Origin of the sequence: Rhizobium sp. GN54, from assembly GCF_021026345.1 — a bacterium.
Taxonomy (GTDB): domain Bacteria; phylum Pseudomonadota; class Alphaproteobacteria; order Rhizobiales; family Rhizobiaceae; genus Mycoplana.
This window is the reverse complement of record NZ_JAJNCZ010000006.1, coordinates 1-56349: the sequence shown is the minus strand read 5'-3', so window position 1 is coordinate 56349 and position 56349 is coordinate 1. Positions and strand designations below refer to the sequence as shown.

The window sequence follows — 56349 nt, the reverse complement described above, 5'->3', positions numbered from 1 at the left end:
ATCGCCGACGCAAGAAACGATTACGGATCTGTTCTGGACCGCAACGTGGCTGCATCGGCCGGGCTTTGAGCGTTGTTCTCGATCTCAATTGACGTTTGACAAGACCTGCGACATTTGCGCCCAGGCCACGCTTGCGGAACCGGGCGTGGCCACGGGAACGTCGATCTCGATCATCCTGGCCGTCAGGTCATGGCTGCACCTCGATGGCTTCCTGCAGCCGCAGGAGTTCGAAGTCGCCGACCAGAACGTCGATCCGCACCTGCCATTGACCGGCCAGGGGGATGACGACATCCCGGGCCTTCCACGTACCGTCCGTCTGCAATTGGGCTTTCCTGCGCATCGGCTCGACGCCTGCCTGCGCGTTCGAAAGAACGAAGGTGACCTCCTTGGCATTGAGCGGGTTGAAGTCGGCGCCAAGGAGCACAGCCGAAATCTCGACCGGCCCGGCACGCCCCGGAGCGACCGTCACCTCCACCATCGCCTTGTCGGAATGGATATGGACGGTGGCCGGTTGGGCGGCCGCGACGGCAAGCGCGCGCGGCGGCGGCGTGAACCGCCAGGTCGCGGCGACCGCGAAGATCGCAACGACGATCAGGGTCTCGACGACGACGGCCCGGAAAAGCCGGCGCACGGCCTTGCGCCCCCCCCGCGCCGCAGGCCCGGTGAGCATCCAGCGATTGACGGCGACGAGGCCGAACAGAACCGCCAGCAATCCGGTCTTCGCCAGGAGCACGTTGCCATAGGCTGTGGAAAGGAGTGCAGCGGGCTCGCGGACCTGGATCACGGCCAGCAGCAGGCCCGCCAGAACGAGAAGGGCGACACAGAACGGGATCAGCCGGGAGAACCGGCCGAGCGCCCGCCGGCCGGCATCCTTGTCGCGTCGCAGGGCGGACGCCAGCGGCAGAAGCGCGCCGACCCAGATCGCGATCGTCAACGCATGGACGAACACCGCCGGTCGCGTCAGCCATTGTGGAGCGGCCGCGCTCGCATGTCCGCTCAAGGCCAGCGCAACGCACCCGGCAACGAGCGCGGCAAGGGACGCCGTCCGGTTCAGCACCGCCGATCCGGATCGCCCCGCCACGACGGCGAGGCAGAAGGCCACCGACAGGACCGCGACGGTCGCGCCGAAGCTCGTTGCGAAGCCGGCCTTCCACACGGCCGGATCAAGGAGGCCGGCAAGCGGCGCACCGAGGGCATCGAGGCCCTGCAGACCGAGGGAGAGGACGGTCGCGCCGAGACCGGTCCACGTCGCCGCTCCGACAAGCCGGGGGCCGCCGCCCTCATTGACGATCAGCCAGCGCGCGGCGAAGACGCCGCCGATGCCGAAGCAAAGGCCGGCATACGTCACGACCTTGGCCAGCCACAGCGCGGAGCGCACCGGCCAATCGATCGCTTCTGCTGCCGCCTGCGGCGCGGTGCCCGGCGCGCCGATCGAAAAGATCGTCGACCCCGCGACCGGATGCCCGTCCTCTGACACGACGCGCCAGGTCAGCACATGGGTCCCCGGCCCGAGATCGTCGGGCGCGGCGATCTCCAGCGTTGTGTCGCGAAGGACGAACCCGTCGAGTGCCCTCGCCTGCCCGTCGGGCAGGATGAGCTTCAGCACCAGCGGCGAAACCGGCTCGCTGAAGGACAGCGAGAGCGTTTTCGGTGGTGCCCCCACGACCGCCCCGTCCGGCGGGACCGCCGCCGTCAGCGACGCATGCGCCAGCGCCATGCCGGCCAGGCAGCACCAGAGGATGCCGGCCAGGAATGCCACGATGCCGGGCCGACCAAGGCTGCGGTTGGGAATGAGCACGAACAATCTCCGCGTGACGGGAATGGCCGGCGCCCGAGAGGCGCCGGCCGACTGGATGTTAATGGCCGCCAGCCGCCTCGAGCAGCTTTACGCCCGGCGCGGGAAGTTCGAGATCGTCTGCCGACTGGCCTTCGGCCGGGATCTCGATCCAGCGTTCGGCCATGCCGTCCGGGCACTCCTGCACGACCGGGAAATAAAGCGTTTCGCCGGCCTTCAGATCCTTCGTCAGATAGGCCCGGACGACGAACTCGTCATATTCGTCGTCGGCGAGGTTACCGCCGCTCCAGACGACCTCCTTCACCCCTTCGCTGGTCGGCGTGCCATAGTAATCGTAGGAATTCGCATAGGCGCCCTTGACCTTCTCCAGCGTCCAGCCGGCCTTCGGCTGCGGCTTGACCGCGATCACGCCCTCGGGGATCTGCACGCGCACCGTGAGCGTCGGCTTGCCTTCGCAGCCGTGCGGCACCTGGAAGATCGCCCGGTAGGTCGAGCCGACCGGCGCCTCCTTCAGTTGCAGCGAAACATGGGCGAAGGCAGTTCCCGCACCGAGCGCGAGGACGGCAGCGGTGGCAAGTGTTCTCTTGAACATGGTCAGTCTCCAATAGAGCCGGTCATCCTGCCGGCAAGGTTCGGAAAGGAAAAAGGAAACGATAGCGGGATCGCGGGGGGGGGGGGGGGGGGCCGGGGGGCGCGACCGATGACAGGTCAGATGGCGTCTGCTGCCGGAGGAAGCCCTGCGGCGCCCCCCTCCCCGACCGCAGGCGCGCGGGGTTCATCGTGTCATGTCGGTCTTGTCAGGTACCGGCCCGCGATCAGGCAGCCGCAGGGGGCCCGCGAGGATGGCCGGGAAGATCGTCATAGGCCGGACCGATGGGCTCGGAGGTGCCATAGAACATCCGCTGCGAAGGCTGCGCGAGCGGATTGAAGAGGACCGCAACGGCGCGGTCGGTCGGAACAAAGCCTGTCGCCACACCACAGGCAAGCGTGCAGCAGTCCGGCGCAAGCGACCGGTCCGTGCCCGGCGCGGACGCCGGCTGCTGTTCTTCGGTGTGGGTGATGCAGAGCGGGTTGCCGAACGCATCGACCATCGACGGGCCGGCGCCGGCTGCAAAAGCGAACGTGCCGAGAAGGGCCTGCAACGAAAACAGCACGACGGCGGCCAAGGCCACCATTCCGCTCCTGCGCTGTTGCATCCGTCTCTTCATCGATCCCTCTCGAGGCGAGCCTTACCAAGCACGCCCCGGCATGACCAGCCTCCCCGCCACGCCTAATTGTCGCATGTTTGCGTTTCAGCAATCAGGAAAGCGAGAAATGGGCGGGCACCGTAAATGGCTCGAATCGTCGTACGGAGGCCATCAGGCAATGTACGGAGGCCGCCATCGGCCCATCACACGAACACCAACGACAAGGGGTCGCTCGAAAGCGAAATCGGCCGGGGGCAAGAGCGTCCCCGACCGCCAGCGTTCCTGAAGTCAGGCAGCGGTTTGGGTGCGTTGCCTGAACCAGGTCTTGACGTCCAGCTTGCCGAGTTTTGCCGGCCCGAGCGGAACCAGGGACTGGTCGTCGACGAGGGAGCCGAAATACCGCGCGTCCTTGTCGATGACGACGGTGCGCGCATCATGGGTGGCGGCAAGATAGCCCGAGAGGAATTCGCTCATCGGCTTCTTCTCGGGACCGGCGATTTCGATAGTCCGGTTCAAGGGGGCCGAGACTGCAGCTTCGGCCACGAAGGCCGCGACGTCGTCGGCGGCGATCGGCTGGAACGCGCCGGGCGAAGCGTGAACGGTCTGGCCGGTCGTCGCGCCATCGACGATGCCGCTCATGAATTCCATGAACTGGGTCGACCGGATGATGGTGTAGGGAACACCGCCCCTCTTCACGACAGCTTCCTGCGCAACCTTGCCCGGGAAATAGCCGTTGTCGGGCGACCGCTCGATACCCACGATGGAGAGGGCCACGTGATGGGGAACGGCAGCAGCCTTTTCCGCCTCGATCAGGTTCGACGTCGCCTGCTCGAAGAACGAAAGAACGGCACTCGGCTCGAACGATGGCGAGTTGGCGAGATCAACGACCACCTCGGCGCCCTTGAGCGCGCCGGCCAGGCCTTCGCCCGTCAGCGCGTTCACGCCCGTCGCAGGCGACGCCTGCAGGACGTCGTGCCCTTCCCGCCTCAGAAGTGCGGCAACCTTGGTTCCGATCAGGCCGGTGCCTCCGATGATGACGACGCGCATGGCTAAGCTCCTTCTTTGAGAGAATTCTACCGGCAGGACAGTCCTGCTCCTGGGGAAAGGTGATGACGGCGATCATTCCGCCGTCGGTCGCATCGACTTTCTCAATCGTCGAAAGTCGTCAGTTCCGTTTCGTCCGTGTCGACCACGAAGACCGCCAGCAGCTTTGCCGGCTCCGTTTCGCTGGCGTTCGCGCTCACCCGGTGGTGGTCGCCGGGCACCTCGATCCAGTTCTCGCCGGTCTCGTAGACCTTGACCGGTCCATCGTTGATCTGGCTCTTGATGCTGCCTTCGATCACCGTCGCGCTGATGAACGCGCTCTTCGGATGGGTATGCGATGGGTTGTGGCCTCCCGGTCCGTATTCGACCAGGACGCCGCGTACGCTCTTGCCGGGCACATTCGGAAGCGCGTGGTCGAATACCAGCGTGACCTTGGCATTATAGGGCTCTTCTGCCGCCGCCGCGGGAAGCGCGAGCATCGCCAGCCCGAGCAAGCCATTCGCCAGCATTCGCATGGCATCTCTCCTTCTTTACCTGTTGGATGAGGCCTCGATGCTATACGGCGCCTGCGGGACGGGCATAGGTATACGTAGGTTTCGCGACCGCGCCGCGCCTCCGTTGCGAAGCGGCAGGCGACGCGTAATACCAACCTGCACTGATATTGACCGATTGCGTGGGACCGCCTGCGGTCATCCGGCAAGGAGCATACCGCAGAGCGATGCCTGGGCATCGGTCGAGGATTGCGACGCTGCCGGTGGCCGACAGGCGGCCCACCCGGAGGGCCGGGCGCTTTTGGACTGCGGACGGCGTCGAAAATCCTCGCCGGACCGACAGGTCCGACTGCGGTTTTCTCCTGGTCGCAGACCAAAATCGCTCCGGCGCAATCGGTCAATATCAGTGCAGGTTGGTATAACCCTGCCGCCGGCAAACCTTAGTTTGCATTGACGCCAGCACCGCCGAAGGCCGACAATTGCGTTGTCTTCAACATGCGGGGAAAGGTATCTCTGCCGGAAGTCCAGCCTTTCGCCTCACCACCGTGTCGCCGATGGGCACCGGTGCAACCGGGAAGAGAAGCTCATCACCGACCTCACATGGAAATGCATCCGATGCTGATTGCCATAATTGATGACGACGAGGCGGTTCGGGTGTCACTGCTCGATCTGGTGGAGATGTTCGGATACGCCGTCGAGACCTTTGCATCCGCACCGGAATTTCTGAGTTCGCCGCGGATCGCGGAGACGCGATGTCTCCTCCTGGACATCTCGATGCCGGGAATGACCGGGATCGATCTCTACAGGGAGCTGACACGCCGGGACGTCAGAATACCTGTCGTGTTCATGACGGGTCACGCCCAGGATGCGCTGGTTCGCGAAGCGAAGCAGGCCGGCACGTGCCTGTTCAAGCCATTTGCCGGCGGCGAGTTGCGTACGGCCATCGAGAAGGCGATCCGAACGGCCCCTGTCTGAGCCTCGGGTGGCGGCATCGCCCGGCAGCCTGCCGCACCGGCCTCGACGCAGAGGCGTCTCAAGCCCCGCATGCTCAGTTCTTTCGGAGCTTTTCGACCTTTCGCACGAGGTCGGCAAGGGATCGGCTGTGCATCTTGCGCATGACGCTCATCCGATGCAGCTTCACCGTCATCTCGCTGATCCCGAGTTCATAGGCGACCTGCTTGTTCATCAACCCGCTGACCACACCGAACATCACCTGCTGTTCTCTCGGCGTCAACGTGTGTGCGAGGGCTTCGACATGATCGCGCTCGGCTTCCAGCTTCCGCCTCTCGCCGTCCATCCGGATGGCGTTTTCGACGGCGGCCAGCAGATCATGGGCAACGAACGGCTTGGTCAGGAAATCGCACGCGCCGGCCTTCATCGCCCTGACACTGGCGGCAACGTCCGCATGTGCTGTGAGGAAGATGACGGGCATCCGGCTTCCTGTCGAAATCAGCCGGCTCTGCACGTCCAGGCCGGTCTCGCCCGGCATCCGGAGATCGATCACGATGCAGCCGGGGCCCGTCGTGTCGACGGCGGCGAGGAACTCGGATCCGCTCGCATAGGCCGAAGCCTGCCGATGCGTGACCAGGAAAAGATCAAGCAAGGCGTCCCGCATGTGCTTGTCGTCATCGATGACGTAGACCACCGGCTCCGCCACTCGCTCAATCTCCGTCTCAAGGCTTTCCATGGCTGATCCTCCGCGCGATCCGGCCCTGCGTGCAGTCCGGGGAATGTGGCGGGCGAACCTCGCGGATGGACTGCGGCGGCCGCGGAAGAAATCTATCACGGGTCCCCGGCGCTGGGACGGTAGACCTTGGTTTACACCGCAGGGGTCGGCGGGTCTTGCATGGCCAATACGCCGACCGGCCTGGCAAGCCGAGGCCGCCGGTAGACCTCACAGAACGCCACGGTGGACCTCGTCGAAGATGCGCACGACATCGGCGACGGATCGGGCGTCCAGCTTCTTCATCATGCGGCCCCTGTGGAGCTTGACCATGATCTCGCTGATCTTCATCTCATGCGCGATCTGCTTGTTCATCAAGCCCTTGGAGACGTATCCGAACACCTCCCTCTCGCGCGGAGTGAGCCTCTCCACCAGGGTCTTCACCTGCAGGTTCGCCGCATCCCTGGCGCGAAGTTCGGCGTTGCGTTCGACCGCCTGCTTCGTCGCCTGCATCAGGCTTTCCGGGCTGAACGGCTTCACCAGATAGTCAAGCGCGCCCGCTTTCATCGCGGATACACTGCTCGCCACGCTGGCGTTTCCCGTCATGAAAATGATCGGCAGCGGATATCCGAGCCCGATCAGCTTCGCCTGCAGTTCGAGCCCGGTCATGCCCGGCATCCTGATGTCGAGGAGGATACAGCCGGGCTGCGAGAGATCGGCATGCTCAAGGAATGCACCGGCACTTTCGAAGCCTGCCGCCTGCATCCCGGCGGATTCGAAGAAATCGACAAGCGAGGTCCGCAGGTCGGTATCATCGTCGATGATATGGATCGTCGGGACGGACTGCTGTGGGTCTGCGGCCTCAGGCATTCGGCGTTCTCGGTTCTACAGGGAAACATTACCACGAGGTGATCGACCGGTCGTCGTCGCGAGACGGACACCTGCCGGTCGCGTGCGATCAGTGTCGCGATCGTGCCGCCTCCCCATGGCTTCGATTCAGTCGAAACATCGATCGTATCCGCTTCAGAAGGTCCGACGCCCTGCCATCTTCCATGTTGGCCGGATCCGGACGCCTTTCGCCAAGACGGTTCCGGGAGGCCAAATTCGCCGCCAGATCTTCGGCAAGCTCGGGGCGCTCGATGAGCAACGGCGCGAACGCATCCTTGTCGATCTCGCAGACGACGACACGCGTGACGGCCTGCAGCGTGTGCGTCTCCTCTACGCCGGCAAGCAGACCCTGCTCGCCGAAGAAGTCCCCCGGAGCCAGTCTCGCGAGTTCGTCATTGTGCGTCCTGATGGCGACGATACCTGACCGGACGATCATGAGGCTCGTCAGCGCTTCGCCGGCGCGAACGATTTCCGCCCCGGCTGGGAACGTCCGTTGCGTTGCAAGGCTCGCAAGAGAGATGCGCTCTTCCCTGCTGAGGATGGCAAACGTCGATACCGCCTCGACAAGCCCCAGCGCCTCCGACGTCGCGCGCTCGGCGATCTGGACGTTATCCTTGGAAACGAGCACGGCACCCGGCGGCATCGCCAGCTCCAGACCGCTGGCCTTGCAGTGGCGATAGACAAGATCGATGACCTCGTTGCGCGCCTCGCCCCGCTGTGCGGGACTGGTGACACGGAACTGCAGTTCCACGGTGACCGCGCTCGCGTCGATGCCTGTCAGGACGACATAGGGGCTCGGTTGCTTGACGATGACGTTGCTGCTGTCGAGCACGTCGCGCATGACGTCGACGATCGTGCGGGGCATGCGTGTGGGAGCCACCCGGACGGGAAGCGTGAGCTGATGGTTCTCGTCCGGCTGGCTCACGTTCGTCAGCCCGAGCTTTGCCAGGACGCTGTTGGGCAGAACCACGACGTTGTGGGCGGCGGTCAGAAGATGTGTCGAGCGCCAGTTGCTCGCCACGACCCTTCCCTCCGTGCCGTCAGACAAGGAGATCCAGTCCCCGATGACGAAGGGACGTCCCAGGGTCAGCGCGATGCCGGAGAACATGTCGCTCAGCGTGTTCTGGAGCGCCAGGCCGAGGATGATCGCAATGACACCGGATGTGGCCATCAGCGTGCCGATGGGAACGCCGAAAACGAAGGCCATGATCGACAGCGCCACGCCGAGATAGACCGTCGCGACGATCAGGTCCTGGATCAGCCTCGCCTCTCTCGGCCGATGGTCGAGAACGATGTAGATGCGAACGAAGCCGATCAGGGCCCAGGCCAGATGGGTCCACCAGAGGACCTTCGCCAGAAGGAGCAACGCGCTCGCGCCGTCGAGGCTGCTCGGATCGTAGCGGATGGGCGAGGCCCGGGCATAGCCCAGCACCGCCGTCATTGCCGCAAAGAACGCGATCTGGACAATCAGCCGGACGGTGGGCCGCGACCGGCCTTGCAGGTGCCATACGACGATTCCGGCGATCCCGAGCAGGCTGATGGTCAGCGGCAGAAGGGGGACGTCATGACCCATGTCAAACCTCACGGGGAGCAGGAGCTCGCGCATTTGAGCCGGATGGCGGCGGGAAGATACGGCGCTGCCGTTTCGCTACGGCAACCCAATCGGGCGGTTGCAGGCTCCGGTGCAGCCGCGCATGGACGAAGGATAGTCAACAAAAGCGTTGCAAACCATCATACGAAGGTTTGCCCTTCCCCTGCCGATCAGGTACCCGGGCGGATGGGAAGCGACACGACGAAGCGAGCCCCCTCGCCTTCCGTATTATAGACATGGATGGTTCCTTCATGCTCGGCCACGATCGACCGGCATATGGCCAGGCCGATCCCGATTCCGTCCGCCTTCGTCGAGAAGAATCCGTCGAAGATCCGTCCCAGGTGTTCGGGTGCGATCCCTCCTCCCGTGTCGTGCACGCTGAGCGAGATCGTGTCGCCGGCGCCGTATGATGTCCCGACCGCGATTTCCCGCCTCTCCGCGCCGGCGGCCGCAATGGCCTGGATGCTGTTCAACAACAGGTTCACGACGACCTGCTGAAGCTGGATGCGGTCACCCATGACGGCCGGCAACCCCTCCTGCAACTGCTGGGAAAGGACGACTGCATGGAGACGGGCTTCGGTCGAAATGAACGCGATCGTCTCATCGACGATCGCGTTGAGATCCACCGGCGCTCGCACCGGATCGCGTTTGGCCGTCATGTCCTGGATGCGGCCGATCACTCTGCTGGCACGGTGCGCGTTCTCCGCAAGCCTGGTCATGAGTTCTCTCGCCTTGGGCAGGTTTGGTTCCGTCCGGTCCAGCCATCGCGTTGCGGTGTCCGCATCGGTCGCGATCACCGAGAGCGGCTGCCGCACCTCGTGTGCGATGGTGGCGACAAGCTCGCCAAGGGCCGAAAGGCGCGACGCATGGGCAAGGTCTGCCTGGACCTTCTGAAGCTGCTGTTCGGTTTTCCGTTGCACGGTCACGTCGACCATCATGATCAGGGCGAGATCGGCGCAGTCGGGCGTTTGCGGAAATGTCGCAAAGAGCAGGACATCGAGAAGCTGGCCATCGAAGGCGCGGAGCTTCATTTCCTCGACGTGATTGCGCCGCTCCGCAAAGCGAGCCTCCACGATGCGCGCGGCAGTATCCGGACTGGCTGCAAACAGGTACCCGACAGGTCCCAGAAGGTCTTCACTGTTCGCCGCGCGCAGGAGTTCGGTAGCACTCTCATTGACGCCGGTCACGACCACCGAACCGTTGACGAGTGCGAGAAGGTCCGATGTGCGCCCGCAGCCGCCCCCGGAGCCGCCGGCGAAAAGCCCCTGTTCGTCGACAAGCCTTGTCATGCTTCGGGCATCGACCTGCCAGAGCGGCAACGGCACGTTGTCGATGAGGTTGCGATAGCGCGCTTCGCTCGCCTTCAGTTCCCGGTAAACCCGGGGGGCGGCCGGGGCAGCGGTGCTGCTTTCGCTGTCCGCTGCGGGCGTTTGGCTGTTGCGGCGACGAGCGCTCTTCATGATAGTTCTCGAACTGACTGTCTAGAACAACGCCGAGGCTGGTATTGGCGTTCTTCGTCCGTCGTTGCGGCAGAGGCCGGGCTCACTCGAGGCGACGCCGGAAGAGCCAGGAGGCGGCCGAAAGCGTGACGATCGCGATGATCAACAGCGGTACCGTCTGCCTCAGGACCTCGGATGCAGGAATGTCCTTGAGGAAGATGCCTTTCACGACGACGAGAAAATACCGCAGCGGATTGACGGCGGTGATGGGTTGCAGCCAGGAGGGCATGTTTTCGATCGGCGTCGCGAAGCCGGACAGGAGCGTCGCGGGGACAAGAAAGAGGAACGCGCCGAGGATCGCCTGCTGCTGCGTCATCGACAGCGCCGAGATGAACAGTCCCACGCCCGCAATCGAGGCGAGATAGAAGAGCGAACTCGCATAGAGCAGGACGAGAGACCCCCGCAAGGGAACGGCGAAGACGAAGACCGCCGCGAGCACGTAGACAGTCATGTGGAACAGGCCGATCAGCATCGGCGGCGTGAGCTTGCCGATCACGATCTCATGCGTGCGGAGCGGCGACACCATCAACTGGTCGAACGTGCCGAGCTCGCGCTCCCGGGCGATCGACAGCGCGGTCACGATGAGCCCGATCAGAAGCGCAATGTTCGCGATCAGGTTCGGCACCATGAACCACTGGTAGATCAGGTTGGGGTTGAACCAGTAGCGCGGGACGACTTCGATCGCCGTCGTCACGTTCCGCCTGCCCGCCGGCGTCTCGACGCCCAATCCCCTGACGATCTGGGAAATATAGCCGGAGACGATCTGGGCCGCGTTCGACCGACGCCCATCCAGCAGGATCTGCAGGTCCGCCGGCTTGCCGGCCTCGATGTTGCGGGAGAAGTCCGGGCCGATCGTGATCGCGGCGGTCACCCGCTGGCGGTCGATCGCCGCACGTGCCTCCTGCGGATTGTCCGTGAGGCTGACATGCCGGAACCGAGGCGAGCCATCGATGCGTGCGACGAGTTCCTCCCCCCAGTGCCCCGCATCCCGGTTGAGCAGCATGATGTCGACGTTGCGGACTTCGAGCGTTGCGGCATACGAGAAGACCACAAGCTGCACGATCGGCGGGCCGATCAGGATGGTCCGCCCCTTCGGATCACGAAGCACCGTCAGCAGTTCCTTCAGCACGAGGGCCAGCAATCTCGACCACCACATCTCAGGCAATCCTTTTGCGCGTGCTGCGGGCGGCGAGCATGAAGAAGACGAAGCCGATCAGGAACATCGCTGCGATGGAGCGCAGGAACATCGGCCAGATGTCGCCAGCGAGGAAGACGCTCTGCAGGCAGGGGATCAGGTAGCGCGTCGGCACGACGAAGGTGATCCATTGGATGACCTCCGGCATCGAATTGATCTCGAACAGAAATCCGGACAGCAGAAAGGACGGAAGAAAGGCCGTGATCAGCGCCATCTGCGAGGCCAGGAACTGGTTCTTGGTCGCCGCCGAGATCAGCAGCCCCTGGCCGAGCGCCGGAACGAGGAAGACGGCGGAGAGCACGTAGAGCGCTGCCACCGAACCGCGGAACGGGACGCCGAACACGAAGACGGCGAGCAGCACGCAGAGCGTCATAGAGGCGAGCGCGAGGATGAAATAGGGAAGGACCTTGCCGGCGAGAAGCTCGATGGCCGTGACCGGCGTCGCCATGATCGCCTCCATCGTGCCGCGCTCCCACTCGCGGGCGACGACCAGCGACGTCAGCAGTGTCCCGACGAGCGTCATGATGATCGCGATCGACCCGGGAACGAGGAAGGAACGGCTCGTCAGCTCCGGATTGAACCAGAAGCGCTGTTCGACCCGGATCGGCGCTCCCGTCGCGGCCGTCTCCGACTGCCGGAGCTGCTGCCACGTCGCCACCGCGCCCTGGACATAGCCCTGCACGAAGTTCGCTGTGTTGGGATCGGACCCGTCGACGATCACCTGCACCTGGGGGTGGTTTCCGGACGTGTATCTGTCCATGAAATCCGCGGGGATGACGATGATGCCGCGAATATTCGCAAGGACCAGGTCCTCCTCGAATTCGCGACGGTCCCGTCCGGTCGTGACCGAGAAATAGCGCGAGGCCTGAAAGCTCGCCGCGAGGTCGCTGGTGACGGGGGTCACATCCTCGATGACGACGCCGACGCGGGTTTCCTTCGTGTCCAGCGAAATGCCGTAGCCGAACAGGAAGAGCAGGATCAGCGGCAGCACGAAGGCGATCAGGATGCTGCTGGGATCGCGGGCGACCTGAAGGCTCTCCTTGCGAACGAGCGCCAGAAACCGAACGCCGCGGCCGCCCATTCTTGTGCTGTTCCCGGGATCCGTCATCTGGCACCCTCCTGGTCCGAGCCCTGGACGAGCGCGATGAAGGCGTCCTCCATCGTCGGATCGGGGTTCTCCTCCGTGACGACGCTGGCCTTGAGCTCGTCGGGAGAGCCGAGCGCGATCGATTTGCCGCGATAGATCAGCGAGATGCGATCGCAGTATTCGGCCTCGTCCATGAAATGCGTCGTGACGAGCACGGTCACGCCCTTCTCCACCAGCCCGTTGATATGCGTCCAGAATTCGCGCCTCGTGATCGGATCGACGCCGGAGGTGGGCTCGTCGAGAAACAATGCCTGCGGCTCGTGCATGACAGCGCAGGCGAGCGCCAGCCGCTGCTTCAGGCCGAGCGGGAGATCCTTGGCCGACATCGACAGCCGCGGCCCGAAATCGAAGATCGACGTCATCAGCTCGATGCGCTCGCGCTTCCTGCTGCCCGTGAGACCGTAGACCCCGGCGAAGAACTGCAGGTTCTGCCGGACGCTCAGGTCGCCGTAGAGCGAGAACTTCTGCGCCATGTAGCCGAGCCGGTTGCGTGCCTCGGCGGCATCCCGGCGAAGATCGAAGCCCGCCACGCGCCCCTCGCCTTCCGTCGGCTTCAGCAGGCCGCAGAGCATCTTGAACGTCGTCGACTTGCCGGCGCCGTTCGGCCCGAGCAGCCCGAAGATCTCGCCGCCGGGAATATCGAAGGTGATGTTGTCGGCAGCGGTGAAATCGCCGAAGCGCTTGACCAGCCCTTTCGCCTCGATGACGGGGCCTTCCTGTCTGGACGCCATGGACGCCTGCGCCTCCGCCAGCCTGGAGCGTCCGCCCGGCCCTCCGCCCAGCATGTCCACGAAGGCATCCTCGAAGCGCGGATCGGTGGCACTCACCTTCGCTTCGCCGCTCGCCGCAAACCGTGCCTCGCGGCCCGGCGTCGTCACCAGCCTGATCGCCTCCCCCTGGATCCCGCCGTCGACGATGCCGTCTTCATCGAGAAGCTTTGCCAATGTCGAGCGCCTTCGCCCGGCGACACCGGTCACCCGGTACACACGTTCCTTCACCCGGTCGGTCAGTTCCTGCGGCCTGCCCGAGAACATGAGCTTGCCCTCGTTCAGCAGGAGAACGCGATCGCAGGCCTCGGCCTCATCGAGATAGGCAGTCGACCAGACGACGCCGATGCCCTCCTTGATCAGCACTTCGACCATCTTCCAGAGATCGCGCCGGGAGATGGGATCGACGCCGACGCCGGGTTCGTCGAGAAGCAGCAACCGCGGCTTCTTCAGAAGCGCGCAGGCAAGGCCGAGCTTCTGCTTCATGCCCCCGGACAGCTTTCCGGAAAGGCGGGCCGAAAAGCGCTTCAGATCGGTGAAGGTGAGGAGCTCGTCGAAGATCCCCGCCCTGTCGGGCTTCGGAAGTCCCCGCAGGTCCGCATAGAGCTCGAGGTTCTCCAGCACGGACAGGTCCTCGTAGAGACCGAAGCGCTGCGGCATGTAGCCGATGGCTGCCTGGATATCGGCAGACCGGTCGCGGGTGCTGAAGCCAAGGACGTCGACCCTGCCCCCATCGGGGGACATCAGCCCGGTCATCAGGCGGATCAGTGTCGTCTTGCCGGCGCCGTCAGGCCCGACAAGTCCGGTGATCTCGCCGCCACGGATGATGCCCGAGACCTGGTCCAGCGCCGGTTTTCCCGGCCCGAAGCGCTTGGTCACGTCGTCCAGGCGGACGAAGTCGGCTGTCGCGACGTGTTCGGCTGCGACAGTCATTTCCCTGCCGCCTCTATGTCCGGAAAGCGCAATGTCACCGGCATTCCCTGGCGGAGATCCTGGCCCGGAGCGCCGATGACGACGCGAATCCGATAGACGAGATCGGTGCGAAGCTCGGGCGTTTCGACGGATTTCGGCGTGAACTCCGCAACCGGCGATATGAAGCCGATCGTTCCATCATAGCTTTTGCCGGGATGCGTATCGGATGCGACCTTGACCTTCATTCCGGGATAGATCCGTCCGAGATCGACCTCGCCGATATAGCTGCGAACCCATACGGGAGCCGTCAGCGACAGGACGTAAACAGGATCGGAGGACGACACGATTGCGCCAGGCTCCTTGATCCGGGAAAGGATCACGCCATCGTTCGGCGCACGCAGCTCGGTGTCGGACAGGGAGGTGCGTGCGGTCAGCAGCGCCGCCTCTGCCGCCTTCACCTGTGCAGCCGCCGTCGCGATGTCTTCCGAACGGCTTCCCTCCTCCAGAAATGCAAGCGCCTCCTTCGTCATGTCCGAGCGTGCCGCAGCCATGGCCCTAGCTGCGGTCGCCTCGTCCACGCCGGCCTCGGAAATCGTTCCCCGCGCCCGCAACAGATATGCCCTGTCATAGGCAAGCCGGGCTTTCTCGAGGTCGGCGACGCTGGCTTCATGCGTCGCCCTCGCCTGCGCGATCTCGGTCTGCCGTGGACCGGCGACCAGCTTCTCGTGCGTTGCCCGCAGTGCCGCGACGTTCGCCTCCCCTGAAATCACGGCGTGCTCGTAGGTATCCTTGTCGAGCCGGGCCAGAAGGTCGCCTCGCTTGATCACATCGCCCTCGTCGACCATGGCTTCCATGATGCGGCCGTCGACGCGGAACGCGAGCGAGACCTGACGGATGTCGATATTGCCGTAGAGGACCATCTCCTCGCCCACGTTGCGCGCAATGCCCAGGCTCGCGAGCACGTCGTATTTCCAACCGGCAGCGCCCAGGGCCGCCAACGCGATCGCGATCGGTATTGCCTTGTTCATGTTCGTCTCCTGTGCAGGACCCCGCCGCGGCAAGGGAGAAAGCGTGTATCGCTGTCGGCAATCCGGCTTTCCGCCGCACTCAGGTCGAGAACCCGCTGTGCTCTGTCGCGCAACGCGACTTTTCCAGCCTTCGCGTCGCAAGGCCCAAAGCCCACTAAGCAACCGAACCGGCGCTGTCTGCTAGGCCAACGTTGGTATGCGTTGACGCGATCGGTGGCGAAGGACACGGATCGGTTGTCGATGAAGGGGCGAATCTCCCGAGCGACAAAATTCTGAGTTGCAGAGACGCTGATCCATCCACGCAAAGCCGAGGAGATTTCATGAAGATCGAGAGTTCCATTCTTAGCCTGATGACCCCGCGGACACGAAAGGCTCCATCGACCGCCGAAGAAGGACTTGGCGTCTTGTCGTCGCCGCCTGCGAGGACGCCCTCGGTTCGCTCTGACGCTCAACGGATCGACGACTTCTACGCCAGGATGAGCAAGCAGCAGCTTGATTGGTCGGATGCCAACAAGGACGGCAAGGTGACGAAAGACGAGTACATGGACGGCCAGAAGCGGCTGGCTGAAATGAATGATCAGGAGTTCGACAGCGCGCGCAGCAACGCGCACTGGGCGAAGCTCGATCCTGACGGCAAAGGCGCGCTTGACGCAAACGAGCTTCAAGACGGTCTGGAAAAGCTCCTGCCTGTCGGAGTGGGCCGTCTGGATGCGAACTTCGCCGAACGCCTTCGCAGACGTCAGACGTCGGATTGAGACCTCGCGATTGTTCGAATAATTGAGCGCCGCAGGCCCTGGCGACAGGCAGGCTTGCGGCGCCGCGCTGTGGCGTTCGCGAGCAGGCCGGTCAATGTGCACCGCCACCTGCCATCTGGCCGTCAGGCTTCTTCAGGAGAAGGGTTGCGAACAAGGCGACGACGAGACCGGCCCCAAGCAGAAAGAACGCATCGCTGAATGCCATGATGTCCGCCTGCTTGCGGACGCCGGACGCGATGGCCACGACGGCCTTGTGGGCAGCGACGGCCGGATCGCTCACACCCTGTTCCATGAAGTACGACGTCAGCCTGGCAATCCGGTCTCGCGTTGCCTCGTCGAAAAGGCTGATCGAATTGGTCAGGATGTTCGAATGGAACTGCTCCCGTTTCGTCAGCAGCGTCTGGAGCAGGGCAATTCCGACCGCGCCACCGAGGTTGCGCATCATGTTGAAGAGCGCGGATGCGGAGCCTGCGTTTTCCTGTTCGATCCCTGCCGTCGCGACAACCGAAAGCGGGGCGAAGACAAGGGCCTGCCCGATGGCGCGGATGACGTTGGGCCAGAAAAGCTGGTCGGCCGCATAGTCGCCGGTGATGTTGACGTTCATGAAGTTCGAGGCGGCGAACAAGGCAAAGCCCAGGGCGATGATGATGCGAACATCGACAAGTTTCATGAGCTTCGGAACAAGCGGGATGAGGACCAGTTGCGGGATGCCGGTCCAGGCAAGCACCATGCCGATCTGCTCGGAATTGTAGCCCTGGATGCGCGCCAGATAGATGGGCAGCACGAAGGCCGATCCGTATAGGGCGATCCCGAGCAATGTGTTGGCCAGAATGCCGAAGGCGAAGTTGCGTCGGGCGAGAAGCCTCAAGTTCAACAGCGGGTTCTCTATTCTGAACTCGATGACCAGGAACAGCGTCAGGGAAATCACGGCGACGATGAAGAGGTGAAGGATGTGTTCCGATCCGAACCAGTCCTCCTTGTTCCCCTCCTCCAACACCGTCTGCAGGCAGGCAAGGCCGATCGCCAGGGTGGCGATCCCGGCCCAGTCGCCTTTTGCAAGCAAGGCCAGGTTCATCGGAGCCTTGTCGAGCGAAATCCAGAGCAGCCCAACCATCAACAGGCCGGGGACCAGGTTCACGTAGAAGATGAATTCCCAGCCGTAATTCTCTGTCAGATAGCCACCAATGGTCGGCCCGATGGCGGGAGCGAACGTCGCCGAGAGCGCGAAGAGCGCCAGCCCGACCGGCTGTTTCGATTTTGGCAGCAGGGTGATGATGATCGTGAAGGCCATGGGTATGAGGACCCCGCCGGCAAAGCCCTGGATCGCACGCAGAACGATCATCTGTTCCAGGTTTGTCGCAAAGGCGCAGGCGATCGAGAACACCAGAAACAGGATGGCGTTCGCCAGCAGGTATTTTCGGACCGAGAACACCTGCGAGAGCCAGCCGCTGAGCGGAATGACCACGATTTCCGCGATGAGATAGGAGGTCGAAATCCAGCCGCCGTCGTCCTTGCCGGCACCGATCGCCCCTTGAATATCCGCGAGCGACGCGTTGACGATCTGGATGTTGAGGACCGCCATGAAAGCGCCCAGGGTCGATCCGACGACGGCGCACCACATCCGGGCGGCACCCATGCCGTTCCCCGACGCGAGCGCCTCGGCACGAGGCGGATGCTGTCCGTTGGCGGCAACGAGTTTATGAGCAATCATCATGCGTCTTCCGCAGGCGCGGAACCTTTGCTGTGCTGTCCAGGTGGTCGGGGGAAGGCGCGGATCCGCCAGATGCCGTCATTCCTGTTCCGAAATCCGGGCGATCCTCGTGTTGATTTTCGGGACGACGGACATTCCGGATCGAAGCTGCGCTGCCCGGGCTTCGTCATCGATGATGATCTTCACGGGAATGCGCTGGACGATCTTCGTGAAGTTGCCCGTCGCGTTGTCGGGAGGCAGCAGCGAGAATTCGAGGCCGCTCGCGGGTGATACGCTGTCCACGTGCCCCTTTACTTCCAGTCCCGGAAAACCGTCGACCTCGATGTTCACGGGCTGCCCCGGCCGGACGTAGGTCAGTTGCGTTTCCTTGAAATTGGCAACGACATAGACCGAATGGAGGGGGACGACCGCCATCAACTGCGTGCCGGCGGTGACATACTGCCCGACGCGGATCGAACGTGCCCCGAGTGTGCCGTCGACGGCCGCGACGATGTTGGTGTAGGAAAGGTTCAGTTCCGCCTGCTGGACTGCTGCGGCGGCTCTGTCCCGTTGAGCGGCCGCATGATCACGCTGGCTCCTGAGCACGGGCACCTTGTCTTGCGCAGCGATCAGCGCAGCCTGGTCGCGTTGAACTGCGGCGATCGCCTGATCCATGAGGGACCGGCTCTGTTCGGCACGTGACTGCGTGCCCGCCCCGGTGCTGCTCAGCTGTGTGTCCCGTTTCGCCTCTGACTTCGCAAAGACGAGGGAGGCGTTCGAGGCATCCACCGAAGCCTCCGCCTGCCCGATGACCGACTGTTGCAGCGCGATCTGTGCATCGATGTTGGTGATCGCGGCTTCCGAAGCCTTCAATTCGGCCAGCGCCTGGCTCAGGACAACCTGGAAGTCGCGATCGTCGATCCGCGCAAGCACTTGTCCCGCCTTAACGACCTCGTTGTCATCGACGAGCACGTCCTTGACGTAACCCGCAACCTTGGGCGCGACGGTCGTGTAGTCCGCCTTCACGTAGGCATTGTCGGTCGTCTCGATGAACCGGCCGACTGTCCAGTAGTGGTGGCCGAAGTGAAAGCCATACCCCGCACCGGCAACCAGCGCCAAGGACAGGACACCTTTCCCGAGGGCGGATTTCCGTCGGGGAGCGGGAGCGGGAGCCGTCGGCTCGTCGACCGCCTCCGCATCGTCTCTGTCGCCGAGGGGTTCGAATGCTTCCTTGCGCGGTAGTCCAACCATTACGATCTCCAACAGCCGGCGCATGCGGGCGTTCCTGACGCCCGAACGGCCTTACGTCGCAACCACAGAAAATTCACATCTCGCCTTGGGAGTGACCGCTCCGGCGGACATCGGCGAGAGACGCTCCTGCCCGAAGAAATCGCCACCGGCAGTGAACGCGTGGTTGTTCTGGATTTTTCCCCGGCCTCAGGACAGCTATACGAAGGTTAGAGGCGGTGAGCTCGGGAAGTGGTTCGAGACCGGATGCCTGACCGGTCGACGCACCCTGGCCAAAGCAAGGGGCCGGGCCCGCGCAAGGAGCCAGCCTGCTTCAGCCGACAGAATGATTTCACTTGGCAATGACGGCGGCTAGCGAGCCCGCGACGGTCCGCGGACGATGTTCATCTGCAGCTCGTGCCTTGACGCGTATCTTCCGAGTATCCGGATCAGGCGCTCTTCCTCGGCCCGGCATATGCCCGCCTGCCGGCAATAGTCGGCAATGTCCCATACCTGCTCCGATTTGGCATCCTCGAGCAATCTGGTGTCGCTGCAAGTCATCTTGCGCCCTTCGTGGACATATGCGCAGCCGCCGCCTCGCATGGACAAAAGCTCATCCCCCGCGAACGAATTCCAATGAAAGACTTGAAAGCCTACAGACTTGCCGCAAACGCGGAACCTATACGGGAGTTTACCTTTTGCGGCGGAGGCGGGACGGCTGCCCGGCTGGCGGTGATCCGGCCCTTGCCGTCCACCGCACTTAGCACCTACGCCGGCAGTTCTTCCGCTTCCCGGCGGGTCGGCACCTGCACCGCCTGCCTGTACGCCCAGATGGTCGCCGTGATCCCGAAGATCGCCGGAAGGCTCACGGCCGGGAAATCGCGCATGATCACGGATGGCGAGCAGATGCCGACCGCGACTTCCCACAGATGGAAGGCGCCATGCGCAATCAGCCAGAGGGTCGCTGCTCCCCACAGCTCCAACCGGCGATGCGGCTTCCAAAGTCCGATCGCAAAGGCAAGCGCGACGAACCCCTGGATGATGCCGATGTCTCGAACGAAATGCTGATTGAACATGCCGGTGTCCGTGACGCCCGGAACGAAATAGTACCAGCCCTCCGGGTCATAGAGCATGTGGAGCGAGAGCCAGGCCGCAAGCAGCACATTGAACCCGACCATTCCATGGACGATGTGTCTCGACGTCTGCATTTCGACCTCCTTCAAACAGGGCGTTCGGAAGTTACCATCGTGGATGGGCGGTTGCTCCCCAAACGAAGGTTTAGAGACGTGCAGGCCGATGGCTGTCCGTTGACCGGTCATGGCTTCGCTGGATGCGTGGGACATGGTCTCGCAGCGGCGAAAGCAGGGCAATCAAGCCAAACGACCGTTTAGGTTCAACGCAGGTACGCTTGCCCATACAGTCCTGGCGTGGCTCGTGACCACACGTCTCTACCAAGCGAAACAGGAGAGCAACATGTCACAGGCAGAAATGAGGAAGTCGTCGCCGATCAGCCAGCAGGCAGACATCAGTCCTCGGAGCATGCCAGGCGCGGGGAAACCGGCACGCGACGAGCTCGTTCCGTCGCGCTATGCGTTGCGGGTGGGCGAGATCGACGTGCTTGTCATCAGCGACGGAGTGCTGCCGCTCCCGACCGAGATGTTGGCACACAATGCCGAGCCGGCCGTACGCGCAGCATGGCTGGACGACATGTTCCTGCCGCCGGACGCCCTCGACTGGCCGCTGAATGCCGTGGTGGTTCGCAGCGGCGAACAGACCATCCTTCTCGACGCCGGCCTGGGGCTGGACCCGGACTTGAACCTGCCGCGTGCCGGGCAACTGGTCAGGCGACTGGAGGCCGCCGGCATCGACCTTGCGACCGTCACCGACGTGGTGCTGACGCACCTGCATATGGACCATATCGGCGGGCTGCTCGTCGACGGGGTGAGGGACCGGATTCGCCCGGACTTGCGGATCCACGTGGCGGCCGCCGAAGTGAAATTCTGGGAGGCCCCCGATTTCTCCCACACCGCCATGCCGCCGGGGTTCCCGGATGCGCTGCGTGCCACCGCCAAGCGCTTCACCAATGAATACCGTAGCCATCTTCGCCCCTTCGGGGAGGAGCAGGAAGTAGCGCCAGGCGTCGCCGCCCGAAGGACCGGCGGCCACACCCCCGGGCACAGCGTGGTCCGCGTGTCGTCCGGTGGAGAAGGCCTGACATTCGCCGGCGACGCCGTGTTCGCGGTCGGGTTCGACCAGCCCGACTGGCACAACGGCTTCGAACACGACCCCGAGGAAGCGGCACGAGTCCGGATCCGTCTCCTGCGGGAATTGGCGGCAAGCGGCGACCTGTTGATTGCCACCCACCTTCCCTTCCCGTCCGTCGGCCGCGTGGCCGTCGAGGGCAATGCCTTTCGCTGGGTGCCGGTGTTCTGGGACTACTGACCGCTGGTCAGCCCGATCCGATGAAGCCAATGCGTGCGACGGCACGTTGAGCCGTCGCCGCGTATTCTTGCCCTTTCGCATCTGGCCAGGCGTTGTGCATACCCGAGATCCGGGATCTCATCATCCCGTCTCTGCCCCGACAGGCAGCGTGAAGGTGAACGTCGCCCCCTCCTGCTCGTTGTTCTCAAGCCACAATCGCCCGCCATGCGATTCCACGATCGACCGGCATATCGCGAGCCCCATGCCCATGCCGTGTTCCTTTGTGGTGAAGAACGGCTCGAAGATTTTCTCGGAGAACTCGACCCCTCTGCCACGATCGCTGATCTCGATCCGGATCGCGTCCCCCGGATAGTGGGCGCGCACCCCCAGGACCCTGTCATCCGTGACGGAATCCATCGCATCCATGCCGTTGCGGATGAGATTGACGAGAACCTGCTGGACCTGGACGCGATCGAGCGAGACCGGCGGAAGGTCGCTTTCCACGTCGATCTTCATGCGAATGCGTCGCCGTGCCGCCTCCTCGGCCATGAGGTTCCGCGCACCGCCGATGACGCTCTCGATCGTCGTGCTCGTCCTCGTCTCCACCGAAGGCTTGAACAAGGCACGGATGTGGCGCACGACGTCGCTCGCCGAGTTCGCATTCTCGATGATGCGCTCCACCGTTTTCCGGGCGCGCTCGAGATTGGGAGGCGCCGCTGCGAGCCAACCCTGGCACGCGCTGGAATTGGCGACGATCGCGGCAAGCGGTTGGTTCACTTCATGGGCGATCGCCGCGGAAAGCTCGGCAAGGCTCGCGGCCTGGGTCGCTCTTGCAAGGCTCTCCCGCGCCAGATGCAGCTCTTCCTCGACACGAACCTGGTCATCGATGTCGTGCGAGAGCCCGAACCACTGAATGATGTTTCCGCCATCATCCCTCAGCGGCTCGGCGCGGCCGGACATCCAGCGATAGACACCATCCGCCCGGCGCATGCGGTAATTGAGATTGAAGCCTTCGCCGGTGATAAGCGAGTGTTTGAGCGTCTCCTCTAGCCTGCCGATGTCTTCCGGATGGAACAGGGTCTCGATGGCGGCCGACAGCCGACCGGTACCGGCACCGTCGAAGTCGCCGACGTCCCGGCCGCAGAACGCGACCAGCCGCTTGCTGAAGAAGGTCGGTTCCCCCTTCGGAGACAGTCGCCAGAGCAGGCTCGGGACCATGTCGACAAGCTGCGAGAGTTCCCGCTCCCGGTTGCGCAGTGCCTCCTGAGCATTCACCTGGTCGTCAATGTCGACACTCACCCCGTACCATTGAATGATGGCGCCGGTGTCGTCGCGTAGTGGCTCCGAGCGGCTTTCGACCCACCGATGAGGTCCGTTGGCCCGGTGCTGGCGATACCGCGCGACGATCGGCGTTCCCGTCGCAACTGCGTGTGTGAAGACCCGCTCCACCGCTTCCCGGTCATCCGGATGGATCACGGCCAGGGACCGATCTCCCTCCGGAGAAACCATATCCTTGAGCGTGAGGCCGGTAATGTCCAATGCTCGCTTGTTGAGATAACAGGGTATCCCCTCCGGGGTCATGCACCAGATGAGCGCCGGCACGGCGTCGATCATCTGCTGAAGCTGACGCTCGTTGCGCCGCAGTGCTTCCTGCGCTCGCATCTCGTCATCGATGTCGATGGATATCACGTACCATTGCACGATCGTGCCGTTTTGATCCCGCAATGGCTCGCCCCGGCCATCGACCCATCGGTACGCGCCATCGGCACGGCGCATGCGGTACCTCCAGGCGAAAGGCTCGCCGGTGGCAAAGGAATGGCGGGCCGTTGCGAGCAGTCCGGCAGCGTCGTCGGCATGAACGAACGTCTGGATGGCCGCCGCGAGCCGGCTTTCTCCCTGCTGGTCCAAATGGTTCAGGCCATCCACGCCAAAGAAGTCCAGCAGGCGCTTGTTGAAGAAGATCGGCTCCCCTTCAGCCGTCATGCGCCGGATATGAACCGGAACCATGTCCACGAGTTGCGAGAGTTCCCGCTCGCGCTCGCCCAGTGCGAGCAGCGCCTGCTGGTTCTGTCGGGATATGGCGGCCACGATAAGGGAAGAGAAGGCCGAGATCGCCAGAAAGAGCTGCAACATGACCTGCTTTTCCCGCTGGGTCGCGGGATCGCCGACAAAATGGCTGCCGCCGGAGATCGTGAGCGCCATCGTGATCAGGGCAAGGAGGGTCAGGGCGACGGCCACGCCCTTGAACTCGAAGCGCACGGCAGCCCAAAGAAGCGGCGGCATGATGATATAGGCGGAGGCCAGGTAGTCCGTACTCAGGGACAGCGCGGCAACGGCGAGAAAGACAAGCCCCAGAAGCCCGGCTTCCGTCCACCCCGCGGCAGAGAGTCGGGTCCCGCCGCGCCATTGCTGGATCACCATCAGCGACACGGGGCCGACGAGAAGAATGCCGGTGGCGTCTCCGATCCAGAAGAGCGGCCAAACTTCGGTAAACGTCTGGTCCGCGACCCCGAACCACGCAAGCGCAGCACTTCCCACCGTCGCACTAGCCAATGGCGCGACGCCCGCGCCAAGTCCAACGAATGCCAGAACGTCCCGCAGGGTCTCCATCCGGAGCGGCCGGCGGCAGGCCAGGTTCACGAGCGTCGCCCCGACTGCGGCACAGAGCGCATTGCCAACGTAGATGAGAAGACCCACGAGCGGCGGGCTATGGAACCACACGATCTGCGCGAACATCTCCGCAAGGCAGCCGGACAGTATCCACCACGGCCAAGTGTAGGGCGAAGTGAGGATCAGCGTCGCGACGAACACCCCTGCCGGCGGCCAGATGGACACCGTTATTCCGGGAACGATCGCAAGCGCATCAGCGAATCCGCAGCCGAGGACATAGGCTGCAAAAAACAGCCCGAGGTGCGAGAACCCGGGACGGTGAGACCATACGGACATCATCGGCTGCTCCTGCCGGACACGAAGGGCCTACGGCCTCCCTGCACTTGATATAGCACATGTCCTCAAGGCTTGGGCAGGCGGCCCCACTCAGCCTCGGGCGAGGCACGGTGGAATGCATGTGCTTCGATCGCGTGCGGGCAACCTGACCGGGTCGGTCACGCGCCAAAATTCAGCGCGGGCGCCATCAGCGAAAGACCGGAGAGGAGCAGCAGGACGAATGCCAACCTGCGCAATGTCTTCTGAGCCAGCGGCGGCGGCCAACGCCGCGCGAGATAGGAAGCGACAACCACGCTGGGCACGCCCGCAAGCGTCCAGATCAGGGCATCATGCTGCCAGTCGCCACTGGCAGCGACGAGACCGAGACGGAACAGCGAGTTGACGGCAAAGATCGCGACGAGCGTCTCGCGAATGACGACATGCGAAAGAGGCTGCCGGTAGAACTGGAAGACAAGCGGGGGGCCAGCCGTCGAGAAGAGCCCACCCATCAGGCCGGCCAGCGCGCCGAAGAAGGCGAAGCTTGCTCCCCGGGATGGTCGGGCGAGTGGTGCGGGGCGCTGTATGAGTTGCAGGCTGGACACGATGATGACGGCGCCCAACGTCAGGCGAAGCACCGATAGCGAGGTCGAGGCGAGCAACTCCAGCAGCGCGTAGCCGGCCACGATCATCGGCAGGGCGCTGGAAAGCGACATCAGGAAGGGCCTTGCGGCAATGTCGCGCCAGCCACGCGCGAGCACCACCATGGCATTCACCAGCGTCAGCAGGCTGGTGACGATCGCGGCATCGAGGAACGGGATCAGTCCCGTCAGCGCCACCGCTCCCATCAATAGCAGCCCGAAGGCGAAACCGGTGAGCGTCTGCACATACGCAGCTACGAAGGACAGGACGACGAAGGCGAAAAGGCCTGCACCCGTGATCATGTTGCGTCGCCGGCCCGCAGCAGCGCCGTTCTAAACGGCTCCAGCCGGCCGAGATCCGGCTCGACCCCGATGCCTGGCGCATCCGGCAAGGCGACCCGGCCTTCTGCCAAGTCTGGCCAGGCAGGCGTGATGGCGTCCCGCAAAGGGTTGGGGTTGACGTCGATTTCCAGCAGGCCGTCACCGCCCGCCGCCGCGAGGATATGGGCGGACGCGACGAGGCCAATGCCTGCGCCGAGGAAATGCGGGCAATAGCGCCGTCCCGCGCGCAGCGCCGCCCTGGCAACGGCGAGACAACCGCTCGGCCCACCCCATTTCGCGGCGTCCGGCTGGATGACCGAGAGATGTCCCGCAGCGATCGCGGCGTCGAAGGCGGCAAGCCCGATCAGGTTCTCGCCACCGGCAAGCGGGATCGCCGTCAGCCGCGCAAGTTCTGCCCAGACGGTCGGCCCCGCGTCCACGCGAACCGGTTCCTCCATCCAGCCGAGACCGAGATCTGCCACAGCCAGCAGGAACGCACCCGCCTCCTGCGGCGTAAAGCCCTGGTTGGCGTCGGCATGGAGCATCTCGCCGATGCGGAGGTTTTCTGAGAGGTTGCGGATGAGGGCGAGATCGCGGTCGAAGTCAAAGCCGACCTTCACCTTGAAGTCCCGGTATCCGACCGAGCGCGATTGCGCGATGACCGCCTCGGCGTCGAGGATATGGATGCCGCTGGCATAGGCTCGGACGCCACGGTCTGCGCCGGGAGAGAGCGCCTCGGCGAGCGGCACGCCCAAGCGGCGGGCCGTCAGATCCCAATAGGCCATGTCGAAGCCGGCGATGACCTGTGCATAGGGGCCGGTCTCGCCCGTCTGCAGGGCAAGGATCTCCGTTGCGGCCGACAGCTCTGCCCAAAGGTCGGCAGGCGCCGGGAGCGGCTTGGCCAGCACGCGCGGCGCGATGTCAGAGACGAGCAACCTTGCCCGATGTTCCGCGCCGCAGGCCGGCCAGTTGCACCAGATCTCGCCCCAACCGACATGACCGTCCGTATCCTCGAGCCTGACGAGCACGGCCGGTCGGTCGCGCATCGTCCCGAAGGATGTGGAGACGGGCTTTGCGAGCGGCACGCGAAAGACATGAGCTTCCACACTTTTGAGCGCAACCGGCAAGGAAAGATGCTCCATGGTGTTCATCTCATCAGCCCGCGAGGAAGCCGCCGTCGACGGCATAGACCGTGCCGGTGGCATAGCGCGACGCCGGCATCGCCAGGAACACGACCGATCCGGCCACCTCGTCGGGCGTCCCCCAGCGCTTCAGTGCCGTGCGTGCGGCGATACGGTCACGATGCGCGGTGTCCTTGCGCCCCTCGGCATTGATCGCGGTCTCGATGAAGCCCGGCGCCACCGCGTTGACGCGGATACCGTCCTCCGCCCAGGCGATCGCCAGCGCTTTGGTCAGCATGACGACCCCGCCCTTGCTGGCGCAATAGGCGGGGATACGCGGCAGCGCGGAATAGGCGTTCATCGAGGCGATGTTGACAATCGAGCCTCCGCTTGCCGCCAGAAGCGGACGGAACGCCATGGCAGTGCGGAACGTGCCCGTCAGGTTGACGTCGAGGACACGCTGGAAGGTTTCGATCTTGAATTCCTCGTCCCGCGCCAGAATGCCAGCGCAATTGACGAGGGTGTCGACCCGGTCGAAACGGCCGGCGAATGCGCCGACCGCCTCGTCCGAGGTCACATCCAGGATCTCGAGCGCGATTTCCGGGTAGGCGGCGAGCGACGAACGGTCGAGCGCTGCCTGATCGTGCCCCGTCGCCGTCACCTTCACGCCGCGCAAATGGAAGAGCGTAGCGATCGCGGACCCGATGCCGCCTACCCCGCCGATGACGACCGCGTGGAAGCCGGGCGGAAAGGAAAAGGGATCGTGCATTTCAGCCCCTCAGATACCGGCCACGGCCACATATTTCAGCTCGACGAAGCCTTCGATGCCGTAGGACGAACCCTCGCGGCCCATGCCGGACTGCTTGACGCCGCCGAAGGGCGCCATCTCGTTGGCGAGCATGCCCGTGTTGACACCGACCATGCCTGCCTCCAGCGCCTCGGCCACCCGCCAGACGCGGCCGAGATCGCGAGAGTAGAAATAGGAAGCAAGGCCGAATTCACTGTCGTTTGCCATGGCGATGACTTCCGCCTCGTCGCGGAAGGTGATGATCGGGGCGAGCGGTGCAAAAGTCTCCTCCCTGGCGACCTTCATCTCCTGCGTGATGCCGCTCATCACCGTCGGCTCGTAGAAGGTGGCGCCAAGTGCACTGCGCTTGCCGCCGGTCAGGACCTTGCCCCCCTTGGACAGGGCGTCGGCGACATGCTCTTCCATCTTGGCGACGGCCCGCTCATCGATCAGCGGCCCTTGGCTGATACCTGCTTCCGTGCCGCGACCGAGCTTCAGTTCCGCGACCTTCGCCAGAAGCCGGGTGGTGAATGCTTCCGCCACCGGTTCCTGAACATAGATGCGGTTGGCGCAAACGCAGGTCTGTCCGGCGTTGCGGAACTTCGAGATCATGGCGCCCTCGACCGCAGCATCGATGTCGGCGTCGTCGAAGACGATGAACGGGGCGTTGCCGCCAAGTTCCAGCGACAGGCGCTTGATGCCGTCTGCCGCTTCCTTCATCAGCCAGCGCCCGACAGCCGTCGAGCCGGTGAAGGTGATCTTGGCCACTTTGGGGTTGTGGCAGAATTCGTGTCCGATCATTCGCGCCTCGCCGGTAATGACCGAGAAGACGCCGGCCGGCACGCCGGCACGTTCCGCCAGCACGGCGAGCGCCAGGGCCGAAAGCGGCGTCTGGGCGGCGGGCTTGAGGATCAGGGTGCAGCCGGCCGCGAGTGCCGGGCCCGCCTTGCGGGTGATCATCCCGTTCGGAAAATTCCAGGGCGTAATGGCCCCGCAGACGCCGATGGGCTGCTTCAGCACCATGATGCGCTGATTGCGGCCGGGACCCGGGATGATGTCGCCGTCGAGGCGCTTGCCCTCCTCGGCGAACCATTCGAGATAGGCCGCATTGGAGATGATTTCGCCCCTGGCTTCGCCGAGCGGTTTTCCCTGCTCGGCAGTCAGGATCTGCGCGAGGTCGTCGGCGTTCTCCACGATCAGTTCATACCAGCGCTTGAGCACGGCGGCCCGCTCCTTGGCGGACCGCGTCGCCCATTCGACCTGGGCCAGTGCGGCAGCATCGATTGCCTGCCGCACGACATCCAGGCCGAGATCGGGAACATGGGCGATGACCGCACCGTCGAACGGATCGGTGACCGTGATGGTCTTGCCGTCCCCCGCCGTGATCCACCGTCCGGCCACGAATGCCTTGTCGGTCAGGAGGGACCTGTCCTTCAGTGCCGGAACCGGCCGTGTCGATCGATCGTCCATGATCTCTTTCCTTCTGTATTATGCGTGCCTCAGGCCGCGGCGTAGCTCGTCGCGAAATCGCCTTCGTTCCGGATTTCCTGGAAAGCCGGAGCAAGCGGCGTCCAGCGCTGCGCCTTGGCGGAGGTGAGTGCGCTCAAGCGCTCTACCACGGCCACGCCTTCGTCCTTCAACGCCTTGGACACGCCTGCGGTATCCGGGAAATGCGAGCGGATCGCATTGAGCCAGATGGTGCGGCCGGCCAGAAAGCCGCCAGCGCCAGCGGCATAGGCATAGTCGAGCACCCGCTCGAATTTCTCCGTTGCCGCGCCGCCCGAAAGCAGCACCCACGGAATGCCCGCGTCGGCGCAGATCTTGCCGATTGCATCGAATTCCCGCTGGGCCGCGAGGGCGGCTTCACTGCCGTCACGCACCGGCAGGCTGTTTGCAGCCAGCGGGCTTTCGAGTTTCAGGAGATCGACGCCATATTCCGGCTTTGCGAATTCGCGCACGCTCTCGATGACGAGTTCCGGCAGTTTCGTCGGGGATTCGACATAGTCCGCCGTATGCCCGGCCGTGCCGAGGAAGGGGAAGACGAGCAGTTCGAGCACGTAGGCAATGTCGTGGCGACGGCAATCCTCGCCAATCTTGCGCACGAACTCCTTCTGATGTTCGAGGACGTCGGCCGATGCGTCGGGACGGTACCACGCGAGCACCTTCACCGCATCGCCGCCGAGACGGCGGATCTTCTCGACGCTCCAGTCGGCGATGACCTTGGACTTGCGGCCGCCCTCGGTCTCTTCCGTGCGATGGTCCTCAAGCGTCACGATCAACCCGCATTCCGGCGGCAGCACGTCGATGGCTGCGGGAATGGCGTAGTTCGGGTCGAAGAGCATCGAGCTGCAATGGGGAGCGAGGTTCTCGACGAGAAGGCGCTTTGCCGTGATCATGTCGGCAAAGGGGACTTGCGACTTGTCGATGCCGCGTGCGGCGGCAAGCGCTTCGAAGAGTGGCGGGCGCTGGTCGAGCGCCACCATGCAGAAGTGGCCGTTCTTGTTGGCGAGACGGGCGAGACCGCGGGTTTTACCAAGGGAGAGCATTCAGAGTTTCCTTTCAGGCTGACTTCAATTCATCGAGGGTGGGGATCGCAGCGCGGCCACCCGGGCGTGTGCATTTGAGAGCGGCAACGGAACTGGCGAAGCCGAGCGCGTCGGCAATGCCGAGCCTGGCGCCGATCGCGAAGGCGTAGGCACCGTGGAACACATCGCCGGCGGCTGTGGTATCGACGGCGCGGACCGATGGCGCCGGCATGTCGTGCCTGCCGGAGGCGTCCTGCCAAACGACCCCGTCGCTGCCGCGGGTGACTGCGACCATCCGGCAACCGAAATCCGCCACGCGTACCAGCGCCGCCTCGACATCCTTGCCCGCAAAGCCATGCAATCCTGGTTCGGAGAAGATGGCGTGGTCAGTCAGCGGAAGCAGGCGCTCGAAGACAGCGCGCTCGGCAACGTCGCCGTCGAGAACAGTCGGTATGCCGCGCCGACGTGCTTCGATGAAGAGTGCCTCGGCGCCTTCCGGCCAGCGCGGGTCGGCCAGCACGCAGTCGGCCGCAAGATCGCCGAGCGGCAACCAGGCGGGATCGGCCGGATAGCGGCCGCGGAAATTGACGATCTGCCGCTCGCCGCTGGCGTCGACGATAATCCCGGAGACGGAGGATGCCCCGCCCTCGAAGCGGCGGAACTGGCTTGTATCCACACCCTCGGCGGCAAAATCGTCGGCCATGATGCGGCCGGCCTCGTCATCCCCTGCCCGACCCCAGAAGGCTGCCGTGCCGCCGAGCCTTGCGACCGCCACCGCGGCATTCGCCGCCATGCCGCCCGGTTCCGTCAGATGCTCGTGCGCGCGGATCTTCTCGCTGCCTCCGGAGAACGGCGTCTCCACCCGCCAGATGCGATCGAGCGCGGAGAGCCCGAGGCAGATGACCGAAGGCGAAGTTCCCTCGGGGATGCTTGCCGGGCGGATCATCGGATGGCCTTTCCATCCGCGCGGTCGAAGACATGCGCCTTGCCGGCTTGCGCCGCGAGCGTCAGCCTGTCACCGGCCTTCGGCCGGAGTTCCGGATTGACGCGGGCCACTGTGCGCACGCCTGCGAGATCGAAATGAGTCAACGTGTCAGAGCCGAGCGGCTCGACCAGATCGATCGTGACGGGCAGCACGCCGGTGCCGCCATCGACGGGAACGAGATGTTCCGGCCTGATGCCGAGTACCGCCTCCGTCCTCGCGCCGAGTGCGGCCTTCAGCGCCTCCGGCACCGGGGCGGCAAGATCCGGAGCGCCTTCGAAGACGAAGCTTTCGCCCGCTCGGCGGATATTGAAGAAGTTCATTGCCGGGGAGCCGATGAAGCCCGCGACAAACTGGTTGGCGGGTGTTTCGTAGACTTCTTCCGGTCGCCCGAACTGCTGGATCTCACCACCCTTCAGGACGACGATGCGATCGGCCATGGTCATCGCCTCCACCTGGTCGTGGGTGACGAAGATCATGGTCGTCTTCAGCTCCTGCGACAGCGCCTTGATCTCGGTGCGCACCTGGCCGCGCAGCTTTGCATCGAGGTTGGAGAGCGGTTCGTCGAACAGGAAGACCTTCGGATCGCGTACGATCGCGCGGCCCATGGCGACACGCTGGCGCTGGCCGCCGGAAAGCGCCTTCGGCTTGCGGTCGAGATAGGGCTCGATATGCAGAAGACCGGCTGCCCGGCGCACGCGCTGGTCGATTTCCGCCTTGCTCATTCCGCGCAGTTCGAGCGCAAAAGCCATGTTGTCATAGACCGTCATATGCGGATAGAGCGCGTAGTCCTGAAAGACCATGGCGATGTCGCGCTTTGCGGCCGGCACGTCGTTGACCCTGGTCTCGCCGATGAAGAGCTCACCCGAGGTGGACGGCTCGAGGCCGGCAATGATGCGCAACAGCGTGGACTTGCCGCAACCCGACGGGCCGACGAATACGACGAATTCCTCGTCGGCGACCTCCAGGTCGAGACCCGGGATGATGGTGAATTCGCCGAATTTCTTGGCGATGTTCCTGATGCTGATCGAGGCCATGATGTCACCCAAACGAAAGGACGGGCTTGATGAGCTTGCCTTCGGCGAAGCGGGCGAAATTCTCCGGCAACTCGTCGAGGCCGAAGGCGGCGTCGACGAGCCGGCGATAGCGGTCCTTGTTGGCGCGCAGCAACTCGACGTTCGGCTCGAAGTCGCCGACCGGGAAATAGAAGGTGCGGATCATGTAAAAGTCCTTGCGACGGAAGATCTTGCCTTCCTCGATGGTCCAGGGCGCCGCGTTCTCTCCGACCAGCATCAACGCGCCGCGCGGCAGCACCAGTTCGATGCCGAGATTGCGGGCCGCATGGGCGCCGGAGCATTCGAAGATCAGCTTGAAGCGCTTGTCGCGCGCGCCGACCGGATGCGGCCGGGCGCCGAAGGAGGCCGCAATCGCGAGGCGCTCCTCGTTCGGATCGCTGACATGGATGTCCGTGTAGCCGAGGCTCGAGAGCGCCAGCACCACGCCGAGCCCGACCGGGCCCGCACCGGTCACGAGAACCGGCGCAGGCCCTTCGGGAGGAACCAGGGGCATGGCGAAGCGGACCGCGTGTGCCGACGTCCCGATCGTATCGAGAAGCAGCGGCGCCAGGTCGTCCTCGATGTCGTCCGGTACGGGCAGCAGGCAGTTTTCCGGAACCGGCACATATTCGGCATATCCCCCCGGCCGGTTCCAGCCGATCAGGCTCGACACCTCGAGGCACATTTGCGTGTCGCCCGAAGCACAGGCGTCGCAGTGGCCGCAATGCACCGGGATATAGACCGCGCATCGCTGTCCGTGGCGTGGATGGCCCGGCTGTTCGACGACGCCGAAGATCTCGTGGCCGGCGGTGAACTCCGCCCCCTTGTGCCAGAGCTTGAAGTCAGAGCCGCAGAGTGCGGTGCGCAGAACCTTAACCAGAACCTCGCCTTGCCCGACGGGCGGCAGGTCCTGCGTTTCGATGGTGATCCTGCGGTCGCCGTGGAAGACGGAGGCGCGCATGCGGGCATTTCTTGTGTCAGTCATCCTGGTCATCCCTTGACGGCGCCGAGGGTCAGCCCTGCAACGAGCCAACGCTGGACAAGGATCGCGAGCGCAAGCGGCGGCAGCGCGATAAGTGTGGCGGCCGCCATCAGCGAGCCCCATTGGGTCGAGCCTTCACCGACGAAGTTGAAGGCGGCGGCAATCAGCGTCTTCGTGTCGGAGTTCGACAGGATCAGCGAGAAGAGGAAGAAATTCCACGAAAAGACGAAGGCGAGGATCGCCGCGACGGCGATGCCGGAGCCGACGAGCGGCATCGCGATACGCCAGAGAATGCGAGTCACCGAACAACCGTCCATCTGTGCCGCCTCAAAGACGCTGCGCGGAATGTTGTCGAAGAAGGGCAGCAGAACCCAGATCACGATCGGCATGGTGATGACCGCGTGGCTGAGGATCAGCGCCGTATACGAGCCGATCAGGCCGACCTCGCGGAACATGATGTACCAGGGCAGCAGGAAGAGCGTTCCGGGCGCCATGCGGGCGGCAAGCGTCAAAACGGCCGGCCAGGTGATCCGCGACCAGGAGACCGCAAAGGCTGCCGGGATGCCGAAGGCGAGGCCGAGCAGTGTCGAGCCGATCGTCACGACGAAGCTGTTGACGGCATAGGAGAGGAATGGCGTCGTCTCCCAGAGCGTCACGTAGTTTTCGAAAGTCGGCTGGAAGAACAGCGTTGGCGGATAGGCCGTTACCTCGAAGGAAGGCTTGAAGGAGGAAAGCACCATCCAGACGGTCGGCGCCAGGATGAGGATGCCGGCAATCGTCAACTGAACCGTGTTCAGCCAGTGCAGCCAGCGGCCTGAGCTTGAATGATCGTTCATCGTCGTCTCCTTACCAGGCGACCGCGTTGCGCAGGCGATTGAGCACGAGCACGGCGGCTAGAACGATGGCCGAAAGCGTGATCATGAGCGCGCTGGCATAGCCGATGTTGAAGAACTCGAAGCCGACCCGGAAACCATAGATATTGAGCGTGTTCGAGGCATTGCCCGGCCCGCCCTGGGTTGTGATGTAGATGATGTCGAAGAAGCGCAGCAGGTCGACGCTCCGCAACACCGCGGCGGTGACGATGGTCGGCAGCAGCAGCGGCAGCGTGATGCGACGAAAGATGCGGAACGGCGAGGCACCGTCGATCTGTGCGGCCTCGTAGACGCTCGGCGGCAGGGATTGCAGGCCGCCGAGCACGATCAGCGCGACATAGGGCGCCCACTGCCACGTGTCGATCAAAGCGATGGTCGGGATCACCCAGGTCGGGGACGCCAGCCACTCGGATGCCGGCAGGCCGAGGGATTCCAGAAGGTAGTTCGCCGCGCCGAGCGAGGGGTCGAGGATGACGAGCCACATCATGCCCGCGACCACAGGCGGCATCATGAAGGGCGAGATCAGAAGCGAGCGCAGCAAGCCCGACAGCCGCTTGGAATGGAACAGCAGCATGGCAAGATAGATGCCGGCAACGAGCTGCAGGATCATGGACAGGAAATAGAGCGCGAAGGTGACATAGAGCCCGTTCCAGAACTCGCCGTCGGCGACGAGCGCAGAATAGTTCTCGACGCCCGAAAAGCGCGCCTCGCCCGTCGACGAATACGAATGGAAACCGAGCCAGATCGTGTAGACCACCGGGAAGGCGATCATCGCGACGGTGAAGATGACCGCCGGTGCGGACAAGGCAGCAAGCTGCCGTCCCTGGCTATTGGTCGAGCCTGGTGTCATGATCAGGTCTTTCCAGTGGGCGAGTTCGTAGGATGCCGGGCTCTGCAGAACAGAGCCCGGCAGATGCATCACTTGCGGGCGATCAGGCCGTCGAGCGCGCTGTCGGCAGCGGCGCATGCCTCTTCGACCGACCGTTGACCGAGAAGCACGTCTTGCACGGCCTGGCCGATATAGTCGCGCGATTCCGGGTTGGCTACGATCGGGTAGCCGACCTCCGAGGAACCGTCGGACGCAAGAACACCGAGCGCTGCCTGCCAACTCCCCCGCACCGGCGCCTCGGCGATCCAGGCCTTGTACTCCTCATTGGAGGCGACCGAGGCGCGCGGCGAGGCAACGCCCTGGAGCGCCAGGCGCTTCTGCATTTCAGGGCTCGAGGCCCATTGCACGAAGTACCAGGCCGCATCCTTCTTCGCACTGTGACTGGAAATCGCCAGGCCCCATCCGATGGCCGTCGGAACGGTTCCCGCCTCGCCGGCCGGCAGCGCCAGGACCTCGGTGTCGTTCAGGCGTTCGCCGCCTTCCATGATGGTGCGCAGTTCGTTGGAGGATTCGAACGCCATGGCGGCGCGGCCGCTGCGGTAGAGCGCCGAAATCTGGTAGAAGCTGTAGTTCGCCGCACCCGGAGGACCGTATTCGCGCATCAGGTCGCCGTAGTAGGAAATCGCCTTCTGACCCGCCGGCGAGCAGAGCGCCGACTTGCCGTCCACGATATAGGTGCCGCCCATATTGTGCAGCACGTTGCTGAACGTATAGGCGATCGCGGGCTTCAAGCCGCGCGAAGCGAAGGGCGTGACGCCGGAATCGCATTCCTTGATCTTCTCGGCGGCGGCGCGCACGTCGTCAAGCGAAGCCGGCTTTGCAAGCCCGCACGCTTCGAAGATGTCGGTCCGGTAATACAGCAGCGGGCCTTCGAGATTGAGCGGAACGCTGGTCAGCTTGCCGTCGAAGGTCGCGGCCTTGACGAGAGCCGGGCTTATGCCCGCGAAATCGTATTCCGGCGCCACGGCGTCCTGCGCATAGGCAGAGAGGTCCGCATACCAGCCGGACGCGGCAAACTGCTGCCCCTCACGGGAGGCAAGCGTCATGAAGACGTCGACCTCGTCGCTGCCGGAATTCAGCACGGTGACGAGACGCTGACGCATCTGCTGCTCCTGATAGGAGTCCACCTTGAGCTTGATGCCGGTCAGCGCGGTGAATTCATCCTTGTAGGATAGAACCGCCTGCGACCAGGGATTATTGTTGGCGAGGAACGAGACGGTCTCCCCCTCATGCGCCTTCCAATCGAATGCAAAAGCCGAGGTTGCGACGCCGCACAACAGCAGCGAGGCGGCAACGGAGCGGATTGAATGTCTTATCGGCATGGCTTCCTCCACTTTGGCCGCCGGCGGCGGCATCTTCAACGCTCCTCCCGAGCGCGATCAAGATGTAACCGGTTACATATCCCATTGCACTTTTCTCTGTCAACCAGCCTGACTGAGAAAGAGCGCGCCGAAACACAAGGATTTTCCATTTGACAATTGCGTGATGAACGGCGCAAACATATGTAACGTTACATATCTGGGCCGCACTCATGGGCAACGACAAGGAAAAGACCGGCATACGGGCCGTGGCCAAGCTGTCCGGCGTTTCAACCGCGACCGTCTCGCGGGCGCTCAACAACCCGCACAGTGTCAGCGAGGAGTTGCGCGCCCGTATCCAGACCATCATAGACCAGACGGGCTACGTGCCGCACGGCATGGCCCGCGCCCTTTCCAGCAACCGCACCCGCACGATCGGCGCGATCATTCCGACGATCGACAACGCGATGTTTGCGCGCGGCATTTCCTCCCTGCAGAACTTCCTGTCCTCGCAAGGGTACATGCTCATCCTGTCGACCAACGGCTATGACATCGACGTGGAGCTGGAACAGGCGCGCAACCTGATCAGCCGCGGCGTCGACGGGCTTATCCTCCGCGGCGACTGTCATCATCAGATGCTTCGCGATCTGCTGGTCAGCCGCGACATCCCCTTCATCAATGTCGGCATCTACAATCCCAACCAGCCGCATCCGAGCATCGGCGTCGACAACGAGGCCGCAGCCCATCGCGCCATGATGCACCTCATCGAAATCGGCCATCGCCGTATCGGTGTCGTCAGCGCACTCCAGCGCAACAACGACCGCGCCAGTGCGCGTCTCCGCGGCTTTCGTCGGGCACTTGCGGAAAACGGAATGGACCTGCCGCCACAATGGCATGTCGAGGTTCGCTACACGCTCGACGACGCGCGCGAGGCGGCAAGGCAGATCTTCTCCGTCGAGGATGTGCCGACGGCGATTGCCTGCGGTAACGACGTGCTTGCCTATGGCGTCATGCTGGAGGCCGAGCGCAGAGGGCTTCATGTGCCCTCGGACCTGTCCGTCGTCGGCTTCGATGATCTCGAATGGAGCCGCCATCTGCGCCCGGCGCTGACCACGCTCCATGTGCCGACCGATCTCACATGGAAGGGCGCGGGCGAATACATCCTCGCCCGTCTCGAGGGACACAAGGTCCCGAACCACTATGAAGTGGACTATTCGCTGGTGATCCGCGAATCAACCGCACCGCGATGAATGGGACGCCGCTCATGAGGGGGCTGCTCCAGGGCGTCGAGGACGAACCCGGCATGCGCCGTCCGGCTCACCTGCCAGCTGCAATCCGGCGCGCGAAGGCGTCGAGGAAGACGCCTTACCAGGTAACCACATCGATGAAATCGCTCACCCAGTCTCCCCGCTTATGGCGAGGTGCGCTCACGCTGAGCTAGCACACTGATCAGCGCGAGAATCCCGGAACCGAGCATCAGCACCACCGACACGGCGTTGAGGACCGGTGTCGAGCCGACCTTTACCATCCGGTCGTACATGGTGACCGTCAGGGGTGCGTCCGAGCCGACCAGCATCAGCGTTGTGTTGAAGTTCTCGAAGGAAACCAGGAAGGCGACGACGAAGGCCGAAAACATCGCCGGAGCCAGAAAGGGAAGCGTGATCGTCATCAGCACGCGCAGGCCGCTGGCGCCGAGATTGAAGGCGGCTTCCTCGATGGACACGTCGAACTTCTGCAATCGCGCCGCGATCACCAGCGAGGTGATCGTCGTCAGGAAGGAAAACTGCCCCAGGAGCACGAGCGGAATACCCGGCCTCAGCCAGGTGAGGAGCAGCCCGAGTTCGCGGTCGGCGAAATTGGCGATCATCGAGGCGAAGACAAGGATGGAAATGCCCAGAATGACGCCCGGGATGACCAGGGGCACGACCATCAGGATGTAGAGGACCGACTTGAACGGGAAGTCCTTGCGCACGAACAGGAACGCGTTGCAGGTGCCGGCGATGACGGATAGCACAGCGACGATCACGCCGATAAAGACGGAATTGCCGAGCCCGCGCAGGAGCCTGTCGTCGTGGAACAGGCCGAGTTTCGGTTCGTTCGGCGAGAAGAACCAGTCGAGCGTGAAGCCCTGCCAGGGCAAGGCAGGGAAAAGCGAATCGTTGAAGGCGAATGCGCCGGCGGCGACGAGCGGCGCCACCAGATACAGGAAGAAGATCAGCACATAGGCGCGGTAGATCCACAGGAGATGGGCCGGGGTGCGCATCGGTTCATTCCTTGGCGACGGTGGTGGCGAGGCTCTGTCCGGTGAGCCGCAGGCCCGCCCAGACGACGAAGGAGGTGAAGCCCAGAAGCAGCACGCCGAAGGTTGCTCCGGCCTCCCAGTTGTAGCGTGTGATGAACTGGTTGTAGATCTGTTCGGTGAACCAGCTGGAATTCTTGCCGCCCAGCAGGATCGGCGTCAGGTAGCTGCCGGCTGCCAGCATGAAGGTGATGATGCAGCCCGAGACGATCCCCGGCATCGCATAGGGTACGACGATGCGGCGAAACACGGTGAACCGCGAGCCGCCGAGATTGTAGCCGGCCTCCAGCAACGCGTCGTCCATCCCCTGCAAGGTGGAAACCAGCGGCACGATCATGAACAGGATGACCGTGTAGACGAGGCCCATCACGACGGTGATGTCGTTGTAGAGCATTTCCACCGGCTGGGCGATGACGCCCAGGCTGACAAGCGTGGTCGAGATCACCCCGGTCTCGCGCAACAGCACGATCCACCCGTAGGCGCGCACGAGGTCGCTGACCCAGAGCGGGATGAGGCACATCAGGAACAGGGCAGCGCGGCTGCGTTGCCGGGCGACCTTGGCAATGTAGTAGGCCACCGGAAAGCCGATGATCAACGCCAGGATCGTCACCAGGATCGAGATCCAGGCTGTGCGCAGCAAGGTGTTGCGGTAGATCGGCTCGCCGAAGAAGGCGGCGTAGTTCGCAAAGCCGTATTCATATTGGTTGAAGCCGACCTTTTCGCGCAGCGAGACATAGCCGATGCCGATCTGCGGCAAGAGGATCAGCAGACCGATCCACAGGGCGAAAGGTGTCATCAGCAGAATCAGCGACAAGCGCCCCGCATCGCGCCCCGTCATGCGTGCCTCCGGGCGAAGATACGCGCGCGTTCCGGCCGCCAGGAAAGTGCCACGGCGTCGCCCTGGCTGACGGTCGAAGCCGCCAGCGGGTCGGCGATCTCGATCAGTTGGCCTCTTTCCGTCCGCACCAGGATGCGTGAACTGGCGCCATTGAACAGCAGGCTGTCGACGGTGCCGTCGAGCCTGATACTGTCGGACCCGCTTCCGATCGCCAGTGCCTCGGGCCGCAGGAAGACCTCGACGGCGTCGCCGGCCCGGCTGGCATCGAAGACGTGGCCGAGCACCGTACCGCCGCCATCGAGTTCGACGACGGCTTCCTGCCCGCGCACCTCGACGAGCTTTCCGTGCAGGCAGTTGGAATCGCCAACGAAGCCGGCGACGAAACCCGAGACAGGGGCGTCATAGAGTTCCCGCGGACTGCCGATCTGCTCAAACCGGCCGGCATTCATCACGGCGACAGCGTCCGACATCACCAGCGCCTCGGACTGGTCATGGGTGATGTAGAGAAAGGTCGTCTCGAACTGGTGCTGAAGCTGCTTCAGCTCGATCTTCATGTGTTCGCGCAGTTTCAGATCCAGCGCGCCGAGCGGTTCGTCCAGCAGCAGCACGTCCGGTTCCAGCACCATGCAGCGCGCGATGGCGATACGCTGCTTCTGGCCGCCCGACAGCTGGCTGATCTGCTTGTTTTCCACACCCGGCAGGCCGACCCGTTCGAGCACGCGAGCGACCTTGCGCGGAATGTCGGCCTTTGCGTCGCCCCGGCAACGCAGGCCATAGGCGATGTTCTCGCCGACATTCATCATCGGGAAGAGCGCCAGATGCTGGAACACCATTTTGACCGCCCGCTTGTTCGGGGCGACGTTCACAACGCTCTGGCCCTTGATCCGGATATCGCCGGATGTCGGGCTCTCGAAGCCGGCGATCATTCGCATCAACGTGGTCTTGCCGCAGCCGGACGGACCGAGAATGGAGAAGAAGGAACCGGAGGGAATGTCGAGGGAAACATCCGACACGGCGGTAAACATGCCAAACTTCTTGGTTATGCTGGCACAGCTCAGATCATACATCGCGCTCTATCCATTTGCGGGACTGGACCGGGACGACGGGACGCCCCGGTCGCTGTATCTACGGCGTGGACGCGATCAGTTCGTCGCTGCCTTGATCCGCTCGAGAGCGATGCCTTCCATGTCTTCGATGCCCGGCGGAATATTGGCGAAGAATTTCAGGTTGTCCAAGTCCGCCTGCGTGAACGCCGCCTGCACGGCCGCCTTCTTGTCGTCCGGCAAAAGGTCCGCGGCATTCGGCACGGCCGCGAGCGAACCGGTCGATGCGGACATGACCTTCACGTTTTCGGGCCTGATGACGAAGTTGATCCACTTGTAGGCGGCATCGTCGGCCTCGCCGCCGCGCGGCATGGCGAAGGTGTCGATCCAGGCGAGCGCGCCGGTTTCCGGCGGCACGAACACGATGTCCGGATTCTGGCTGTAGAGCTTGAAGGCAGTCGAATCCCAGGTTTCCGACAGCACGACTTCGCCGGACAGCATCAGCGCCGACAGGTCGTCGCCTCCGGTCCAGTAGGTCTTGAGGTTGTCCTTGCAGGCGATCAGCTTTTCGGTGACCTTGTCCAACATGTCCTTGTAGGCCGCCGTGTCGGCATAGAGGTCGAAGGGGTTCATGCCCATCGAGAAGGCGGTGCCGAGCAGGATCGTGCGGCGCAGGCGCATCGAGGTGCGTCCCTTGTATTTGGCGTCGCAGAGGTCGGCCCAGCTCTTGGCGTCCGGAGCCTCCTTCTTGTTGGCCATGATGCCCGACGTGCCCCACTGGTGCGGGACGGCGTAGACCTGGCCCTCGATCGTGGTGTTCTGCTTCACGCCGTCGACGAGATTGGGCGCCATCTGGTCGACATTGATCTTCGAAAGGTCGAGCGGCTTGTAGATGTTGTATTCAAGCTGCGCCGCGTAGATGCGGTCGTGGCTCGGCTGTGCGAGGTCGTAGCCCGTGCCGCCGGTGGCGCGCAGCTTCGCGATCATTTCCTCATTGTTCGAGAAGGTGACTTCGACCTTGATGTCGGGATTCTCGGCCTCGAACTTCTTGACGAGTTCGTCCGGCGCGTAGCTGCCCCAGGTCAGAAGTCGCAGTGTTTCCGCATGAGCGGCCGGCGCGGCGGCCAAGAGTAGAAGCGCGGTGGCGCCCAGAAGTCTGTTTCCCAGTTTTCGCATTGCTCTCTCCTCTGTACTGACAATCGTTGTTTATTTTCGTCGTTGTCATTCTTGGCAGGCTGGCCGGTGGCCAGCGAACATTGATGTGGGCCCGCTTAGATGAGGCTCCGTCACTACCGCCATTTGCGCACTGGAGACGCAAACTGGCCATCATGGAATAGCCATTCTTTCCATAGTTAAAGGCCAGTTTGCCGTTTCTGCTCTCCATCAGAGGCCGAAGCGATCCCTTAGCCGGTACACATGCACCGCGGGTGCCAGGAACCAAGGCTTGCCGAAGTAATAAGAGCGCGATGGAAACGCGGTCTCGCCATAGCCGGTGCGCCCATCGGGCTTTCCGAGGATGGCCTGACCAACGCGCATGCCCAAATAGCCGGCCATGCCGACGCCGGAACCGCAATAGCCCATCGCGTAATGAATGCCGTCCCGCTCGCCGACATGCGGCAGGGTATCGAATGTATAGCCGACATAGCCCATCCACGAATGGCTGACCCGGTAGCCGGCAAGTTGCGGAAAGAGGCGCTGCATTTCGCGGTGAAGCAGGGGGCCGCTCAGACGCGGGTCTGTCTCGGCCACGCTGACGCGGCCTCCGAACAGGATCCGGCGCCGATCGGGCGAGGCTCGGAAGTAATAGAGAACGCGCCGCGTGTCGGAAACGACACGGTTCCTTGGGATCAGTTCATCGACCAGCGTCTCGGGCAATTCCTCGGTGGCGACGATGTAGCTGCCGATCGGGATGATCCGGCGCTGATGCCAGCGCGAGAGCGGACCGGAATAGCCGTTGGTGGCGAGCACGACATTGCGCGCTTCGACGCGGCCCCGCGCGGTTTCCACCGTGAAGCCGTTTGCCGTCCGCGCTAGCCCGGTAACCTTGCAGTTTGCGGCAAGGCGCACGCCGGCTGCGCGCGCAAGCCTGACAAGGCCGGCGTGATAGCGTCCCGGGTCGAGCGAGGCATGTTTCTCGAACACCACGCCGCCATGATAGACGTCCGTGCCGAGCTCCGACCGCTGCTCGGCACGCGGCACGACATGGGCCGGAACGTCGAGCCCTTTCGGCTGGTTCTTCAGCGAAGCGGTCAAGGCGGAGAAGGATTTGCGGTCATGGGCGACGTGGAAACGGCCGACCACCTTGAAATCGCATTCGATGCCTTCGACGCGGATGAACGCCTCCGTCCATGCCAGTGATTGCCGACCGTCCGTGAAAATCCGCCGCGCAGTCGCTTCTCCGTGCGCCTTCGCCAGGGTCGCGAAGCCCGGCTTGACGCTGGTGCTGATCTGGCCGCCGTTGCGGGTGGAACACCCGAAGCCGATCTGTTCGGCGTCGCAGATGAGCACCTCGCGTCCGCCGCGGGCCAGTTCGATCGCTGCATGCAGGCCCGTATAGCCGGAGCCGACGACCAACACGTCGACCTTCGCCGGCAGTCCCGCTTCGGCAAGCGCTTGCGGCGGAGAGCGATCCCACCAGTAGGATGTCATCCTGGCATCGGCGGTGAAGACGGTCTCCATGCACTATTTTCCGATCCGTGCTGCAACGCTTTTGACGCGTGAATAGGCTTCCAGGGCGGCAAGGCCTTTTTCCCTGCCGAAGCCGGACATCCTGTTGCCGCCGAACGGCACCTCTATACCACCGGCGAAATACTCGTTGATGAAGACCTGGCCGGCATCGATGTCGCGGGCGAGGCGATGGGCTGCGGAGAAATCGCGCGTGTAGATGCCGGCGACCAGCGCATAGTCGGTTCCGTTGGCAAGCATCAACGCTTCCTCCTCCTCGTCGAAAGGTTGCACCACGAGGACCGGGCCGAAGATTTCCTGCTGGACGGCGGGATCGTTGGCGGGAGCGGTGTCGATGATCGTCGGTTCGAAGAACCACCCCTGGCCGGTTGCGGGATCCGCGATCGCGTTGCCACCGGTGATGATCGACAGGCCGCGCTTGCGGGCGCTCTCGACGTGGGCGGTGACCCGGGAAAGATGTTCGGCGGAGTTGAGCGGGCCGAACTGGGACCGCTTGAGCCCGTGCCCGATTTGCAGCGCCTCGGCCCGCTTCACCAGCCGGTCCAGGAGCTCGCCATGGATGCCGCGATCGACCACGAGACGGGAACCCGCGGAGCAGATCTGTCCCGCATTCTCGAATATGGCGCCCAGGATCCCTTCGACGGCCGCATCCAGGTCCGCATCGGCGAGCACGACGACGGGGGACTTGCCGCCGAGTTCCAGCAGCACCCGCGTCACGTTAGGGGCAGCCTCCCGCATGACGTTGACGCCGGTCTGGACCGAGCCGGTGAACGATACGTGACGGACCGCGGGGTGGCGTACGAGCGGCGCGCCTGCGTCCTGGCCGGTGCCGGTCACGACGTTGCAGACGCCGGCCGGCAGGCCCGCGCGATGAAGGATTTCGGCAAGGAGCAGCGCCGTCATCGGCGTCTGCTCGGCAGGCTTGGCAATCACCGTGCATCCTGCCGCAAGCGCCGGCGCGATGCCGCGGGCGGCGGTCGACAGCGGGTAGTTCCACGGGATGATGTGGGCCGTCAGTCCGGCCGGCTCGATGATCGAATAGCCGAGATATTCATGTCCGATCGGAAAGCTGTCACCTTGCAGCGTGTTGGCGGCGGCGGCGTAGTACTCGAAGGTGCGCGCGGCGCCAGCGACGTCACCTTCGGCCTCCTGCAGGGGCTTTCCGCTGTCGAGGCTCTCGATCACCGCGAGGCGGGGCGCCTCTTCCCGAAGAAGGGCGGCCGTGCGTGCCAGAACGGCGCCACGCGCGGCCGGGCGGGATCTGGCCCAGTCGGGGCCTGCGCGAACTGCTGCCTCGACGGCCGTCGCGACATCGTCCGCGTCGCCGGCGGAAAAAGCGTGATAGGCGCGACCAAGGCCCGGATCGAATGTTTCCATCATCCGACCATACTGCGGCGGCGACCAGCGGCCGTCGATGAAGTGGTCCCTGGGCAGGCCGCTCAGGGTTCCGGTCTGGAAGTATTCGGCTGCGAGGCGATCGGCTTCTGCGGTCATGTCAGTCAATCTCGCTGATCTCGTAGGTGGATTTCGCCAGCCATTCCGGATCGATCTCGATCCCCCAGCCGGGTGCGTCCGTGACCGTAGCCTTGCCGTCGACGATCGCATAGGGATCGTTGCGGAAGAGACCGTACTGCCAGGGATAGTAGTCCGCGCCTTCGATCGAGAATTCCAGGTAGTTGCCTGCGTTGGGGATGGCGCGAAGGAGATGCATGGTGAACAGCGTGACGAGGGAGAGGTTTGCGCAATGGGGCGTGACCGGCAGGCCCGCGGCGCCTGCCATCCGTGCGACCCGGAGCGTCCGGCTGATCCCACCGAGATAGAGGACGTCCGGCTGAACGATGTCGACCGCCCGCATCTCGATCATGCGGCGCCAGATCGTCAGGTCCCAATCCTGCTCGCCGCCGGTGACGGCAATATCGAGCGCGTCGGCCACCTGTCTGGTCTGCTCCAGTTCCCAGTAGGGGCATGGCTCCTCGTAATGGACCATGCCGTGGTCTTCCATCAATCGTCCGACCTCGATCGCCCTCGCCGGCGAATAGCAGGAATTGGCGTCGGCGAGCAGGGCGGCTTCCGCTCCAAGGGCATGTGCCACCGCCGGAATGATCTCCTCGGTCCGCCCCGGCCATTCATCCTGATTGCGCCCGACTTCGGCGCCAACGCGGAACTTGAAGGCATCGAAGCCATGCTGCTGGCGGAGACGCTTGAAGCGTTCCACCTCATCCGTCGGCGTTATGTCCCGCTTCATCGACGACGCATAGGCGCGCAGCGGGCCCGGCGTGCCGCCGAGCAGCGAAGTGACAGGCTTGCCCGCCTGCTTTCCCCTGAGGTCCCAGACGGCCGTGTCCAGCCCGCCCAGGGCGCGACACAGATAGGATCCTGGAAACTTGTGCTCCCGCTCGGTGATCAGATCAAGATGGTCGTCAAGATCGACGATATCGACGCCAAGCGTCCAGGGGGCGACCTGGCGGTGCAGAACCTGAGCAGAAATATCGGAATTGTACGTCGACAGTTGCCCCCATCCCGTCTCCCCGGCATCATTGGTGATGCGCACGAAGCCGACATAACGTGTCGAAAACGTCTCGATCGACCGCAGCTTCATCACTTGGCGCTCCAATTCGGTTTGTTGGCTGTCTCGGCAGTGGCCTCACATTGAGCTGAAACTGGTCTTTGACTAAGGTCCATTTTGGAATAGTTTTCATGCCAGATTAAAGCCAAAAAAGGCGCGCGGGGATCGGGAATGGTAAAATACGCCGGTGGGGCACTGATCCCGCCGATCCAGATCAACAGGGACGATCCAGGTTCGTTGACGGCGCAACTCGCCAGCGGCCTGCGCGAGTTGATCCTTTCCGGCCGGCTGGCGCCCGGAGAACGGCTGCCGTCGAGCCGAACGCTGGCGAAGGATCAGGGTGTTTCACGCACGACCGCGGTGACGGTTTATGAACAGTTGGTGGCGGAGGAACTGATCTATTCGCGGGTCGGAGCCGGTGCATATGTCAGCGAAACGCTGCTCTCGGAGCGTCCGGTCCAGCCGCAGACGGTGCAGGAGGCGGACAATGCCGCGCCTCCGCGGCTCGCGCGGTTGAGCATCGAGGCGTCGGAGCACTTTTTCCCCCGTCTTTCCCACCCGCAGGTGCCCCGTCCTTTCGCCACCGGAATGCCTGCCAATGACGAGTTTCCGATGGCGCTCTGGGCACGACTTTCCGCACAGTACTGGCGGCAGTCGCGTCATGCGGTGCTCGGTTATCCCGATCCTGTCGGGCTCTACGAACTACGCCGCGCGATCTCGAACCATCTCAAGGCCAATCGTGGAGTGGTTTGCGATCCCGACGAGGTGTTCGTCTTCAATGGGGCGCAGGACGCCTTCAACAGGATCGGCCAGATGCTCCTCAATCCGGGCGACAAGGTCTGGTTCGAAAATCCCGGGCCGATCGGTGCCCGCAACAGCCTCGTGTCCAGCGGGGCGAGCCTGGTGCCGGTTCCCGTGGACGACCAGGGCATAGATGTCACCGCCGGCCTGAGACTTTGTCCGGAATTCCGGATGGCTTTCGTGACGCCCGCGCGCCAGCATCCCCTTGGCGTGACCATGTCACTCGGCCGTCGCCTCGAACTGCTGAATGCCGCTGCCGGCTGCGGCGCATGGGTGATCGAGGACGATTACGACGGTGAATTCTACTATTCGGGACACCCCGCCCCGACTCTGAAAAGCGTCGATACCACCGGTCGCGTTATCTATGTGGGCACCTTTTCCAAGGTCATGTTCGCGGCCTTGCGACTGGGTTACGTCGTTGCGCCGCCCGAGGTCGCGAAGATGCTTCGCCGGGTGGCCGGAGCCACGATGCAGGGCGCGCCTTCCAGCCTGCAGTCGATCATGGCGACGTTCATGGAGCAGGGCCACTTCAACGCGCATCTCCGCCGGATGCGACGCGTCTACAACGAGCGGCAGGCTGTGCTCGTCGATGCCGCCGCGAGACACCTGGACGGATTGCTCGAGGTTCAGCCCACGACGACCGGCTTCCAGACGATCGGCCACCTGCCCGACGACCTCGACGAGAACGAAGTCACAGCCCGCGCCCTTGAGCGGGGTATCATCCTGTCGCCGCTCAGCCGCTTCTCGCTGGCGCCGGCGCAGAAGGGCCTCATTCTCGGCTTCAGCGCGGTTCCCTCGAGGGCGACCGTCGCGGCGGTTCAGGATCTGGCCGAACTCCTGCGGGCTATGCGCAAGCGACAATAGCCTTGTGCCCGTGGGCGTCAGGCCCCGCGCCAGTCCTCGAGAATGAAATCCGCACCCCGTTCGCCGACCATGATAGACGGCGCGTTGATGTTGCCGGAGGGTATCAGCGGGAAGATCGACGCATCAACGACGCGCAAACCCTCGATCCCGTGAACCCGCAGTCGCGGATCGACGACCGATCTGCTCGCCTCCGGCCCCATCGAGCAGGTGCCGCAAGCGTGAAAGACGGAGCCGCTGCGAGCGCGAATATCCGCTGCCATGTCCGCGTCGCTGTCCGTGGCTGGACCGGGGACGATCTCGCGCTTGATGAGGGTGGCGATCGGGTCCAACGCGGCGATCCGGCGCAGGATGCGGGCGCCGTCCACCAGTTCATCGAGGTCGCTCTCGTCCGACAGGTAGTTCGGGCGAATTACCGGCGGTGCGAAAGGATCGGCGGAGCCGAGCTCGATCGTGCCACGGCTCTTAGGATGGCAGTTCGAAATCCCGAGCATGAAGCCGGAGAAGAGATCGGTGCGCATCAGCGCCCGCTTGCCGGGGATCGCGCGCGTATAGCTCAGTGGCGAGAAGTAGAGTTGAATGTTGGGACGCTGCCGGTCGGGCCGGCTCCTGACGAAACCGCCGGCCTGATTGACGCTCAGCGACAAGGGGCCCTTGCGGGTCAGCACATATTGCAGGCCGACAGCCAACCGTCCCCACCACGGACGCAGAACGTCGTTCAGCGTCGGACGGGTCGATTCATAGATATAGTCGAAACCGAGATGGTCCTGCAGATTGTGGCCGACCATCGGCGCGTGGAGCACGGACGGGATACCGAGGGCGGCAAGCTTTTGGGCGTCGCCGATGCCGGACAGCATCATGATCTGCGGAGAATTGACGGCGCCGGCCGACAGGATGACCTCGCGCCGGGTCCGTACCGTGGTTTTCGCGCCGTTCGTGACGTATTCGACGCCGGTGACGCGCCCGGATTCGACGAGAAGACGGGTGACATGGGCATGCGTCCGCACCTCGAGATTGGCGCGCCGGCGCACGGGGTGCAAATAGGCGTCGGCGGATGAGCAGCGCAGGCCCTTGCGCGTCGTGACCTGGTAGATGCTGGCGCCTTCCTGCGTGTCGCCGTTGTAATCCGGGTTGAACGGTATTCCGGCCGCCTCAGCGGCTTTCAGGTAGTCGTTGGCGAGCGGATGGACGGAGCCCGCCATATTGGTGATCGTGAGCGGTCCCCCGATGCCCCGACCGCCATCGGCGCCTTCGAGGTTGTCTTCCATCCGCCTGTAGACGGCAAGCACGTCCGCCGCCGACCAGCCTGGATTGCCAAGCGCCGCCCACGCGTCGAAATCGGCCGGTTGTCCGCGCACGTAGACCATGGCGTTGATCGAGCTCGATCCGCCGATGACGCGACCGCGTGGCCAATAGGCCGGTCGTCCGCCGGTGCCGGCATCGGGTTCGGTCTGGTAGCGCCAGTTGAGTTGCGGGTGGTAGAAAGTCTTGCCGTAGCCGATCGGCATGCGGATCCAGAAATTGAAGTCGGACCCGCCCGCCTCGAGCAGAAGCACCCGTGTCGCGGGATCGGCGCTCAGCCGGTTGGCGAGAACGCAACCGGCCGAACCCGCTCCGATGACAATGAAATCAAAAACCTGATCGGATGCCATATTTCACTACCAAACCTGCTGCAGCCACCAGCGAAGGACACACTCAGCCAGCTAAGTACTGCTGCGTCCCGTGTCGCGGTCCATTTCATGCATGATGTAATGCCATTTAGAATTTTCCAGCGGTTCGGTCGCGTTTTCGTAAAGCCGAAGTCTGGAAGACAGCCGATCGCTTCGAGGGTCGTTCAAAATCGACTTCCTGGGTTCCAAAGCCCCTCTGTGGATCCGTGCAGATTCGAGGACATTTTATTCCGAGTTTTCCGCCGAATTGATCTGTAGACTGGAATTTTTTTCTCACGTTCTGGACTTTATCGCACGAGTGTGCCACAAAGTGTCCACTTTGCGACGCGCCATCTCATTTGCGACAAATTTGAGAAGGTGCGTTTTCGATCGCGCTGGTACCTTCATCAGCCAAGAACAAACAAAGGAGAGTGCCCCGCTTCCGGAGCCGGGCCCAGGACAATATGGCTTTTGCAACTGAGAGCGACCTGCCGAGCACCGAGCGGCCGGTCAAGATCAGTATCAAGAACGTCTTCAAGGTGTTTGGAGAGCGGCCTGAGAAGGCTCTCGACCTTCTCAGGGCCGGCAGAACCAAGGCGGAAATTCATGCCGCGACCGGTTGCACCATCGGCGTAAACGACGCGACCTTCGATATTCGCGCCGGCGAGATCTTCGTCATCATGGGATTGTCCGGCTCCGGCAAGTCTACCATGCTTCGCCTCATCAACCGGCTGATCGAGCCCACATCCGGATCGATCGAGATCGATGGCCGCGACGTGGCCCGGCTGGCGCGCAGCGAGTTGATCGCGCTTCGCCGGCGAGACATCAGCATGGTTTTCCAGTCCTTCGCGCTCCTTCCCAACCGCACGGTTCTCGACAATGCCGCCTTCGGGCTGGAAGTGGCTGGCATCGGCGAGGCCGACCGCAAGCAGCGCGCCCGCAATGCACTGAGGTCCGTGGGCCTTGAAGGCTACGACGACAGCAGGACGGACCAGCTCTCGGGCGGCATGAAGCAGCGTGTCGGCCTTGCCCGCGCGCTTGCCAGCGAGCCGACGGTGCTGCTGATGGATGAGGCGTTCTCCGCACTCGACCCGCTTATCCGCACGGAGATGCAAGACGAACTGGTGCGCCTGCAGGCCGAGCATAGCCGCACCATCGTCTTTGTCAGCCACGATCTGGACGAGGCGATGCGCATCGGCGATCGCATCTGCATCATGCAGAACGGCGAGGTCGTTCAGGTCGGCACGCCCGACGAGATCGTTCTCAAGCCCGCCAACGACTACGTGCGCTCCTTCTTTCGCAACGTCGATGTCTCGCAGGTCTTCCGCGCCGGCGACGTGGCGCGCAAGACGCAGGTGACGATCATCGAACGCCAGGGCGTGTCGGTCGCCGCAGCGCTGGAGCGAATGGAGCACTTCGATCGGGACGTCGCCATCATCCTCGGCCGCGACAAGACCTACCACGGCATGGTCAGCCGCAGTTCGTTGATCGAGACCGCGCGCGATGGCGCAAGCGATCCCTACCGCCGCGCCTTCCTGACGGACATCGAACCGATCCCCGCCGCGGAAAGCCTGTCCAACGTGCTCGGCAAGGTGGCCGCCAGCGCCTGGCCGGTGCCGGTGGTCGACGAAGCCAACCGCTATCTCGGCTCCATCAGCAAGTCCGCGCTTCTCGAAACGCTCGATCGCGCCGCCTGATCCCGCCAGTTCGGAGAGAATTCCATGACTTTCGATATCGGTGACGGCGTCGACAGCGCCGTCAACTACATCCTCGACAATTTCGCGCCGCTGCTCGACCTCATCGCCGCGGCCATCGGCACGGTGACGAACGGCATCCAGGCGCTGCTGCTCGCAACGCCGATGGGCCTCGGCCTTGCCATTTTCGTGTTGCTTTCGCTCTGGCGTGTCGGATTGGGCTTTGCCGTCTTTACCGGCCTTTCGCTCTGGCTCGTCGAACACATGGGCCTGTGGTCCGCCATGATGGAGACGCTGTCGCTGGTCCTGGCCTCGACGCTTGTTGCCATGGTCATCGGCCTGCCGCTCGGCATCGCCATGGCGCGCAGCGACCGGGTGGCGGCCGTCGTCCGGCCCGGGCTCGACCTCATGCAGACCATGCCGGCCTTCGTCTATCTGATCCCGGCGGCCATGTTCTTCGGGCTCGGCGCCGTCCCAGGCACGATCGCGACCGTGATCTTCGCGATGCCGCCCGTCGTGCGTCTCACCAATCTCGGCATCCGCCAAGTGCATGCCGAGTTCATCGAAGCGGGCAACGCCTTTGGCTGCACTGCCGCGCAATTGCTTTTCAAGGTGCAGCTTCCCAATGCCATGCCTTCCATCATGGCCGGCATCAACCAGACGATCATGTTGTCTCTATCGATGGTGGTGATCGCCTCGATGATCGGTGCGGGCGGCATCGGCAATACGGTGCTGACCGGTATCCAGCGCCTCGATGTCGGCACCGGATTCGAGGGCGGCATCTCCGTCGTCATCCTCGCTGTGATCCTCGACCGGATCACGCAGAGCCTTGGAAAGGGGCGCCCCGTCTTCTGGCGCAGCCTGTTCCGTCGACCGGCGCAGGAGCCGGTGGCTTCGGCCGCCACAGCCTAGCGCCAGAGAGCGGCGTCTGTGCCGCTGAATGCGAACCTTCAAAAAAGGAACAAAAATGTTCAAGACACTCGCAACGATCGGCCTCGCGGCCGGAGTTTTCGCCGGAACGTTCGGCACGGCGCTGGCGGAAGACAAGGCGGTGAAGATCGGCTGGGCCGCCTGGTCGGACGCCGAATTCGTGACCAAGCTTGCCGCGAAGCTCATCAAGGACGAACTCGGTCAGGAGGTCGAGCTGGTCCAGACCGACGTCGCTCCGCTGTACCAGGGTGTCAGCCGCGGCGACCTCGACGCCATGATGATGGCGTGGCTGCCGCAGACGCATGCGGATTACTTTGCCAAGGTGAAGGACAAGGTCACGACCCTCGGCACCGTCTATGACGGCGCAAAGCTGGGCTGGGTGGTTCCGAAATACGTGCCCGAGGATGCGATCGCCTCGATCGAGGACCTGAAGAAGGACGACGTCAAGGACCGGCTCAAGGGCCGTGTCGAGGGCATCGATCCGGGTGCGGGCCTCACGCGCCTCTCAGAACAGGCCGTCAAGGACTATGCGCTGGAAGGCTACAAGCTGCAGATTTCCAGCGAAGCCGGCATGCTGACGACGGTCGATCGAGCGATCCGCAAGGAAGAGTGGTTCGTCGCCACCTCGTGGAGCCCGCACTGGATGTTCGGCAAGTACGAGTTGCGCTACATCGACGACCCGAAGGGTTCGCTCGGCAAGGCGGAGCATGTCGATGTGCTCGCGCGGAAGGATTTCGAGAAAGACCATCCCGAGGTCGCCGCGTTCCTGTCGCGCATGAAGCTGCCGGTCGGTGATCTCGAGGCTGCGATGTTCGATGCGCAGGAGACCTCCTACGAGGCGGCCGTCGACAAGTACATTTCGGACCATCCCGACCAGATCAAGGCATGGCTGGAAAAGAACGAAGGCTGACGCAGCCAACTGGCGACCCCGCGGGACATGCCGCGGGGGCCTTTCTCGCGCACAGAAGGAACATTGCAATGCATCACGATCTCACCCTGGCACCTCGGTTCGCGGTTGAAACGACGGATGACACGATTGGCGGGCGTATTTCTCTTGCCCGCGATGCCGCCGGCCTGTCCATCGAAGAGGCATCGGCGGTTGCCGGAGTGACGGCAGAGACCTGGAAGAACTGGGAAAACGATCGGGCCGAGCCACGCGCCAACCGCCTCGACATGCTTGCGCGCATCCTTCAGGTCAGCATCACCTGGTTGCTTGACGGCCACGGCAACGGGCCCGCGGAGGGCTGAGGGGTGTCTGGAATCGAACATGCCCGGGAGGCGGTTGAGGATGGATCGGGCAACCCTACATGGCAAATCGCGTAAAATGGCGCGCTTCTATCGTTTCTGATTCCCGTCTGCCTTCTCCAGACTGGAGCTGTTGGGCGACGCGTCGCAAGTCCTGAGAACGGCTGGGTCTGCCGCTTGCTCGCCGAAGGTCTCGCAGTGAGCGCCCGCGCAGAGCGTCCAGCCCTCCCCCGTCGCACCCGACTGTGCGAACACCAGCTCACGCTGGATCGGCAATCTGGGCAAATAGACCCACCAACCACGCTTGAGCACTGCCCCGTCTGGTGGCTCCATCCCGGCCCCGGACCCCTTCACCCGCGCTTCGATGATCTCCAGGCCAGCCGGCGTGAGGCGCCAGTCCTCCTCCCATCGGGTCTTCTCGATCGAGTGCGTCCAAGACAGCGTGAAGGCGGAAGCCGCGATGACGGCGACCTTCCCGGCTGCGATGAGGCAAAGGCTCACGTCACAGCTGCCATGTTGCGCGCCCGCCACCAGTGCCAGCCGATCCACAGCGCGGCGAGCGTCCAGCCGATCTCGTCGGTCAGCGGCAGTGCCAGTACAAGAAACACGCCAGCCGCAAACGCGATGATTCGCTCCCATCTTGGCATGCCGGTGATGAAGAAGCCGACCACTGCCGTCCCCCACAACAGGATGCCAAGGCAGGCCTTGAGCACGATGTAGGCAACCTCGACCGGATAGCCGTAGGCCGCCGCCATAGGGCCGGGATCCTGCAACATCAGGGCGGGCGTGTAGACTGCCATGAACGGCACGACAAAGCCGGCGACGGCCAGCTTCGAGGCCTGGATCCCGATCTTGAGGCCGCTTTCCTTGGCCATCGGTGCGGCAGCGAAGGCCGCCAACGCCACGGGCGGCGTCAAGTCGGCCATGATGCCGAAATAGAAGACGAACATGTGGCTGACGATCAGCGGTACGCCAAGTTCCAGCAGGGCCGGACCGGCGAGTGACGATGTGATGATATAGTTGGGGATTGTCGGGATACCCATTCCGAGCACCAGGCAGGTGAGCATCGTGAGCACGAGCGACAGGAACAGGTTGTTCTCGCCAACCGAGATGATGTAGCCGATGAAGGTCGAAGCGATGCCGGTCAGCGTCAGCGTGCCGATGACGATGCCGACAATGGCGCAGGCTATACCGACCGGCAGGGCGTTCTTGGCGCCATCGGCCAGCGAGTCGACACAGATGCGCAGGGTCTCGCGCCCGCCCCTGAACAGTGCGCAGCCGATGATCAGACCGCCGATGACGACCGCCAGCAGGCTGACGCCGTACTTGACGAAGGAGGCGGCGGCAAGGCCGAGCGCAATCCAGAATACGACACGGAAGGCAAACGGACCAATTAGCGCCGCCAGTGGCGTGCCCAGGATCAGGACGATGGTCAGCGCGAGCCCCATCGTGCCGGCAAAGATCGGCGTGTAGCCGGCGAACAACAGATAGACGAGGGCGGCCAGCGGAAGAACGAGCGGCCAGTGCGTCTTGACCGCCAGCCATGGATTGGGCAGCGACGCCTTGTCCATGCCGGAAAGGCCCGCCTTCCCGGCTTCCAGATGAACCTGCCAGAAGCAGGCGCCGAAATAGAGGGTCGCGGGGATGATCGCTGCCTTGACGATGGCGGCATAGGGCACGTTCAGCGTCTCGGCCATGATGAAGGCGACCGCCCCCATCACCGGCGGCATGATCTGGCCGCCCATCGATGACGTTGCCTCGACGGCTCCGGCAAAGGCGGGGCGGAAGCCAAAGCGCTTCATCAGCGGGATGGTGAACTGGCCGCTGGCAACCACGTTGGCGACGCCGGAGCCGGAGATGGTGCCCATCAGCGCGGACGACAGCACGCAGACCTGCGCAGGCCCGCCACGCCACGAACCGACCAGGCCGAGGGCGAAGTCGTTGAACAGCGCGATCATGCCCGCCTTCTCCAGGAAGGCGGCGAAGACGACGAAGATGAAGATGTAGGCGGCGGACACATAGATCGGTGTCCCGTAGATGCCCTCGACCCCGAAGGCGAAGGTGTCGACTATCTGGGAAAAGTCGTAGCCGCGATGGATAAAGGGGGCGGGCAGATAATTGCCGACGAAGCAATAAGCGAGAAAGATGAAGGCGATGATGGTGAGCGGTATCCCCATCAGCCTGCGCGTCGCCTCGAATACCAAAAGGATCAGCATTGTGCCCACCACGAGGTCGGGCACCGTCAAGAAGCCCGATCGCATGATGAGGTCGTGGTAGAACACCCAGTGGTACACGCCGGTGAGGAAGCCGAGCAGGCCGAGGCCCCAGAACAGGATTTTGGCCGGCCTGCCCGTAGCGCGCAGGTTCGCCCAGAGGCCGAAACCGAGCAGCAGCAGGAATGCGACATGCATGGCCCTCACGACCTGGCTCGGCAGGTTGCCATAGGCGGCGCTATAGAGCTGAAAGAGAGAGAAGGCGACGGCGATCAGGAAGGCGGCCTTGCCGGCCATGCCTTCGCCGAAGCCCGGCGGCAGCCCCTCGACTTGCTCTTCGACGACCGGCATGTGAATAGTCCCGGTCTTCGCCGAAACGGTCTGGGCTGCCTCGCTCATAAACCCGCTCTTTCCTCGAAAATGCTGCATGGGTCGCTGCCGCGGACTCCGGCGGCAGCGGCTTTGTTGGCGGCTATGAGCGCGCCTACTTCAGCAGACCCTTTTCCTTGTAGTAGCGCTCTGCGCCAGGATGCAGCGGCACGGGCATGCCGTCGAGTGCCTTGGCCGGGTCGATCGCCTTGGCGGCGGCGTGGGCGGCGACAAGCTGCGGCAGGTTCTCAAACAGAAGCTTGGTCATCTGGTAGGCGGTTTCCTCCGACACGCCATCGTGGGTGATGAGGAAGTTGCCGACCGCCGCCGTCGGCACATCCTCGGTCTGGCCGTCATATGTGCCCTTCGGTATGGTAACCGGCAGGTAGGGCGAGCCGATCTTCTCGACATCGGCAGCCGGTACGGCGACCACGTTGATCGGCACCGAAGTCGCGAGGTCACGGATCGAGGCGACCCCAAGACCGGCCGACTGCAGGGTGGCATCGAGCTGGCGGTTCTTGATCAGTTCGACCGATTCGGCGAACGGGAGATACTCCACCTTGCCGAGATCCTCGTACGACATGCCGGCGGCCGCGAAGATGGCGCGCGCGTTGAGCTCGGTGCCGGATTTCGGTGCGCCGACCGACAGGCTCTTGCCCTTGAGATCGGCGAGCGACTTGATGCCGGACTCCTGGCTTGCGACGATCTGGATGTAGTTCGGATAAATTGCGGCGATGCCGCGCAGCTTGTCCAGCTTGCCCGGGAAACCGGCTTCGGTGTTGCCTTCGACGGCAAACTTCACCGAATCACCGAGGGCGAAGCCAATTTCGCCCTTGCCCTGCTGCAAGAGGTTAAGGTTTTCGACGGAAGCCTTGGTGGCCTGCACCTGGGTGCGCGCGCCCGAAATGCCCTTGGCATAGATCTCCGATAGCGCGACGCCGAGGGGATAGTAGACGCCCGATGTGCCGCCTGTCAGCACATTGACGAATTCCTGCGCCCTGCCAGGGACAGCGGCGAGGCCGGTCGTAAGCGCCACTGCGGCGGCGGCAATAAGCTTCGTCTTCAGTTTGAGCATCAATGTTCCTCCTCAACTCGCTCCCCTGTGCCCTCCCGGGCATCCGGCCGGCAGTTTAGGTGGCAGATTGCAAATGACAACCCGCAAATCGCACGGAGGCCGGTGTGCTCCCGAGACGGTCGACAACGCCATCGAGGAGCAGCAGGCCGAATGTCAGGTCAATCGCCTCGAGACTCTCAAGCGCAGAATGCACGGCCGGGCGAGCCCGGAACTGCTGAGGGCGCGAATGTTGGCCCCACCTCACCAAGGTGCGGAAGAACCCCTTTCGGTCTCAGTAGAGTGTGAAGGCTGGAACGTATGAGATGAGGACGAGGACGGTGAATGCGACGAGGTAGAAGGGCCAGAGTTCCTTGACGACGGTCCCGATGGGGACGCGGGCGATGGCG

50 protein-coding genes and 2 pseudogenes are annotated in these 56349 nt (G+C 63.7%); 10 read left to right on the top strand and 42 right to left on the bottom strand.

Annotated features, from left to right (window positions below):
• Positions 1 to 187: 187 nt before the first annotated feature.
• The 5 genes from LQK81_RS16790 to LQK81_RS16770 form a co-directional block, all read right to left on the bottom strand.
• Complete coding sequence (locus LQK81_RS16790; protein ID WP_230807519.1) at positions 188 to 1798, bottom strand: copper resistance CopC/CopD family protein; 1611 nt, start codon at positions 1796 to 1798, stop codon at positions 188 to 190.
• Positions 1799 to 1856: 58 nt separating this feature from the next.
• Entirely contained in the window at positions 1857 to 2387 is a 531-nt protein-coding gene (locus tag LQK81_RS16785; protein ID WP_230807518.1) for a YcnI family copper-binding membrane protein, read from the bottom strand.
• Positions 2388 to 2610: 223 nt separating this feature from the next.
• Positions 2611 to 2961, bottom strand: coding sequence for a hypothetical protein (locus LQK81_RS16780; protein ID WP_230807517.1), 351 nt, complete (start codon positions 2959 to 2961; stop codon positions 2611 to 2613).
• 309 nt (positions 2962 to 3270) lie between these two features.
• Complete coding sequence (locus LQK81_RS16775) at positions 3271 to 4029, bottom strand: SDR family oxidoreductase (RefSeq protein WP_230807516.1); 759 nt, start codon at positions 4027 to 4029, stop codon at positions 3271 to 3273.
• 101 nt (positions 4030 to 4130) lie between these two features.
• A complete protein-coding gene (locus LQK81_RS16770; RefSeq protein WP_230807515.1) occupies positions 4131 to 4541 on the bottom strand; it encodes a cupin domain-containing protein in 411 nt (136 codons plus the stop codon).
• 576 nt (positions 4542 to 5117) lie between these two features.
• Between LQK81_RS16770 and LQK81_RS16765 the strand changes: the two genes are divergently transcribed.
• Positions 5118 to 5492, top strand: coding sequence for a response regulator transcription factor (locus LQK81_RS16765; RefSeq protein ID WP_230807514.1), 375 nt, complete (start codon positions 5118 to 5120; stop codon positions 5490 to 5492).
• 73 nt (positions 5493 to 5565) lie between these two features.
• Here LQK81_RS16765 and LQK81_RS16760 read toward each other — a convergent pair whose 3' ends face one another.
• The 8 genes from LQK81_RS16760 to hlyD all read right to left on the bottom strand — a co-directional run bounded on the left by LQK81_RS16760 (position 5566) and on the right by hlyD (position 15207).
• Positions 5566 to 6204, bottom strand: coding sequence for a response regulator transcription factor (locus tag LQK81_RS16760; protein ID WP_230807513.1), 639 nt, complete (start codon positions 6202 to 6204; stop codon positions 5566 to 5568).
• A 207-nt stretch (positions 6205 to 6411) separates the two neighbouring features.
• Positions 6412 to 7050 (bottom strand): response regulator transcription factor, encoded by a 639-nt coding sequence (locus LQK81_RS16755; protein WP_230807512.1) that lies wholly within the window; start codon positions 7048 to 7050, stop codon positions 6412 to 6414.
• An 88-nt stretch (positions 7051 to 7138) separates the two neighbouring features.
• A complete protein-coding gene (locus tag LQK81_RS16750; RefSeq protein ID WP_230807511.1) occupies positions 7139 to 8641 on the bottom strand; it encodes a cyclic nucleotide-binding domain-containing protein in 1503 nt (500 codons plus the stop codon).
• Positions 8642 to 8829: 188 nt separating this feature from the next.
• Positions 8830 to 10119, bottom strand: a complete 1290-nt coding sequence (locus tag LQK81_RS16745) for a sensor histidine kinase (RefSeq protein WP_230807510.1) — start codon at positions 10117 to 10119, stop codon at positions 8830 to 8832.
• Between the two features lie 82 nt (positions 10120 to 10201).
• On the bottom strand, positions 10202 to 11314 hold the full coding sequence (locus LQK81_RS16740) for an ABC transporter permease (RefSeq protein ID WP_230807509.1): 1113 nt from the start codon (positions 11312 to 11314) through the stop codon (positions 10202 to 10204).
• Between the two features lies 1 nt (position 11315).
• On the bottom strand, positions 11316 to 12461 hold the full coding sequence (locus tag LQK81_RS16735) for an ABC transporter permease (protein WP_230807508.1): 1146 nt from the start codon (positions 12459 to 12461) through the stop codon (positions 11316 to 11318).
• Positions 12458 to 14200, bottom strand: coding sequence for an ATP-binding cassette domain-containing protein (locus LQK81_RS16730; protein ID WP_230807507.1), 1743 nt, complete (start codon positions 14198 to 14200; stop codon positions 12458 to 12460). Before LQK81_RS16730 ends, LQK81_RS16735 begins: the two co-directional genes overlap by 4 nt.
• The gene (hlyD, locus tag LQK81_RS16725) at positions 14197 to 15207 is read right to left on the bottom strand and encodes a secretion protein HlyD (RefSeq protein WP_230807506.1); all 1011 of its coding nucleotides are present in this window, start codon (positions 15205 to 15207) and stop codon (positions 14197 to 14199) included. Before hlyD ends, LQK81_RS16730 begins: the two co-directional genes overlap by 4 nt.
• Positions 15208 to 15527: 320 nt before the next feature.
• Between hlyD and LQK81_RS16720 the strand changes: the two genes are divergently transcribed.
• A complete protein-coding gene (locus LQK81_RS16720) occupies positions 15528 to 15962 on the top strand; it encodes an EF-hand domain-containing protein (protein ID WP_230807505.1) in 435 nt (144 codons plus the stop codon).
• A gap of 91 nt (positions 15963 to 16053) precedes the next feature.
• Here LQK81_RS16720 and LQK81_RS16715 read toward each other — a convergent pair whose 3' ends face one another.
• The 4 genes from LQK81_RS16715 to LQK81_RS16705 form a co-directional block, all read right to left on the bottom strand.
• Positions 16054 to 17598, bottom strand: coding sequence for an MDR family MFS transporter (locus tag LQK81_RS16715; protein ID WP_442967153.1), 1545 nt, complete (start codon positions 17596 to 17598; stop codon positions 16054 to 16056).
• 153 nt (positions 17599 to 17751) lie between these two features.
• Positions 17752 to 18903, bottom strand: coding sequence for an HlyD family secretion protein (locus tag LQK81_RS16710; protein ID WP_230807744.1), 1152 nt, complete (start codon positions 18901 to 18903; stop codon positions 17752 to 17754).
• 348 nt (positions 18904 to 19251) lie between these two features.
• Positions 19252 to 19440 carry a hypothetical protein gene (locus LQK81_RS26430; RefSeq protein WP_412178911.1) on the bottom strand — a complete coding sequence of 63 codons (189 nt, stop codon included), beginning with the start codon at positions 19438 to 19440 and terminating at the stop codon, positions 19252 to 19254.
• A gap of 206 nt (positions 19441 to 19646) precedes the next feature.
• Positions 19647 to 20087 (bottom strand): hypothetical protein, encoded by a 441-nt coding sequence (locus LQK81_RS16705; protein WP_230807504.1) that lies wholly within the window; start codon positions 20085 to 20087, stop codon positions 19647 to 19649.
• A gap of 331 nt (positions 20088 to 20418) precedes the next feature.
• Between LQK81_RS16705 and LQK81_RS16700 the strand changes: the two genes are divergently transcribed.
• A complete protein-coding gene (locus tag LQK81_RS16700) occupies positions 20419 to 21321 on the top strand; it encodes an MBL fold metallo-hydrolase (RefSeq protein ID WP_230807743.1) in 903 nt (300 codons plus the stop codon).
• A 120-nt stretch (positions 21322 to 21441) separates the two neighbouring features.
• Here LQK81_RS16700 and LQK81_RS16695 read toward each other — a convergent pair whose 3' ends face one another.
• The 12 genes from LQK81_RS16695 to LQK81_RS16640 form a co-directional block, all read right to left on the bottom strand.
• On the bottom strand, positions 21442 to 24249 hold the full coding sequence (locus LQK81_RS16695; RefSeq protein ID WP_230807503.1) for an MASE1 domain-containing protein: 2808 nt from the start codon (positions 24247 to 24249) through the stop codon (positions 21442 to 21444).
• A 155-nt stretch (positions 24250 to 24404) separates the two neighbouring features.
• On the bottom strand, positions 24405 to 25166 hold the full coding sequence (locus LQK81_RS16690) for a TSUP family transporter (RefSeq protein WP_230807502.1): 762 nt from the start codon (positions 25164 to 25166) through the stop codon (positions 24405 to 24407).
• Positions 25163 to 26326, bottom strand: a complete 1164-nt coding sequence (locus LQK81_RS16685) for a mandelate racemase/muconate lactonizing enzyme family protein (RefSeq protein WP_230807501.1) — start codon at positions 26324 to 26326, stop codon at positions 25163 to 25165. Before LQK81_RS16685 ends, LQK81_RS16690 begins: the two co-directional genes overlap by 4 nt.
• A gap of 13 nt (positions 26327 to 26339) precedes the next feature.
• Positions 26340 to 27074, bottom strand: coding sequence for an SDR family NAD(P)-dependent oxidoreductase (locus LQK81_RS16680; RefSeq protein ID WP_230807500.1), 735 nt, complete (start codon positions 27072 to 27074; stop codon positions 26340 to 26342).
• Positions 27075 to 27083: 9 nt separating this feature from the next.
• Positions 27084 to 28562: an NAD-dependent succinate-semialdehyde dehydrogenase gene (locus LQK81_RS16675; RefSeq protein WP_230807499.1), complete on the bottom strand. Its 1479-nt coding sequence runs from the start codon at positions 28560 to 28562 to the stop codon at positions 27084 to 27086.
• Between the two features lie 29 nt (positions 28563 to 28591).
• On the bottom strand, positions 28592 to 29638 hold the full coding sequence (locus tag LQK81_RS16670; RefSeq protein ID WP_230807498.1) for a tagatose 1,6-diphosphate aldolase: 1047 nt from the start codon (positions 29636 to 29638) through the stop codon (positions 28592 to 28594).
• 13 nt (positions 29639 to 29651) lie between these two features.
• A complete protein-coding gene (locus LQK81_RS16665) occupies positions 29652 to 30563 on the bottom strand; it encodes a sugar kinase (RefSeq protein WP_230807497.1) in 912 nt (303 codons plus the stop codon).
• Positions 30560 to 31636, bottom strand: a complete 1077-nt coding sequence (locus LQK81_RS16660; protein ID WP_230807496.1) for an ABC transporter ATP-binding protein — start codon at positions 31634 to 31636, stop codon at positions 30560 to 30562. Before LQK81_RS16660 ends, LQK81_RS16665 begins: the two co-directional genes overlap by 4 nt.
• A 4-nt stretch (positions 31637 to 31640) precedes the next feature.
• A complete protein-coding gene (locus tag LQK81_RS16655; RefSeq protein WP_230807495.1) occupies positions 31641 to 32639 on the bottom strand; it encodes an alcohol dehydrogenase catalytic domain-containing protein in 999 nt (332 codons plus the stop codon).
• A gap of 5 nt (positions 32640 to 32644) precedes the next feature.
• Entirely contained in the window at positions 32645 to 33472 is an 828-nt protein-coding gene (locus LQK81_RS16650; RefSeq protein ID WP_230807494.1) for a carbohydrate ABC transporter permease, read from the bottom strand.
• 10 nt (positions 33473 to 33482) lie between these two features.
• Positions 33483 to 34358, bottom strand: a complete 876-nt coding sequence (locus tag LQK81_RS16645; protein WP_230807493.1) for a carbohydrate ABC transporter permease — start codon at positions 34356 to 34358, stop codon at positions 33483 to 33485.
• A 68-nt stretch (positions 34359 to 34426) separates the two neighbouring features.
• Positions 34427 to 35719, bottom strand: coding sequence for an ABC transporter substrate-binding protein (locus LQK81_RS16640; RefSeq protein ID WP_230807492.1), 1293 nt, complete (start codon positions 35717 to 35719; stop codon positions 34427 to 34429).
• Between the two features lie 209 nt (positions 35720 to 35928).
• Between LQK81_RS16640 and LQK81_RS16635 the strand changes: the two genes are divergently transcribed.
• Positions 35929 to 36945: a LacI family DNA-binding transcriptional regulator gene (locus LQK81_RS16635; RefSeq protein WP_230807491.1), complete on the top strand. Its 1017-nt coding sequence runs from the start codon at positions 35929 to 35931 to the stop codon at positions 36943 to 36945.
• Positions 36946 to 36947: 2 nt separating this feature from the next.
• Here LQK81_RS16635 and LQK81_RS26425 read toward each other — a convergent pair.
• From LQK81_RS26425 to LQK81_RS16600, 8 genes and pseudogenes are all read right to left on the bottom strand, one after another.
• A pseudogene (locus LQK81_RS26425) lies at positions 36948 to 37096 on the bottom strand (IS3 family transposase); the annotation flags it as partial.
• A gap of 10 nt (positions 37097 to 37106) precedes the next feature.
• A complete protein-coding gene (locus LQK81_RS16630; protein ID WP_230807490.1) occupies positions 37107 to 37958 on the bottom strand; it encodes an ABC transporter permease in 852 nt (283 codons plus the stop codon).
• A 4-nt stretch (positions 37959 to 37962) separates the two neighbouring features.
• The gene (locus tag LQK81_RS16625; protein ID WP_230807489.1) at positions 37963 to 38832 is read right to left on the bottom strand and encodes an ABC transporter permease; all 870 of its coding nucleotides are present in this window, start codon (positions 38830 to 38832) and stop codon (positions 37963 to 37965) included.
• Positions 38829 to 39857 (bottom strand): ABC transporter ATP-binding protein, encoded by a 1029-nt coding sequence (locus LQK81_RS16620; protein ID WP_230807488.1) that lies wholly within the window; start codon positions 39855 to 39857, stop codon positions 38829 to 38831. Before LQK81_RS16620 ends, LQK81_RS16625 begins: the two co-directional genes overlap by 4 nt.
• 117 nt (positions 39858 to 39974) lie before the next feature.
• On the bottom strand, positions 39975 to 41051 hold the full coding sequence (locus tag LQK81_RS16615) for an extracellular solute-binding protein (RefSeq protein WP_230807487.1): 1077 nt from the start codon (positions 41049 to 41051) through the stop codon (positions 39975 to 39977).
• 207 nt (positions 41052 to 41258) lie between these two features.
• Positions 41259 to 42554: an NAD(P)/FAD-dependent oxidoreductase gene (locus tag LQK81_RS16610; protein WP_230807486.1), complete on the bottom strand. Its 1296-nt coding sequence runs from the start codon at positions 42552 to 42554 to the stop codon at positions 41259 to 41261.
• A 3-nt stretch (positions 42555 to 42557) separates the two neighbouring features.
• On the bottom strand, positions 42558 to 44054 hold the full coding sequence (locus LQK81_RS16605; protein WP_230807485.1) for an aldehyde dehydrogenase family protein: 1497 nt from the start codon (positions 44052 to 44054) through the stop codon (positions 42558 to 42560).
• 1 nt (position 44055) lies between these two features.
• On the bottom strand, positions 44056 to 45159 hold the full coding sequence (locus tag LQK81_RS16600; protein ID WP_230807484.1) for a mandelate racemase/muconate lactonizing enzyme family protein: 1104 nt from the start codon (positions 45157 to 45159) through the stop codon (positions 44056 to 44058).
• A gap of 138 nt (positions 45160 to 45297) precedes the next feature.
• Here LQK81_RS16600 and pdxR point away from each other — a divergent pair, with 138 nt between their 5' ends.
• On the top strand, positions 45298 to 46791 hold the full coding sequence (gene pdxR / locus LQK81_RS16595) for a MocR-like pyridoxine biosynthesis transcription factor PdxR (RefSeq protein ID WP_230807483.1): 1494 nt from the start codon (positions 45298 to 45300) through the stop codon (positions 46789 to 46791).
• Positions 46792 to 46808: 17 nt separating this feature from the next.
• Here pdxR and LQK81_RS16590 read toward each other — a convergent pair whose 3' ends face one another.
• Positions 46809 to 48440, bottom strand: coding sequence for a GMC family oxidoreductase (locus tag LQK81_RS16590; RefSeq protein WP_230807482.1), 1632 nt, complete (start codon positions 48438 to 48440; stop codon positions 46809 to 46811).
• A gap of 461 nt (positions 48441 to 48901) precedes the next feature.
• Between LQK81_RS16590 and proV the strand changes: the two genes are divergently transcribed.
• From proV to LQK81_RS16570, 4 genes are all read left to right on the top strand, one after another.
• Positions 48902 to 50134, top strand: a complete 1233-nt coding sequence (proV, locus tag LQK81_RS16585; RefSeq protein WP_230807481.1) for a glycine betaine/L-proline ABC transporter ATP-binding protein ProV — start codon at positions 48902 to 48904, stop codon at positions 50132 to 50134.
• Between the two features lie 24 nt (positions 50135 to 50158).
• Positions 50159 to 51043, top strand: coding sequence for an ABC transporter permease (locus LQK81_RS16580; RefSeq protein ID WP_230807480.1), 885 nt, complete (start codon positions 50159 to 50161; stop codon positions 51041 to 51043).
• Positions 51044 to 51098: 55 nt separating this feature from the next.
• Complete coding sequence (locus LQK81_RS16575; RefSeq protein ID WP_230807479.1) at positions 51099 to 51971, top strand: glycine betaine ABC transporter substrate-binding protein; 873 nt, start codon at positions 51099 to 51101, stop codon at positions 51969 to 51971.
• Between the two features lie 68 nt (positions 51972 to 52039).
• The gene (locus tag LQK81_RS16570; RefSeq protein WP_230807478.1) at positions 52040 to 52309 is read left to right on the top strand and encodes a helix-turn-helix domain-containing protein; all 270 of its coding nucleotides are present in this window, start codon (positions 52040 to 52042) and stop codon (positions 52307 to 52309) included.
• An 87-nt stretch (positions 52310 to 52396) separates the two neighbouring features.
• Here LQK81_RS16570 and LQK81_RS16565 read toward each other — a convergent pair whose 3' ends face one another.
• The 3 genes from LQK81_RS16565 to LQK81_RS16555 all read right to left on the bottom strand — a co-directional run bounded on the left by LQK81_RS16565 (position 52397) and on the right by LQK81_RS16555 (position 55963).
• On the bottom strand, positions 52397 to 52807 hold the full coding sequence (locus LQK81_RS16565; RefSeq protein ID WP_230807477.1) for a DUF1850 domain-containing protein: 411 nt from the start codon (positions 52805 to 52807) through the stop codon (positions 52397 to 52399).
• Positions 52804 to 54918 carry a TRAP transporter permease gene (locus LQK81_RS16560; RefSeq protein WP_230807476.1) on the bottom strand — a complete coding sequence of 705 codons (2115 nt, stop codon included), beginning with the start codon at positions 54916 to 54918 and terminating at the stop codon, positions 52804 to 52806. Before LQK81_RS16560 ends, LQK81_RS16565 begins: the two co-directional genes overlap by 4 nt.
• Positions 54919 to 55003: 85 nt before the next feature.
• On the bottom strand, positions 55004 to 55963 hold the full coding sequence (locus LQK81_RS16555; protein ID WP_230807475.1) for a TAXI family TRAP transporter solute-binding subunit: 960 nt from the start codon (positions 55961 to 55963) through the stop codon (positions 55004 to 55006).
• A 112-nt stretch (positions 55964 to 56075) separates the two neighbouring features.
• On the opposite strand from LQK81_RS16555, the pseudogene LQK81_RS16550 reads away from it, so the two are divergent.
• A pseudogene (locus LQK81_RS16550) lies at positions 56076 to 56264 on the top strand (hypothetical protein); the annotation flags it as partial.
• Here the strand turns inward: LQK81_RS16550 and LQK81_RS26365 are convergent.
• The gene (locus LQK81_RS26365) at positions 56235 to 56345 is read right to left on the bottom strand and encodes a hypothetical protein (RefSeq protein WP_330166557.1); all 111 of its coding nucleotides are present in this window, start codon (positions 56343 to 56345) and stop codon (positions 56235 to 56237) included. The pseudogene LQK81_RS16550 and the gene LQK81_RS26365 overlap by 30 nt on opposite strands.
• Positions 56346 to 56349: the final 4 nt, after the last annotated feature.

What these genes read in the sequence shown, in the direction of transcription:
- LQK81_RS16785 (WP_230807518.1), bottom strand. Translation starts at nt 2,387, where the DNA reads ATGTTCAAGAGAACACTTGCCACCGCTGCCGTCCTCGCGCTCGGTGCG.
- LQK81_RS16775 (WP_230807516.1), bottom strand. Translation starts at nt 4,029, where the DNA reads ATGCGCGTCGTCATCATCGGAGGCACCGGCCTGATCGGAACCAAGGTT.
- LQK81_RS16770 (WP_230807515.1), bottom strand. Translation starts at nt 4,541, where the DNA reads ATGCGAATGCTGGCGAATGGCTTGCTCGGGCTGGCGATGCTCGCGCTT.
- LQK81_RS16765 (WP_230807514.1), top strand. Translation starts at nt 5,118, where the DNA reads ATGGAAATGCATCCGATGCTGATTGCCATAATTGATGACGACGAGGCG.
- LQK81_RS16760 (WP_230807513.1), bottom strand. Translation starts at nt 6,204, where the DNA reads ATGGAAAGCCTTGAGACGGAGATTGAGCGAGTGGCGGAGCCGGTGGTC.
- LQK81_RS16755 (WP_230807512.1), bottom strand. Translation starts at nt 7,050, where the DNA reads ATGCCTGAGGCCGCAGACCCACAGCAGTCCGTCCCGACGATCCATATC.
- LQK81_RS16750 (WP_230807511.1), bottom strand. Translation starts at nt 8,641, where the DNA reads ATGGGTCATGACGTCCCCCTTCTGCCGCTGACCATCAGCCTGCTCGGG.
- LQK81_RS16745 (WP_230807510.1), bottom strand. Translation starts at nt 10,119, where the DNA reads ATGAAGAGCGCTCGTCGCCGCAACAGCCAAACGCCCGCAGCGGACAGC.
- LQK81_RS16740 (WP_230807509.1), bottom strand. Translation starts at nt 11,314, where the DNA reads ATGTGGTGGTCGAGATTGCTGGCCCTCGTGCTGAAGGAACTGCTGACG.
- LQK81_RS16735 (WP_230807508.1), bottom strand. Translation starts at nt 12,461, where the DNA reads ATGACGGATCCCGGGAACAGCACAAGAATGGGCGGCCGCGGCGTTCGG.
- LQK81_RS16730 (WP_230807507.1), bottom strand. Translation starts at nt 14,200, where the DNA reads ATGACTGTCGCAGCCGAACACGTCGCGACAGCCGACTTCGTCCGCCTG.
- hlyD (WP_230807506.1), bottom strand. Translation starts at nt 15,207, where the DNA reads ATGAACAAGGCAATACCGATCGCGATCGCGTTGGCGGCCCTGGGCGCT.
- LQK81_RS16720 (WP_230807505.1), top strand. Translation starts at nt 15,528, where the DNA reads ATGAAGATCGAGAGTTCCATTCTTAGCCTGATGACCCCGCGGACACGA.
- LQK81_RS16715 (WP_442967153.1), bottom strand. Translation starts at nt 17,598, where the DNA reads ATGGGTGCCGCCCGGATGTGGTGCGCCGTCGTCGGATCGACCCTGGGC.
- LQK81_RS16710 (WP_230807744.1), bottom strand. Translation starts at nt 18,903, where the DNA reads ATGGTTGGACTACCGCGCAAGGAAGCATTCGAACCCCTCGGCGACAGA.
- LQK81_RS26430 (WP_412178911.1), bottom strand. Translation starts at nt 19,440, where the DNA reads ATGACTTGCAGCGACACCAGATTGCTCGAGGATGCCAAATCGGAGCAG.
- LQK81_RS16705 (WP_230807504.1), bottom strand. Translation starts at nt 20,087, where the DNA reads ATGCAGACGTCGAGACACATCGTCCATGGAATGGTCGGGTTCAATGTG.
- LQK81_RS16700 (WP_230807743.1), top strand. Translation starts at nt 20,419, where the DNA reads ATGCCAGGCGCGGGGAAACCGGCACGCGACGAGCTCGTTCCGTCGCGC.
- LQK81_RS16695 (WP_230807503.1), bottom strand. Translation starts at nt 24,249, where the DNA reads ATGATGTCCGTATGGTCTCACCGTCCCGGGTTCTCGCACCTCGGGCTG.
- LQK81_RS16690 (WP_230807502.1), bottom strand. Translation starts at nt 25,166, where the DNA reads ATGATCACGGGTGCAGGCCTTTTCGCCTTCGTCGTCCTGTCCTTCGTA.
- LQK81_RS16685 (WP_230807501.1), bottom strand. Translation starts at nt 26,326, where the DNA reads ATGGAGCATCTTTCCTTGCCGGTTGCGCTCAAAAGTGTGGAAGCTCAT.
- LQK81_RS16680 (WP_230807500.1), bottom strand. Translation starts at nt 27,074, where the DNA reads ATGCACGATCCCTTTTCCTTTCCGCCCGGCTTCCACGCGGTCGTCATC.
- LQK81_RS16675 (WP_230807499.1), bottom strand. Translation starts at nt 28,562, where the DNA reads ATGGACGATCGATCGACACGGCCGGTTCCGGCACTGAAGGACAGGTCC.
- LQK81_RS16670 (WP_230807498.1), bottom strand. Translation starts at nt 29,638, where the DNA reads ATGCTCTCCCTTGGTAAAACCCGCGGTCTCGCCCGTCTCGCCAACAAG.
- LQK81_RS16665 (WP_230807497.1), bottom strand. Translation starts at nt 30,563, where the DNA reads ATGATCCGCCCGGCAAGCATCCCCGAGGGAACTTCGCCTTCGGTCATC.
- LQK81_RS16660 (WP_230807496.1), bottom strand. Translation starts at nt 31,636, where the DNA reads ATGGCCTCGATCAGCATCAGGAACATCGCCAAGAAATTCGGCGAATTC.
- LQK81_RS16655 (WP_230807495.1), bottom strand. Translation starts at nt 32,639, where the DNA reads ATGACTGACACAAGAAATGCCCGCATGCGCGCCTCCGTCTTCCACGGC.
- LQK81_RS16650 (WP_230807494.1), bottom strand. Translation starts at nt 33,472, where the DNA reads ATGAACGATCATTCAAGCTCAGGCCGCTGGCTGCACTGGCTGAACACG.
- LQK81_RS16645 (WP_230807493.1), bottom strand. Translation starts at nt 34,358, where the DNA reads ATGACACCAGGCTCGACCAATAGCCAGGGACGGCAGCTTGCTGCCTTG.
- LQK81_RS16640 (WP_230807492.1), bottom strand. Translation starts at nt 35,719, where the DNA reads ATGCCGATAAGACATTCAATCCGCTCCGTTGCCGCCTCGCTGCTGTTG.
- LQK81_RS16635 (WP_230807491.1), top strand. Translation starts at nt 35,929, where the DNA reads ATGGGCAACGACAAGGAAAAGACCGGCATACGGGCCGTGGCCAAGCTG.
- LQK81_RS16630 (WP_230807490.1), bottom strand. Translation starts at nt 37,958, where the DNA reads ATGCGCACCCCGGCCCATCTCCTGTGGATCTACCGCGCCTATGTGCTG.
- LQK81_RS16625 (WP_230807489.1), bottom strand. Translation starts at nt 38,832, where the DNA reads ATGACGGGGCGCGATGCGGGGCGCTTGTCGCTGATTCTGCTGATGACA.
- LQK81_RS16620 (WP_230807488.1), bottom strand. Translation starts at nt 39,857, where the DNA reads ATGTTTACCGCCGTGTCGGATGTTTCCCTCGACATTCCCTCCGGTTCC.
- LQK81_RS16615 (WP_230807487.1), bottom strand. Translation starts at nt 41,051, where the DNA reads ATGCGAAAACTGGGAAACAGACTTCTGGGCGCCACCGCGCTTCTACTC.
- LQK81_RS16610 (WP_230807486.1), bottom strand. Translation starts at nt 42,554, where the DNA reads ATGGAGACCGTCTTCACCGCCGATGCCAGGATGACATCCTACTGGTGG.
- LQK81_RS16605 (WP_230807485.1), bottom strand. Translation starts at nt 44,054, where the DNA reads ATGACCGCAGAAGCCGATCGCCTCGCAGCCGAATACTTCCAGACCGGA.
- LQK81_RS16600 (WP_230807484.1), bottom strand. Translation starts at nt 45,159, where the DNA reads ATGAAGCTGCGGTCGATCGAGACGTTTTCGACACGTTATGTCGGCTTC.
- pdxR (WP_230807483.1), top strand. Translation starts at nt 45,298, where the DNA reads ATGGTAAAATACGCCGGTGGGGCACTGATCCCGCCGATCCAGATCAAC.
- LQK81_RS16590 (WP_230807482.1), bottom strand. Translation starts at nt 48,440, where the DNA reads ATGGCATCCGATCAGGTTTTTGATTTCATTGTCATCGGAGCGGGTTCG.
- proV (WP_230807481.1), top strand. Translation starts at nt 48,902, where the DNA reads ATGGCTTTTGCAACTGAGAGCGACCTGCCGAGCACCGAGCGGCCGGTC.
- LQK81_RS16580 (WP_230807480.1), top strand. Translation starts at nt 50,159, where the DNA reads ATGACTTTCGATATCGGTGACGGCGTCGACAGCGCCGTCAACTACATC.
- LQK81_RS16575 (WP_230807479.1), top strand. Translation starts at nt 51,099, where the DNA reads ATGTTCAAGACACTCGCAACGATCGGCCTCGCGGCCGGAGTTTTCGCC.
- LQK81_RS16570 (WP_230807478.1), top strand. Translation starts at nt 52,040, where the DNA reads ATGCATCACGATCTCACCCTGGCACCTCGGTTCGCGGTTGAAACGACG.
- LQK81_RS16560 (WP_230807476.1), bottom strand. Translation starts at nt 54,918, where the DNA reads ATGAGCGAGGCAGCCCAGACCGTTTCGGCGAAGACCGGGACTATTCAC.
- LQK81_RS16555 (WP_230807475.1), bottom strand. Translation starts at nt 55,963, where the DNA reads ATGCTCAAACTGAAGACGAAGCTTATTGCCGCCGCCGCAGTGGCGCTT.